Annotated in this window: 47 protein-coding genes and 1 pseudogene (2 of these 48 running past the window's edge); 24 read left to right on the forward strand and 24 right to left on the reverse strand. The window is 70.5% G+C overall.

Going from position 1 to position 56,552, the window contains the following annotated elements; genetic code table 11:
* Positions 1–1,153: the 3' portion of a hypothetical protein gene (locus VZQ01_RS09900; RefSeq protein ID WP_426747672.1), read on the forward strand. Its footprint begins 197 nt before the window's first position; only the last 1,153 of its 1,350 coding nucleotides appear in the window; its start codon lies off the left edge, out of view; it ends in the stop codon at positions 1,151–1,153.
* Here VZQ01_RS09900 and gcvA read toward each other — a convergent pair.
* A complete protein-coding gene (gene gcvA / locus VZQ01_RS09905) occupies positions 1,143–2,045 on the reverse strand; it encodes a transcriptional regulator GcvA (protein ID WP_426747673.1) in 903 nt (300 codons plus the stop codon). The genes VZQ01_RS09900 and gcvA overlap by 11 nt on opposite strands.
* A 121-nt stretch (positions 2,046–2,166) precedes the next feature.
* Between gcvA and VZQ01_RS09910 the strand changes: the two genes are divergently transcribed.
* Entirely contained in the window at positions 2,167–2,772 is a 606-nt protein-coding gene (locus tag VZQ01_RS09910) for a LysE family translocator (protein ID WP_223747990.1), read from the forward strand.
* Positions 2,773–2,828: 56 nt separating this feature from the next.
* On the opposite strand, the gene VZQ01_RS09915 is transcribed toward VZQ01_RS09910, so the two are convergent.
* Positions 2,829–4,577, reverse strand: coding sequence for an OmpA family protein (locus VZQ01_RS09915; protein ID WP_426747674.1), 1,749 nt, complete (start codon positions 4,575–4,577; stop codon positions 2,829–2,831).
* Positions 4,578–4,624: 47 nt separating this feature from the next.
* A complete protein-coding gene (locus tag VZQ01_RS09920) occupies positions 4,625–8,509 on the reverse strand; it encodes a Kelch repeat-containing protein (protein WP_426747675.1) in 3,885 nt (1,294 codons plus the stop codon).
* A gap of 193 nt (positions 8,510–8,702) precedes the next feature.
* Between VZQ01_RS09920 and VZQ01_RS09925 the strand changes: the two genes are divergently transcribed.
* A complete protein-coding gene (locus VZQ01_RS09925; protein WP_074958353.1) occupies positions 8,703–9,095 on the forward strand; it encodes a RidA family protein in 393 nt (130 codons plus the stop codon).
* Between the two features lie 172 nt (positions 9,096–9,267).
* Entirely contained in the window at positions 9,268–10,011 is a 744-nt protein-coding gene (locus VZQ01_RS09930) for an NIPSNAP family protein (protein ID WP_426747676.1), read from the forward strand.
* A 24-nt stretch (positions 10,012–10,035) separates the two neighbouring features.
* Here VZQ01_RS09930 and VZQ01_RS09935 read toward each other — a convergent pair whose 3' ends face one another.
* The 4 genes from VZQ01_RS09935 to VZQ01_RS09950 form a co-directional block, all read right to left on the reverse strand.
* Entirely contained in the window at positions 10,036–10,782 is a 747-nt protein-coding gene (locus VZQ01_RS09935; RefSeq protein WP_223747986.1) for a hypothetical protein, read from the reverse strand.
* A 663-nt stretch (positions 10,783–11,445) separates the two neighbouring features.
* On the reverse strand, positions 11,446–12,249 hold the full coding sequence (locus VZQ01_RS09940) for a DUF4347 domain-containing protein (protein ID WP_426747677.1): 804 nt from the start codon (positions 12,247–12,249) through the stop codon (positions 11,446–11,448).
* A gap of 10 nt (positions 12,250–12,259) precedes the next feature.
* Positions 12,260–12,739, reverse strand: a complete 480-nt coding sequence (locus VZQ01_RS09945) for a hypothetical protein (RefSeq protein WP_223747983.1) — start codon at positions 12,737–12,739, stop codon at positions 12,260–12,262.
* Positions 12,740–12,779: 40 nt separating this feature from the next.
* Positions 12,780–14,276 carry a sigma-54-dependent Fis family transcriptional regulator gene (locus tag VZQ01_RS09950; RefSeq protein WP_228556702.1) on the reverse strand — a complete coding sequence of 499 codons (1,497 nt, stop codon included), beginning with the start codon at positions 14,274–14,276 and terminating at the stop codon, positions 12,780–12,782.
* A 311-nt stretch (positions 14,277–14,587) separates the two neighbouring features.
* On the opposite strand from VZQ01_RS09950, the gene VZQ01_RS09955 reads away from it, so the two are divergent.
* Positions 14,588–16,042, forward strand: a complete 1,455-nt coding sequence (locus VZQ01_RS09955) for a hypothetical protein (protein ID WP_223747982.1) — start codon at positions 14,588–14,590, stop codon at positions 16,040–16,042.
* A gap of 8 nt (positions 16,043–16,050) precedes the next feature.
* Here the strand turns inward: VZQ01_RS09955 and VZQ01_RS09960 are convergent, their stop codons facing one another.
* Positions 16,051–18,543 (reverse strand): nSTAND1 domain-containing NTPase, encoded by a 2,493-nt coding sequence (locus VZQ01_RS09960; protein WP_426747678.1) that lies wholly within the window; start codon positions 18,541–18,543, stop codon positions 16,051–16,053.
* A 65-nt stretch (positions 18,544–18,608) separates the two neighbouring features.
* Positions 18,609–19,352: pseudogene (locus tag VZQ01_RS09965) on the reverse strand (serine/threonine-protein kinase); the annotation flags it as partial.
* A 402-nt stretch (positions 19,353–19,754) separates the two neighbouring features.
* Between VZQ01_RS09965 and VZQ01_RS09970 the strand changes: the two are divergent.
* The 7 genes from VZQ01_RS09970 (at position 19,755) to VZQ01_RS10000 (ending at position 29,162) form a co-directional block, all read left to right on the forward strand.
* On the forward strand, positions 19,755–21,623 hold the full coding sequence (locus tag VZQ01_RS09970) for a glycosyl hydrolase family 18 protein (protein WP_426747679.1): 1,869 nt from the start codon (positions 19,755–19,757) through the stop codon (positions 21,621–21,623).
* 300 nt (positions 21,624–21,923) lie between these two features.
* The gene (gene pru / locus VZQ01_RS09975) at positions 21,924–22,451 is read left to right on the forward strand and encodes a fruiting body development fimbrial-like coat protein PRU (protein ID WP_426747681.1); all 528 of its coding nucleotides are present in this window, start codon (positions 21,924–21,926) and stop codon (positions 22,449–22,451) included.
* Between the two features lie 15 nt (positions 22,452–22,466).
* The gene (locus VZQ01_RS09980) at positions 22,467–23,246 is read left to right on the forward strand and encodes a fimbrial biogenesis chaperone (RefSeq protein ID WP_426747682.1); all 780 of its coding nucleotides are present in this window, start codon (positions 22,467–22,469) and stop codon (positions 23,244–23,246) included.
* Complete coding sequence (locus VZQ01_RS09985) at positions 23,243–25,552, forward strand: fimbria/pilus outer membrane usher protein (RefSeq protein ID WP_426747683.1); 2,310 nt, start codon at positions 23,243–23,245, stop codon at positions 25,550–25,552. Before VZQ01_RS09980 ends, VZQ01_RS09985 begins: the two co-directional genes overlap by 4 nt.
* Positions 25,536–26,009: a Csu type fimbrial protein gene (locus VZQ01_RS09990; RefSeq protein WP_426747684.1), complete on the forward strand. Its 474-nt coding sequence runs from the start codon at positions 25,536–25,538 to the stop codon at positions 26,007–26,009. The genes VZQ01_RS09985 and VZQ01_RS09990 overlap by 17 nt, the downstream gene beginning before the upstream one ends.
* A gap of 87 nt (positions 26,010–26,096) precedes the next feature.
* Entirely contained in the window at positions 26,097–27,773 is a 1,677-nt protein-coding gene (locus tag VZQ01_RS09995) for an isovaleryl-CoA dehydrogenase (RefSeq protein ID WP_223747974.1), read from the forward strand.
* Between the two features lie 129 nt (positions 27,774–27,902).
* On the forward strand, positions 27,903–29,162 hold the full coding sequence (locus VZQ01_RS10000) for a PAS domain-containing sensor histidine kinase (protein WP_223747973.1): 1,260 nt from the start codon (positions 27,903–27,905) through the stop codon (positions 29,160–29,162).
* A gap of 7 nt (positions 29,163–29,169) precedes the next feature.
* On the opposite strand, the gene VZQ01_RS10005 is transcribed toward VZQ01_RS10000, so the two are convergent.
* From VZQ01_RS10005 to VZQ01_RS10025, 5 genes are all read right to left on the reverse strand, one after another.
* Positions 29,170–30,762 (reverse strand): M56 family metallopeptidase, encoded by a 1,593-nt coding sequence (locus VZQ01_RS10005; RefSeq protein ID WP_426747685.1) that lies wholly within the window; start codon positions 30,760–30,762, stop codon positions 29,170–29,172.
* Positions 30,759–31,148 (reverse strand): BlaI/MecI/CopY family transcriptional regulator, encoded by a 390-nt coding sequence (locus tag VZQ01_RS10010; RefSeq protein WP_223747971.1) that lies wholly within the window; start codon positions 31,146–31,148, stop codon positions 30,759–30,761. Before VZQ01_RS10010 ends, VZQ01_RS10005 begins: the two co-directional genes overlap by 4 nt.
* Positions 31,149–31,211: 63 nt before the next feature.
* Positions 31,212–32,798, reverse strand: a complete 1,587-nt coding sequence (locus VZQ01_RS10015) for a fibronectin type III domain-containing protein (RefSeq protein ID WP_426747687.1) — start codon at positions 32,796–32,798, stop codon at positions 31,212–31,214.
* Between the two features lie 117 nt (positions 32,799–32,915).
* Complete coding sequence (locus VZQ01_RS10020) at positions 32,916–34,988, reverse strand: alpha-amylase family glycosyl hydrolase (RefSeq protein WP_223784594.1); 2,073 nt, start codon at positions 34,986–34,988, stop codon at positions 32,916–32,918.
* Between the two features lie 125 nt (positions 34,989–35,113).
* The gene (locus tag VZQ01_RS10025) at positions 35,114–35,749 is read right to left on the reverse strand and encodes an SRPBCC family protein (protein WP_223747968.1); all 636 of its coding nucleotides are present in this window, start codon (positions 35,747–35,749) and stop codon (positions 35,114–35,116) included.
* 229 nt (positions 35,750–35,978) lie between these two features.
* Between VZQ01_RS10025 and VZQ01_RS10030 the strand changes: the two genes are divergently transcribed.
* The 5 genes from VZQ01_RS10030 to VZQ01_RS10050 all read left to right on the forward strand — a co-directional run bounded on the left by VZQ01_RS10030 (position 35,979) and on the right by VZQ01_RS10050 (position 40,502).
* The gene (locus VZQ01_RS10030) at positions 35,979–37,451 is read left to right on the forward strand and encodes an MDR family MFS transporter (protein ID WP_223747967.1); all 1,473 of its coding nucleotides are present in this window, start codon (positions 35,979–35,981) and stop codon (positions 37,449–37,451) included.
* A gap of 201 nt (positions 37,452–37,652) precedes the next feature.
* Positions 37,653–38,390 carry a hypothetical protein gene (locus VZQ01_RS10035; protein ID WP_426747688.1) on the forward strand — a complete coding sequence of 246 codons (738 nt, stop codon included), beginning with the start codon at positions 37,653–37,655 and terminating at the stop codon, positions 38,388–38,390.
* A 54-nt stretch (positions 38,391–38,444) separates the two neighbouring features.
* Positions 38,445–39,380 (forward strand): hypothetical protein, encoded by a 936-nt coding sequence (locus tag VZQ01_RS10040; protein WP_426747689.1) that lies wholly within the window; start codon positions 38,445–38,447, stop codon positions 39,378–39,380.
* Between the two features lie 9 nt (positions 39,381–39,389).
* Entirely contained in the window at positions 39,390–39,590 is a 201-nt protein-coding gene (locus VZQ01_RS10045) for a hypothetical protein (protein WP_426747690.1), read from the forward strand.
* Between the two features lie 72 nt (positions 39,591–39,662).
* Positions 39,663–40,502, forward strand: coding sequence for an alpha/beta fold hydrolase (locus tag VZQ01_RS10050; RefSeq protein WP_426747691.1), 840 nt, complete (start codon positions 39,663–39,665; stop codon positions 40,500–40,502).
* Positions 40,503–40,566: 64 nt separating this feature from the next.
* Here VZQ01_RS10050 and gad read toward each other — a convergent pair whose 3' ends face one another.
* On the reverse strand, positions 40,567–41,958 hold the full coding sequence (gad, locus tag VZQ01_RS10055) for a glutamate decarboxylase (RefSeq protein ID WP_426747692.1): 1,392 nt from the start codon (positions 41,956–41,958) through the stop codon (positions 40,567–40,569).
* A gap of 231 nt (positions 41,959–42,189) precedes the next feature.
* Positions 42,190–44,031 (reverse strand): M4 family metallopeptidase, encoded by a 1,842-nt coding sequence (locus VZQ01_RS10060; RefSeq protein ID WP_426747693.1) that lies wholly within the window; start codon positions 44,029–44,031, stop codon positions 42,190–42,192.
* Positions 44,032–44,230: 199 nt separating this feature from the next.
* Between VZQ01_RS10060 and VZQ01_RS10065 the strand changes: the two genes are divergently transcribed.
* A complete protein-coding gene (locus VZQ01_RS10065; RefSeq protein ID WP_223747962.1) occupies positions 44,231–44,860 on the forward strand; it encodes a TetR/AcrR family transcriptional regulator in 630 nt (209 codons plus the stop codon).
* 22 nt (positions 44,861–44,882) lie between these two features.
* On the opposite strand, the gene VZQ01_RS10070 is transcribed toward VZQ01_RS10065, so the two are convergent.
* The 3 genes from VZQ01_RS10070 to VZQ01_RS10080 all read right to left on the reverse strand — a co-directional run bounded on the left by VZQ01_RS10070 (position 44,883) and on the right by VZQ01_RS10080 (position 46,810).
* Positions 44,883–45,320, reverse strand: a complete 438-nt coding sequence (locus VZQ01_RS10070) for a GFA family protein (RefSeq protein WP_223747961.1) — start codon at positions 45,318–45,320, stop codon at positions 44,883–44,885.
* 66 nt (positions 45,321–45,386) lie between these two features.
* Complete coding sequence (locus VZQ01_RS10075; protein ID WP_426747694.1) at positions 45,387–45,956, reverse strand: hypothetical protein; 570 nt, start codon at positions 45,954–45,956, stop codon at positions 45,387–45,389.
* Positions 45,957–46,000: 44 nt separating this feature from the next.
* On the reverse strand, positions 46,001–46,810 hold the full coding sequence (locus VZQ01_RS10080) for an AraC family transcriptional regulator (RefSeq protein ID WP_223784587.1): 810 nt from the start codon (positions 46,808–46,810) through the stop codon (positions 46,001–46,003).
* A 169-nt stretch (positions 46,811–46,979) separates the two neighbouring features.
* On the opposite strand from VZQ01_RS10080, the gene VZQ01_RS10085 reads away from it, so the two are divergent.
* The 4 genes from VZQ01_RS10085 to VZQ01_RS10100 all read left to right on the forward strand — a co-directional run bounded on the left by VZQ01_RS10085 (position 46,980) and on the right by VZQ01_RS10100 (position 50,226).
* Complete coding sequence (locus VZQ01_RS10085) at positions 46,980–47,726, forward strand: SDR family oxidoreductase (RefSeq protein WP_223784586.1); 747 nt, start codon at positions 46,980–46,982, stop codon at positions 47,724–47,726.
* Positions 47,727–47,756: 30 nt separating this feature from the next.
* Positions 47,757–48,632, forward strand: coding sequence for an NAD(P)-dependent oxidoreductase (locus VZQ01_RS10090; protein WP_426747695.1), 876 nt, complete (start codon positions 47,757–47,759; stop codon positions 48,630–48,632).
* Between the two features lie 139 nt (positions 48,633–48,771).
* Positions 48,772–49,011, forward strand: coding sequence for a hypothetical protein (locus VZQ01_RS10095; RefSeq protein WP_223784584.1), 240 nt, complete (start codon positions 48,772–48,774; stop codon positions 49,009–49,011).
* A 72-nt stretch (positions 49,012–49,083) separates the two neighbouring features.
* Positions 49,084–50,226: a leucine-rich repeat domain-containing protein gene (locus VZQ01_RS10100; protein ID WP_426747696.1), complete on the forward strand. Its 1,143-nt coding sequence runs from the start codon at positions 49,084–49,086 to the stop codon at positions 50,224–50,226.
* Between the two features lie 9 nt (positions 50,227–50,235).
* Here the strand turns inward: VZQ01_RS10100 and VZQ01_RS10105 are convergent, their stop codons facing one another.
* Both VZQ01_RS10105 and VZQ01_RS10110 read right to left on the reverse strand, forming a co-directional pair.
* Positions 50,236–50,898: a hypothetical protein gene (locus VZQ01_RS10105; protein WP_223784582.1), complete on the reverse strand. Its 663-nt coding sequence runs from the start codon at positions 50,896–50,898 to the stop codon at positions 50,236–50,238.
* A 62-nt stretch (positions 50,899–50,960) separates the two neighbouring features.
* On the reverse strand, positions 50,961–51,479 hold the full coding sequence (locus tag VZQ01_RS10110) for a DUF3224 domain-containing protein (protein WP_223747954.1): 519 nt from the start codon (positions 51,477–51,479) through the stop codon (positions 50,961–50,963).
* Positions 51,480–51,569: 90 nt separating this feature from the next.
* Here VZQ01_RS10110 and VZQ01_RS10115 point away from each other — a divergent pair, with 90 nt between their 5' ends.
* Positions 51,570–52,397: a DUF6597 domain-containing transcriptional factor gene (locus tag VZQ01_RS10115; protein ID WP_426747697.1), complete on the forward strand. Its 828-nt coding sequence runs from the start codon at positions 51,570–51,572 to the stop codon at positions 52,395–52,397.
* 12 nt (positions 52,398–52,409) lie between these two features.
* Here the strand turns inward: VZQ01_RS10115 and VZQ01_RS10120 are convergent, their stop codons facing one another.
* On the reverse strand, positions 52,410–52,880 hold the full coding sequence (locus VZQ01_RS10120; protein WP_223784580.1) for an NUDIX hydrolase: 471 nt from the start codon (positions 52,878–52,880) through the stop codon (positions 52,410–52,412).
* The gene (locus VZQ01_RS10125; RefSeq protein WP_426747699.1) at positions 52,877–53,881 is read right to left on the reverse strand and encodes a DUF2380 domain-containing protein; all 1,005 of its coding nucleotides are present in this window, start codon (positions 53,879–53,881) and stop codon (positions 52,877–52,879) included. The genes VZQ01_RS10120 and VZQ01_RS10125 overlap by 4 nt, the downstream gene beginning before the upstream one ends.
* A 752-nt stretch (positions 53,882–54,633) precedes the next feature.
* On the opposite strand from VZQ01_RS10125, the gene VZQ01_RS10130 reads away from it, so the two are divergent.
* On the forward strand, positions 54,634–55,428 hold the full coding sequence (locus VZQ01_RS10130; protein WP_426747700.1) for a dioxygenase family protein: 795 nt from the start codon (positions 54,634–54,636) through the stop codon (positions 55,426–55,428).
* Between the two features lie 337 nt (positions 55,429–55,765).
* Here the strand turns inward: VZQ01_RS10130 and VZQ01_RS10135 are convergent, their stop codons facing one another.
* A protein-coding gene (locus tag VZQ01_RS10135) for a TolB family protein (RefSeq protein ID WP_426747701.1) crosses the window boundary here: on the reverse strand, positions 55,766–56,552 show its 3' portion. It continues 188 nt past the right edge of the window; 787 of the gene's 975 nt are visible here — the last part of the coding sequence; its start codon lies beyond the right edge, outside the window; its stop codon occupies positions 55,766–55,768.

Consider the following 56,552-nt stretch of genomic DNA (forward strand, 5'->3'; position numbering starts at 1 on the left):
CGCCCCTCGACTGGGGAGCCTGGTGGCCATGGGCCGCAAGGTCTTCTTCGAGGTCGACGACCCCGACACCGGCAACGAGCTGTGGGTCAGCGACGGCACCCAGGCGGGGAGCCGGCTGCTCAAGGACATGACGCCCGGCGCGGAGGGCTCGTCGTTGATGCATCACACCGCGCTCGAGGACGTGCTCGTCTTCGTCCGGGCGACGTTCGACTCCCAGCCGCCCTACGTGCATCACGAGCTGTGGCGCTCGGATGGAACGCCCGACGGCACCGTCCGCGTGGCCCTCATCCCCGACGACGTCATCGTCCAGGCCACCTCGTTGAAGGTGGGCAATTCGCTGCTCTTCTTCCTGTCCTCGGAGCGCGGCGGCACCACGCTGTGGCGCACCGACGGCACGCCCTCCGGGACGCTCGCCGTCAAGAAGGTCGACTCGCGTGACGCGTACGTCCACCACGTGGACCCGACGGGCGACGTGGGTCTGTTCGTGATGAACGACGGCTCGCACGACGAGGTGTGGAAGACCGACGGCACCGCCCAGGGCACGGTGCGCCTGGACTCCTTCGGCAGGTCCACGCGGCTGCTCGGCGTGCTGGGCGACTGGGTCTACCTGGGCACGCTGTCGTCGAACATGCGCGCGCTCCACGTGGAGCGCCTCTCGCTGGAGGGCGGCGGCAAGGCGCGCATCACCACCCTGGACAACCCCTACGCGAATCGCCCGGATGCCATGCCCTATCTGCAGCGCACGCTGCACTCCGGAGGGAAGCTCTACTTCTCCATGGCCATCGGCGGCACGGGGCCCGGCCACCAGGACGTGTCGCTGTGGGTGACGGATGGCAGCGCCGCGGGCACCCGGTTCATCCATCGTCCGTTGGACCTGAGCCTCGACTCCAGTTCCCCGCTGTTCGACACGGGCCACGGCGCGCTGCTCTTCAGCGGGTCCGAGTACGGGGCCACCGAGCCCTGGTTCACGCGGGGCACGTCGGCCACCACGGGGCAGCTCGCGGACATCACCCCGGTCCCATGGGGCTCCTCGCCCGCGGGCTTCCGCCGCCTGGGCGAGCACGTCTTCTTCTTCGCCAAGGACGACACGGGCGACCAGCAGCTGTGGAGCACGCCGGCCGACTTCTCGTGCGCGGCCAGGGCTACCCCGTAACGGCGAGCCCCACAAAACGCGCGGTGGCGCGCGCCTCGGAGCGCAACCAGGCGCGCAGCGTCGCCACGTCGGAGCGGCCCGACAGCGGCCGCGGGTGGACGAGCCAGTAGCCGTAGTCGTTGGGGAGCACCGTCTCGAAGGGCCGGACGAGCCGTCCGGTCCGCAGGTCCTCGGCGGCGAGCATCAGCCGGCCCAGCGCCACGCCCTCCCCCTGACGCGCGGCCTGGAGCACCAGCCCCGCGTCGTTGAACGCGAAGCCCTTCGTGGTGTCCACGCCCTCCACCCCGGCCGCGTCCAACCAGCGCCGCCAGCCGTCCTTCGGCGTGTCGTGGAGGAGCCGGCGCTTGCGCAGGTCCGAGGGCGAGCGCAGGCGCCTCGCGAGCGCGGGCGTACACACGGGCGTGAGCCCCTCCGGCGCCAGCAGCTCGGCCTTGAGCCCCGTCCACTTCCCCAGCCCGGAGCGCAGGCCGACATCGAAGCGGTCGTCCAGGAAGTCCCACAGCTCGCCGGCGCTCGAAATCTGGAGCTCCAGCGCCTCGTGTCGCTCACGCAGGGACGCGAGCCGGGGCACCAGCCAACACGCGGCGAGCGAGGGCAGCACGGTGAGCCGCAGCGGCCCCGGCTGGGCCTCGTACAGGCGCGTGGTCGCCTCGGCCAGCCGCTCGAAGGCGGGGGTGAGCTCGCGCAGGTAGGCCTGTCCCTTCTGCGTCAGCGTCAGCGCGTGGCCCCGGCGCTCGAACAGCGACACGCCGAGCCAGTCCTCCAGCTGACGCACCTGATGGCTGATGGCGGCCTGCGTGACGCGCAGCTCGGTGGCGGCGCGGGTGAAGCTCAGGTGCCGTGCTCCCGCCTCGAAGGCCCGCAGGGCTCCGAGCGGTGGAATGCGTCGCATGCTCGATGAGCTCCCTTTATCGAGGGCCCGAGGATAGCTCGCTGGGGAGCGGGCTCGAAATGGAGTTTGTCCCAGCGTGTGCCCGACGCGATGGACGCGCCGGGGGCTTGGGGCTTGCGCCATGATTCCCGTCGAAGTCTGGGTGATGTTCCTCGGTTACACGGTGCCGATGGTGTTCAGTCCGGGCCCCGGCAACACGGTGCTCGCCACCGCCGGAGGCCGCTTCGGCCTCCGCGGCACGCTGCCATTCTGGCTCGGCTTCGAGGTGGCCAACGTCGCCCTGTGCCTCGTCTACGGGTTGGGGCTGGGCCGTGCGCTGCAAGGCGTGCCCGCGCTGCTGCACGTCCTGCGCTGGTGCAGCGTGGCGTACCTGCTCCATCTCGCGTGGAGCTTCGTGCGCGGCACGCGCGCGCCCACCGCGGAGGACGCGGAGCCGGAGCGGCTCGGGTTCGTCGAGGGCGTGCTCGCCGTCGCGCTCAACCCGAAGATCCACTCGATGGTCCTGGTGATGTTCTCGCAGTTCCTGAGGCCGGAGCTCGGGATGCTCGCGCAGACGGCGCAGCTCACCGGGGCCTTCCTGGTCGTCTGCGTGGCGTGCCACTTCCCGTGGATCTACGGCGGGAAGCTCATCCTGGGACGCTTCCGCTCCGAGCGGGCCCTGCGCATCCAGGGCTGGACGTTCGGCGCGTGCATGGTGGCGGTGGCCGCCTACGTCGCCGTGGCGTGAACCGCCCCCGAAGGCCCGCGGAGCCTCGTGGCTCCGCGGGCCTCCAGGTCCTGCCGTTACCGCTTGATGATGAACTCCACGCGGCGGTTCTCGCCGCGGCCTTCCGGGGTGTCGTTCGTCGCGATGGGACGCGACGGGCCGTAGCCCCTGGCCTCCAGGCGCTTGCCGTCGATGCCGCGCTTGATGAGGTAGGCGCGCACCGACTCCGCGCGCTCCTGGCTCAGCGTGCGGTTGAGGTCCTCCGGACCGGTGTTGTCCGTGTGGCCCTCGATGCGGATGGCGACGTCCGGACGCGCCTTCAGCTGCGCGGCCACGTCATCCAGCACCCTGGCGCCCTCGCCCTCGATTTCGGCGCGGCCCACCGTGAAGGTGACGCGACGGTCCGCCAGCGACAGCTTCTCCTCCACCGGCGCCGGCTCCGGGCAGCCCTGACGACCCGCCACGCCCGCTTCGTTCGGGCACTGGTCCTGGTCATCCGGGATGCCGTCACCGTCCGTGTCCTTCGCCGCAGGGCAGCCCTGGTTCTCCGCCGTGCCCTTCTGGTCGGGGCACTTGTCCTGGTCATCCGGGACGCCGTCGCCGTCCGTGTCCTTCGTGGCGGGGCAGCCCTGGTTCTCGGCCGTGCCCTTCTCGTCCGGGCACTGGTCCTTCGCGTCCGGCACGCCGTCGCCGTCCTTGTCCGGGCAGCCACCCGCGTCCTTGCTGCCGGCCTCGCTCGGGCACGCGTCGTTCCGGTCCGGCACGCCGTCGCCATCCGAGTCCGGGTCCGGGCAGCCCTCGTTGTCCGCCGAGCCCGCCTCGTTCGGACAGCGGTCGGACTTGTTGAGCACACCGTCGTTGTCGTCGTCGTTGTCCGGGCACTGCTCGGGCGTGTGCTTGCGTCCGCCCTGGCAGACGTCCTCGCGGGCGGGGTTGTGCGCCCAGGCGATTCCCGCGCCCAGCCGCCACGCGGGCGTGCCGGGGATGTTCGTGAAGCCCTTCCCGGCGAGCGCGTTCACCTCGAAGCCGTGACCGATGGGAAGCCGCACGCCGCCGAGCAGCTCCACCGCCACGTCGGGCTGCACCAGCGACTCGGCCACCTGCAGCGCCAGCTCGCCGCGCAGCCCCTCGCCGCGCGTGGCCACCACCACGGACTGCTCCAGCTCCGTGCCCACGTCGCGGCCCGGGTTCACCTCCGTGGACCGGATGCGCGCGCCCACGCTGGCGCCCAGCGCGAACATGCCCACCTCGCGGCCGAGCGAGACGCGGGGCGAGAACTGCAGGCCCGCCCAGTGCTCCTGTCGACCGAAGGCGCTCGCGCGTCCGCCCGGGAGCCCCACGTCGAGCCCCACCGCGAGCGACAAGGGCGCGCCCTCGTCGCGACGCAAGAGCGAGTAGCGCGCGCCCACTTCCGGCGTGCCCAGGCCCGAGGACGACGGCGTGGAGATGCCGACGTACATGCCCTCGCCATGGCCGCCCTGGTGGATGATGACGGGCAGCCGCGCGGACAGCTCCAACCGGTCCACCGGCGACCACGCGCCCTGCACCCAGGCCGACGTGCGGTAGTGGAGGATGGAGCGCTCGCTGCCGTCGCTGCCCTCCAGCACCAGGATGCCGCGCTCGTACCCCACGAGCAGGCTGAGCCGGTAGCCGCCCTCGTTGAGCAGCCGCCCGGTGTCCACCGTCAGCGAGTCCACCGCCGACGCGTTCAGCCGCAGCCGCTCCGCGTCGAAGGGGCTCAGGGGAGTGGAGGTCGTCTGCGCCGAGGCTCCGCCCGCCGAGGCCAGCGCCGCGGCGAGCACACACATCCGTGCCGATTTACGCAAGGGAAGGTCCTTCGAGCTGAAGAGTCGGAGGAGAGGATTCGAGGCGCTCATCGACCCGCCTCCTCGCGGCCACGACGACGATTCGCCCACACGGCGAGCACCGCCAGCACCACCAACGCCAGGTTCGCTCCACCGCCCGCCGCCTGGCAGCTGCCGCCGGCGATGCGCACCACGAAGGTCTGCACGGTGACGTCGAACTCGCACCGGGAGGCGTTCCCCGAGGCGTCCGTCGCGGTGACGGTGACGCGCGTGCGGCCCGTCGGGAAGCGCGAGCCGGACGGGTGCGACGTCGTCACGGTGACGGCGCCGGCGGTGTCCGTCGGAGGCGGCACGCTGTAGGTCACCTCCGCGCCGCCCTGCGCGTCGGATTGGACCTGGATGTCGGCGGGGCACGTCAGCGTGGGCGCCGTCGTGTCGCGCACCGTCACCAGGAAGGTGCAGGTGACCTGCTGGCCGCCCGCGTCCTCCGCCGTCACCGTCACCGTCGTGTCGCCCAAAGGCAGCGTGCTGCCCGAGGGGTGCGAGTAAGTCACCGTGGGCTCGGGCCCGCCGTTGTCGGACGCCGTGGCCGGGGGATAGGTCACCACCGCGCCGGCCGCGCTCGTGGCGTCCACCACCAGGTCCGCCGGACAGGTGAGCGTCGGCGGGTCATCGGTCACGTCGACCGTCACCGTGGCCTCGTTGCTGTCGAGCCCGCAGTCGCGCGCCCGGTACGTGAAGCTGTCCGGTCCGATGTAGCCCGGGTTCGGCGTGTACGTGAGGTCGGGCGGCGTGCCCGTGAGCGTGCCGTGCGCCGGCGGCGTGACGATGATGAACGTGAGCGCGGAGCCCTCCGCGTCCGTGCCCGTCAGCGTCACCTCCGCGGGCGCCCCGTTGCTCGACAGGGCCGTCAGGCCCTGCACGGTGGGCGCCGTGTTCGTCACCGCGCGCACCACGCGTCCACCGCCCACGCCGTTGGCGAAGACGGAGAGCACATACGCGCCCGGCGTCACGCTCGCGGGGATGGTGGCCGTCACGCCCGTGGCGGACATGTCGCTGCCCGGCAGGCTCCACAGCCGCCGGCCCTCGTTGGCCTGCAGGCGCACCTGCGGGAAGGCCGCAGAGGAGTCGCGGTAGTCACCCGAGCTGGCCCCGGAGATGCCCTGGAACCCCGTGCCGGTGATGCGCACCGGACAGCCGATGGGGACCTGGTCCGGCGTGGCCACCGTCGGCCGCCAGGCGGGCTGCGCGCCCGTGTCCTCGTAGCGCGAGGCGCTCGCCAGCCAGGCACCGCCCGCGTCCTGCCCGCCGAAGGTCAGCGCTTCGCCGGTGGACAACACGATGAGCTTCGAGAGCGTCCGGCCCTCGGGCAGGTTCGCCGCGGGCTGCCAGGTGTTCGTCACCGGGTCGTACAGCTCCGCGCTGTTCAGCACGCTCCCCCCGCCCTCGCCACCCGCGACGAGCACGCGCCCGGAGGGCAGCAGCGCGGCGGAGTGATGGGCCCGCGCCGTCGTGAGCGTCCCCGCCGGAGACCAGGTGTTGGTCGTCGGGTCGTACAGCTCCGCGGTCGCCGTCTCGGCCGTGGGGGAAAGGCCGCCCGCGGCCAGCACCCGCCCGGATGGCAGCAGGGTCAGCGAGAAGTGGGCCCGGCCCTCCGCGAGCGACGCGGCGGGGGACCACGTGTCCAGGGCCGGGTCATACAGCTCCACCGAGTTGACCGACGTCGAGCTGAAGCGTCCGCCCGCCACCAGCACCCGACCGTCCGGCAGCAGCACCGCGGCGTGGTTCGTGCGAGTCTCCGGAGTCGTGGCCACCGGACGCCAGGTGTTGGCGGCCACGTCGTAGATCTCCGTCACGCCCGCGAGCCGTCCGCCCGTCACCAGCACGTCGCCCGTCGCGAGCAGCGTCGCGGTGTGGCCATCGCGCGCGCCCGCCATGTTCCCCGCGGGAACCCAGGTGTCCGTCGTCGGGTCGTACCGCTCCGCCGAGGACAGGCGCGCACCGCCGTTGTTGGCGCCACCGATGGCGAGCACCTGCCCCGAGCGCAGCAGCGTCAACGTGGCGCGCTCGCGCGTCGTGCTCATCGGGGCCGCGGCGGACCAGGAGTCACTCGCGGGGGTGTAGCGCTCCGTGTCGCCGAGCACGCCCGTGTCGGCGCGGCCTCCGGCGACCAGCACCTGCCCCGAGGGCAGCAGCACGGTCGACTGACTCTCGCGCGCCGTCGCCAGCGCGCCGGCCGGCGTCCAGCGGGAGCTGGAGGCCTCGTAGCGGTCCGTCTCCGCGGTGAAGACCGTGGGGCCACCCGACTGGTTGAAGCCGCCGGCGACCAGCACCTGCCCGGTGACGAGCAGCGTGGCGGTGGCGTTCTCGCGGCCCACGGCCACCGTGCCCGCGTCGCTCCAGGTCCCCGTCGCGGGGTCATAGATTTCCGCGACGGTCTGAGCCACCCTCGCGTCATCCGAGCCGCCCATCACCACGACCTTCCCATCCGGGAGCAGCGTGGCCGTGTGGCCGTTGCGGGGAAGCCGCAGCGCGCCCGTCGCGGTCCAGGTGTTGGCCACCGGGTCGTAGAGCTCCGCGTGCGTGACGACATTCACGCCCGAGCGGCCGCCCGCGACCAGCACGCGCCCATCGGGCAGCATCGTCCCTGTCGCGTAATGACGCGGCACCAGGGGCGGAGCCGCGAGCGTCCAGGTCCCGGAGGTGGGGTCGTAGAGCTCCGCGCTGGGGACGTTCCCACCCCCAGGGTTGAAGCCGCTGACCACCAGCACCCGACCGTCCCGCAGCCGCGCGGCGACGTGGGCGCGGCGGGCGGTGGACATGGAGGCCGTGGCCGTGAAGGTGTTCGTCGTCGGGTCGTACAGCTCCGCCGTCGCCAGGCTGGAGCCGCCCGCGACCAGCACCTGCCCCGAGGACAGCAGCGTGGCGGTCGGCAGCGAGCGGCTCGCGGCCATCGCGCCCGTGGCGGTCCAGGTGTTCGTCGTCGCGTCGAACAGGCGCCCCGTCAGGCTGCCGTCCATGAAGGCGACGGCCCTGCCCGTCGGCAGCATCACGCCGACCGACGTATTGCCGGTGATGCCCGGGGCCGCGACAGCGGACCAGGCGCCCCGCGTGGGGTCGAACCGCTCCGCGCTGGTGACGAAGCCCAGGCTGTTGACGCCGCCCACCGCCAGGACGGAGCCATCCGTCAGCGGGATGGCGGCATGCTGGGCCCGCGCGGTCGCCATCACCGCCGTCGAGGACCAGCCGGGGTCAACCACCAGCGGCGCCTGGAGCCCCGCGAGCGCGACCTCCGAGACGATTCCCACCTGAGGCGCCACGACGTCGAACACCTTCGCGACGGCGCTCGCGCGCACGCCCGACAGCCGCGCCGTCCCGCGACGGGAGGTGCCTTCCGCGTCACGGACCTCGGACGGGTGGAAGCGCAGCACCGGCGAGCCGTCCTCGTCGAGGAACTCGATGACCTCGCCCGTGTCCCGCAGCCGCGTCACCGTGGCCGGGAGCGTGACGCGGTACTCGGCGCGGTGGGTGGGCTCGGAGGCGTCCACCACCCAGGCCTCCTCGATGCGCGAGCCGCGCCAGCCCTGGCTCAGCGCCGCGAAGCCGCCCACCGGGAAGAAGAAGTGCCGCTCGCCCACGTACGACACGGCGCCCTCGTGGCGCGGCGTCCCGTGGTCGGCCTCCCTCGGTGACGACTCGACCCGGAAGGACAGCCCCCGGGTGGAAATCTCCAGCGTCCCGCTCCCGGTGAGCCGGGCCGTCAGCGCCCGCGCGTCCGTACTGGAGGCCGGTGTGTCCGACGAGGAGAAGCGCCTGGGGGCGGCCTCGTCCGTGGCCAGTTCCGGGAAGTAGCTCCGGGCCAGGGCGAGCGCCTCCTCCGCCGCGGGCAGTTCGCGCTGTTGCTCGCACGACCACACCACGGCACAGCACAGCATCAAGACCAGGCGTTGCAAGACGCATCTCGACTGCATCTGTCACCCTCCCAGGACCCGAGCGTGAATCACGGGCCTACGCGCCGGGGCGCGTGCCACGCGGAAGGACCCGCGCGTGTCGACGCACGCTGTATCACGCTTTTCCTTGAACCGGACCCACTTGACTCGCCCTGGGAGGTCATGTGGGGTCCCCGGCTCCAGGAGGCATCCACCCATGACGTCGACGAAACACGAAGTCGTGAGCGCGCCGGGGCTGCCCAAGCCCGTGGGCCCCTACTCGCCCGCGATGAAGCTGGAGTCGCTGCTCTTCGTCTCCGGACAGGCCGCCACGGACCCGGCCACCGGGAAGCAGGCGGAGGGAATCGAGGCGCAGACGGAGCAGGTGCTGCGAAACCTCGAGCGCATCCTGGTGGCGGGCGGCTCCAGCCTCCAGCACGTCCTGCGCTGCGGCGTCTTCCTGACGGACATGAAGGACTTCCGCCGGATGAACGCCGTCTACGAGCGCGTCTTCGCCGGACACCGCCCCGCGCGCACCACCGTGCAGGTGTCGGCGCTCCCCGACGAGGGGCTGATGGTGGAGATCGACTGCGTCGCCTACGTGCCCTGAGCCGCGCGGCACGGGCCGTCCGAATGAGGACCGGAACTGTCCTAGTTCGTCCGTACCGTGGGGCCTTCTTCTTCCGGAAGGCCCGATGCGACTGCCCCTCCTCGTTCTCATCTTGTCCCTGACGTGGACGGCCCACGCGCGCCCGCCGGCCTCCGGTGCTGGAGTCAGGCCCGTGAAACCGTCGTCGGATGAATGCTGCGCGGTGCTGGAGTTGAGGCAGTACACGCTGCGCGAGGGGCAGCGGGACGTGCTCGTCTCGCTGTTCGAGCAGGAGTTCATCGAGAGCCAGGAGGAGAGAGGCGCCCGGCTCGTCGGCCAGTTCCGGGACGCGGCGAGGCCCGAGCGCTTCGTGTGGCTGCGCGGCTTTTCGGACATGGTGTCCCGCGAGGCGGCGCTGAAGTCCTTCTACGGCAGCCCGGTGTGGAAGGCGCACCGGGAGGCCGCGAACGCGACGATGCTGGACTCGTCGAACGTGCTCCTGTTGAAGCCGCTCCCGGGTCGACGGGGGTTCCCCGCGCCGTCGCGGGCGCGTCCGGGAGTGGAGGCGCGCGAGGTGCCCGGCTCACTCATCGTGGCGACGATCCTCCACCGTGACGTGCCCGTGGATGGAGCGTTCGTGGAGTACGTCGAGGAGAGGCTGGTGCCGGAGCTGACGAAGGCGGGGGCTGTGCCCCTGGCGGTGTTCCAGAGCGAGCACGCGACGAACACCTTCCCGGCGCTGCCCGTGCGGGAGGGGGAGCACGTGGTCGTCTACTTCACGCGGTTCGCGAGTCGGGAGGCGTACCGCGCGCACGTGGAGCGGCTGGAGGGCTCACGCGGCTGGAAGGAGACGGTGCGCCCCGGGCTGCGCGCGAAGCTGAAGGCGGAGCCGGAGACGTTGCTGTTGGAGCCCACGGCCCGCTCACGGCTCAGGTGAGCGGACCGGAGGGCGGTGCGGCGACTACTGCGCGCAGTAGACGGCGCGCTCGAACTTGCCCGTCACGTCGACGATGGAGCCGGAGCGGACCACGTACTCGCTGGCGCCGACGTGCGTGTCGGCGTTGCACCAGTCATACGTGTAGCCCAGGCCGGTCCACGGGTACTGCGTGCGCTGCCAGAAGCCGTAGCTGGAGGCGAAGTACGCGTTCATCCAGTTCTTGTGCTCGTTGGTGGCGGACTCGGGGAACTGCAGGCCGCAGCTGCCGTCGTCGATCTCCGAGTCCGGGCAGGGGCGGAACATGTCCGAGGGCTTCACCCACAGCTCGACGATGTAGCGCCCGTTGTCGCTCTCGCCCGCGGGGGGCAGGCCCAGGTACTGGTTGACGCGCGCCACCAGCTTGTCCTGGGGCACCGTCTTGCAGAACGTCTGCAGCTGCGGCGCGGGGGTGACCCACACCTCGCGGGTCAGCGTGTTCTGGCCCACCGTGTAACCCTGGAACGTGGTCCAGATGGCCATGCGCACGGCCGTCTTGTCCTCGTTCCAGACGAGCTTCGTGTTGGACGGGCTGATGGCCCACAGGTCCGTGGAGATGTCGGCGCTCGTGGGCTCCGCCGCGTTGCGCACGGCCTCGGCGTAGGTGGAGGCGTCACACGCCAGGGGCCCGGGCGGCTCGGGGGTGTTGTCGTCGTCGTCGCCACAGGCGGTCAGGGACAGGAGGGCCGCCATGGCGGCGAGGCTTCGCAGGGTGCGCGGAAAGACACTGAACATCATTCGTCTCCAACTGGGAGTCACAGGTTTCCTGGAAGTGTAGTGGAACCTGGGATTCAGAGCACCCTGGAAGGCCGCGAAAGTACGGGGCCAGGCAGACCTCTGCTCCTCTCACGTCTTCGGTGATGCCTCGTCGGTACGACCTGTGCCAGGTGTGTCAGGCAATGTGCCCGAGGAGGAGGTGGTTTTGCCCCCCGAGCCGTTTGTGGCGCCCTCCACTTCGTTTCTGGCCCGAGCAGCTTCGTTCTTGGCGGCGGTCGCTTCAGACCTGGCGCGGGCGGCCTCGACCTTCGTATCTCCCGCCAGGCCCTTCGCGGCTATTGCCTCACTCGTCGCCCTGCGGGCCTGGGATTGAGCATCACCTTCCGCCTTCGTCGCTCGCCGGGCTTCTTCATACGCCTTGCCTGCCTCCAGTTCTCCAGCGGCGGCATGCTTGTCTCAAGTTCCGGCGCGCATCTCTGTCATACACGCCTCAGAAAAAGAGATACCCCTGGCACCGGAAGCGACACATGGAGCCGCATCGACATCACGCCGGCAGCAGTGCGCCCGACCGCACCGACGGGCGCACTGCCCCCAGGACATGGAGACACGTCCCCCATGTCCGTGGACTCAACGAACACAACACACCGCTTGCCTTGAAGTCATGTCAGCCCTGGCCCGAGCTCATCGGCTCGAATGGCTCAAGATGACCTGCCTGCTGGGTGGCGCCACCGTGGGCTCCCACCGGTACAGCGCGACTCCGCGCATCTGATTCGAGCTGATTGCAATCAATCGGCGCGCAGCAAGCATCGTGAGCTGCCGCCCGCTCTTCTGTGAGCGTTCCTCGACAATGGCTCCATGCATGTCATGGAACCCAGCCGGGACATACCCCTCGGGGAGCAACGCCAGACCCGCCTGGATTTCCTCCTGGAGGCTGTCATCCATGAGCCCAAACCGAAGGACTCCCTGTGCCGGCTCCGTCAATTGTGACGCGGAGCGCAGGTAGGCGCTCGCAACCGCTTCACGAAATCCCTGGGGGCCGAAATCAAAGCTGGAGAGCGTCGCGATGGTCCCCCAGACGGTGCGCTGCTTGCCATTCTTCGACAGGCCCGCCTGGAGCCCTTGCAGGACATGCCGGCCCTCGACTCCCACCGCCGTATCGCAACCCAACAGCCTCAGCTCGGCGGTATGGGCGAGGAATCCATCGAGCGCCAGCAAGTGTTTCCAGCTCGCTTCATCGGGCGTCACGATGTCTTCGCCCGAGTCCCCGAGCGTCAGCGTCCCTGGCTGCCCATGACCAAAGATGTCCAGCCGGCTCAGTTTCGCCCGGGCGAAGCTGACCGCCTCCTTCACGACATGCTGAAGCTTCTCCACCTTCTGACAGCGCTCGAACCTGCGCCGGGCATCCCGCACTTCATCCACGAGGAAGACGGCCCGTTCGACCTCCCAGTCGAGGGTCGAGGCATACGCAATGATGGTCAAGTGCATGGCATCTCCCTCACCCTTCGTCCTGCAGGGCCGCCAGCGACGCCAGCAGCAGGGACATGGAGCGCAGCATCTCGTCGCGGACCGCGTTCCCCCGACGCTGCAGCCTGTCGGTGCCGAAGGGCCACTTTCCCTTCCCATCCGAGTAGGCGTCCAGGTTCGTGACCTGCTGACCCCTGAGGTACGCTTCCGACAGCAGCAGGTATCCGAACTGGCCCACCTGTGCGAACACCGCCGTCGACGGCAGCCCCGGCCACACGTCCGCGGGGTTCCCGAGGTCGACCGTCAACCCCACACACGTGGGAGAGGCTCCGTCGAGCGCCATCAAGTCGAACGTGAAGGCATTCGGAATCGTGCTCTTCACCTGGACCTTGTAGGCCCGGTACCCCTTGGAGGGGAACTTCTCGACGGTGGGCATCCACCAGTTCCTCAAATCCTGCACCGAGTTCTGAGGCGTCTGGGTGGAGTCATCGTAGAACGGCGTCGGGGGCATGGGGCACTCCGGGACTGCGGGTGGGACTTCAACTGTCTGCTTATTTGGATTCCCGTGTCAGACTGAAAGCCTTCATCAGGTTGTAGACATGCTGGCGTGTCAGATCGAGCCGCCGGGCGACATCCGTGACACACCAATCCACGCACTCCAGCTCGCGGCGCAGCAGGTCTCGTTGGAAGCGGCGTGTTGCTTCATGGAATGAAATGATTCCGGCCGGTGAAACGGCTGCCGACTCGAACAAGTGGCGTGGCTCCAGGAACGTCGCGGCCTCGGCGCTGGCACGGATGAGCGCGGCCTCCAGACGGTGCCGGAGCTGACGGATGTTCCCGGGCCATTCCGCCGTCTCGCAGGCGGCGAAGCACGCGGGAGAGGGGCTCAATCTCGGCAAGCCATTCTCCTCGGCCAGCCGCGCGAGCAGTGCCTCAACCAAGGGGGCGATGTCCTCGCGCCGCTCGGCCAGTGAGGGCATCCGGACAGGCAGGACATTGAGCCGGTAGAAGAGGTCCTCGCGGAAGCGCCGCTCGCGGACGAGCTGCTCCAGGTTGGCGTTGCTCGCGGCCACCAGGCGGACATTCGCCTTGAAGGGCTTGGGACTGGCCAGCGGGAAGTACTGTCGGGACTGGAGCAACTGGAGCAGCTTGGCCTGCGCGGCCAGGGGAATCTCGGCGATTTCGTCGAGGAAGAGCGTCCCGCCCTCCGCTGCCTCCACCTTTCCGATGGTCCGGCGCGCCCCAGGGAAGGCCCCGGGAAAGGCCCCGAAGAACTCGCTCTCGAAGAGACCTTCCGGAACCGCCGCGCAGTTGAGCTCCACGAATGGCGCCAGCCTGCGCTTGCTGTTGACGTGGAGCGCCTGCGCCAGCTGGGTCTTCCCCGTCCCCGAAGGGCCGCTGATCATCACCGTCACGTCGAGCGGTGCGGCGACGGCGAGCTGCGCGAACACCTGTGCGATCCCCGGGCTCCGCCCGACGATGTCCTCCAGTTGGAAGCGTTGCCGGTAGGGGTGGGTCGGGTCATCCCCACGCCCCTTGTTCTGGAGCAGGGCCCGCTCGGCGGCCGTGCCCAGGAAGTGGGCCACGGATTCCACGAGCATCACCAACTCTTCGGAGAAGGGCCCCGCACCGCGCTTTCCCTCGAGATAGAGGACGCCCGGCAGTCGTCCCGCCAGGGGCACGCAGAGGACCGCCTCCAATCGCTGGGACTTGACGCTGGCGGAGCCGGAGAAGCGTGCGTCCAGCAGTGCGTGCGCCGTGTGCACGGACTTGCCAGCGGCGATGGCCGACGCGACGATTCCGCGAGAGGTCAGCTCGCGAATCTCCTCGCGCTCCAGCTCCGAACAACCATGGAAGAGCGACCACTCCCGGCGCTCGACCGAGCCATCTCCATACAGTTCGAGCCCCGCACGTTGCGCGTCGGCCAGCTCGACCAGAGAGGTCAGGACATCCTGAAGGGGTTGGAGGGGATTGGGTGCATCCATGACGCGAAGCACCGCGAGATACAAATCTCGCTCACGGGCAATGCGAGCCTCGGGGGTGACCATGTCAGTCACGATACCACCCGTTCGAAGCACGGCAATGCTGGCGAGCCAGAGGGAGCGCATGGGCTCGGACAGTCATTGCAGGGACCACGCCACGTCCCGCCCAGGGAGGACACTGGCGTCGCATCCGCACGGTGCGTCCACGGCGTTTGACGGGAACGAGAGGCGTTGTCCACGGAAGTTGACAGACATGTCGCCCGGCCGTTTCACATACGTCTGCATCAACCATCCGCGTGTCAAGGCATGGTGATTGCTCTCACGGTGACGTGGGCCCCGCAGGATGCCGAGCATCGGGGCCTTCCACCGAGGAACCCATGTCACGACTCAAGAAGATGCCCATCACCCCCGTGCCCTCCCTGTCCTCCTCCACCAGAGAGCAGGAGGACTCCCTCTTCTCGCCGCGTAAAACCCATCACAACCTGCGCGAGCTGACGATGGACGCTCGCGACGCGGCGCTGGATGGCGACCCGGGCCCGATGGAACCCACGAGCTATCAGACGCTGTTCAGTCGACTGTCCGCCGCGCGCGATACCCTTCCCGCCGCCTACCGGGACACCTTCTACCAGCCGCTCCTCAACAAGGTGGCGGAGCTGGGCCCTGCCCGGTTCGCGCAGTTGCTCCACCAGGACCCGAGGCGGGAGGGGAGCGCGGGACTCCTGCTGGACGCGGCACACGCGGTCCTCCAGAACGCGGAGCGCTACGAGCCTGTGGCGACGGATGCATTCCAGGAGGTCGTCAGCGACCTGGTCGATGGCTTCCTCAGCGCCGAGGACCGCAGGGGAGTCCTCCCTCCAGACCTGGGTGTGCTGCCGCCGCTGGTGAAGTGGGGCAACCCGGACTTCGGCCCCTACACCTGGCCCGTGGATGCCACCTCGAGCGTGCTCGGGATACAGGCGGGCATCGTCAGCCTTCCACCGGCCCATGCGCGGCGAGGGCTGTTGGGCTGGGCCGCGCTGCCTCACGAGGCGGCGGGACACGACATCCTCAACGCGGATTCGGGGTTAACGGCGGAGCTCTCCAACGCCGTGTATGACCAGCTCAAGAGCAGCTTCCCCTCGCTCGCGACCTACTGGGCGGACCGCATCGACGAGTCGGCCGCGGATGTGCTCGGCATCCTCAACATGGGCCCCACGGCGGGCCTGGGCCTGGTGGGCTACTTCCGAGGGCTCAACGCGGCCTGGGGAGGTGGGCCGGTCCTTCGGCGCGATGGCCCCTCCGAAGACACCCATCCCGCGGACGTCCTGCGGGGCTATCTGGCGGCGGCGACCGTCCAGAAGCTCCGTTTCGCGGCCGGGACGGCCTGGGGCGAGCTCATCGAGCGGGAGGTGGATACGGACCTGAACGGGAGGAAGCTCGACCTCGAAGGGGCTTCCGTGACGCGTGAGCTGGCCAAGAGCTCCGCGGATGCCGTCGCCCAGGTCCTCGTCACCTACCGTCCCGCCGCGCTCGAGGGGCATGCGTTGGGGCAGATCCAGAACTGGCGGGACGAGGACGAGGCGCGCGTCAATCGTCTCGCCAGGGGACTGGCACGCGGCCCGGTGGAGCTCGCCGGGGAGCTGGCAGAGGGGACGTACGCCGCGCACCTCGTCGCGGCGGCGGTGGTCGCCGGCCTGACGCCCGACGCCGACATCCCGTCGGTCCACTCGCGCATGATTCGTCAGCTCAAGCAGATGCACGACGCCAACCCGATGTGGAGCGCCCTCGCCGTCCCCTTCCGAGGCAGCATGGCGCGACACCGAATCTACCGTCCGCTCCAGAAGCACGCGTAAGCCGCGACTCATCGTCGCCGCCCTCGTTCCACACAGCGCATCCCAATGCCGAATTCAAAGCTGCGGGGTGACTTGTGATTGGCCCAGACGAGCCAGTGGTGCTGCGCCTCCGGGGGAGCGTCCCACCGCCCCCCGGCGACCATGCGGTAGCCCGGGAAGTCCCCTTCCGTCGCATCGGTCGCGGTCCACTCCGCCACGTTGCCCGCGAGATCGACCATGCCGTAGGGCCCCACGTCCTTGGGGAACGACCCCACGGGCGCCAGGGTGGGAAACGCATCCTCCCCACCCAGATTCGCCGGCGGCACACGCCTGTCATCCCCCCACACCGTCTGCCGCCGGGGCATGGGATTGGGCACACGCCCGTCCGCGTCCAGGAACTCACCGCCGCGCCCTGCCTTCGACCACTCCTCATACGTGGGCAACGCCTTGCCCAGGAAATGGCAGAACGCCTCGGCCACCTCCGCGTCGATGGCCGAGACGGGGCGGGACGCCTCCGCCGCATGGGCATACTTCGGATGCTTCGGGGGCGCCTCCCGCTTTCCACCGACAAGAGGAAGGATTCGCGCCTCGAAGAGCTGGAACTGCGCGTTCGTCACCTCCGTCCGGTCCATCGAGAACGCGTCGACGTGGACCCGGACCTCCTGCTCGGGCCTCACCTCCGGACGCCAGTACCACCCCGCCGGAACGGGCACCTGCCCGGCCCGCGACGCGGCGCACGTGGGCACCGGCAGCCTCAGCGCCTCGCGCCGAGCCCGCTGCGCATACCCCGGCAATCGCAGCAGCCGCACCCGAGAGGGCGGACATGCCCCACGCCACACCGTGAGCCACGCCGCCCTCGAGGGCGCCTGCACCCGCTCCCGCCAGGCCCCCTCCCCATCCACCTGTCCCGGATGGCGCGTCAGCCGCGTGTCGTCATACGCGGGCCCCTCGCCTCCAGCCTCCGCGGGCGCGAGGCTCCACCGGAGCGGCTCGGTGACGGGCACCCGCGTCCACGCGAGCGCGCCCGCGTCGTAGTCGAAGAGCTCCAGCACGAGGTCGAAGTCCCCCTGGTCCAGGGACATCAGCTCCATCTCCCGCTGCCGCCGCGTCGCCTCCCGCTGGCTCTGCTGGAACGCGAGCACCACCGCCGTCCCGATGCCCGTCGCGAGCACCAGCAACAACCCTCCCGCGACGAACCCCAGCCGCCGTCTGCGCAGCCGCCCCTGCTCGCGCCGCCTCCCCGCATCCAAGAACGCCCGGGAGCGGCTCACCAACGGCACCTGCCCCTCCGACAGACGGCGCAACGCCTGGTCCAGCGCGCTCCCGCCCCACGTCTCCTCGTCCCTGCGCCCCCGCCGGTCCCACAGCTCCGAGGCCTGGTCGATTTCGCTGACCAGCTGATGCTCGTCCCGCGACTCCTGCCGCCAGCGCGCCAGCTCCGGCCACGCCGTGGCCAGCGCCTCGTGCGCCAGCTCCACCAGCGCCCCGTCCGTCTTCACGTCCCGCGAGGCCACCACCAGCCGGTGTGACAGCAGCGCGTCCAACACCGGCTTCGCCCCCGCCCCCAGCGTCTCCAACAGCTCCTCGCGCAGCCGGGGCCTCCGGGTCCCCTCGGGCGTGAGCAGCTCCAGCAGCAACAGGCGCGCCGTGTGGATGTCCCGCGCCGACAGCTGCCCGAGCAGCTGCCGCCCCTGCGCCGCCAGCGCCCCCGCAACGCCGCCCAGCTCCTCGTAGACGCTCGTCCGCAGCAGCCGGGGCCCCCGCGCCCTGCGCTCCCAGAGCGCCGCGCACGTGGCCTGCAGGAGCGGCAGCCCCACCGGCTGGGCCCGGACATCCGCGACGATGCGCTCGACCAGCCCGTCCTCCAGCGCATACCCCACGCGCCGCAGCGGCCCGGTGACGGCCTCGGTCAACGCCCCGGGCGACAACGGCCCCACCACGAACGCATGGCCAAGGAATGCCCCCAGGTGCTCCACGCGCGCGAAGTGCCCCAGGTAGTCGTCGCGGAGCACCACCAGCACCCGCCAACCGATGCCCGCCGAGGCCACCGCGGCGAGACACCGCGCCAGCGCCACCGCGTCCTCCGGCGCCCCCAGCGTGAAGACCTCCTCGAACGCATCCACCGCCAGGAGCGCGGGCCCCGGGGCGCGTGCCTGCAGCAGCCCCACGAGCGCCCCCGGAGTCACGGACAACGTCTCGGCCAGCTCCCGCTCCAGCCCGAGCACCTCCACCAGCCTCGCGAGCGGACGCGCGCCCGGGCGCAGCGACACCACCTCCCAGCGCGCCATCTGCCGCAGCCGGGGCACCACGCCCGCGTGCAACAGCGAGCTCTTGCCGATGCCGGACGGCCCCACCAGCACCACGGGCGCGTCCTGACGCAGCCGCTCGACGAGCGCCCCCACCTCCATCTCCCGTCCCGAGAAGTCCTCCGCCTCGTCCTCGGCGAACGAGCGCAGCCCATGGAACGGCGCCCTCGCGCCCTCCTCCCTTCCCCCGGCGCGGCGCGCACCGGCTCCAGCCATTGCGTGAGGGCCTGCTCCAGGGCCCGCGCCGTGGGCCGCGCCTCGGGCACGAGCGCCAGGCAATCCTTGAAGAGCGAGGCCCCGTGCAGATGCGGCGCCGGCCCCGGGAGCGGACGCGGCTGGAACGCGAACGACGCCAGGTGCGCGTCCTCCACCGGCCGCTTCCCCTCCAGCAGCTCGTGCAGAATCACCCCCAGCGACCACACATCCATCGCCGGCGACGGAGGCGCGCCCCGCCAGCGCTCGGGGGACATGTACGCGGGCGTCCCCGACGCGGCCTGCGCGGTGGTACCCGCGTGCCGGGCGAGCCCGAAGTCCACCACGCGCAGGCGCCCATCCCTCGGCAGGAAGACGTTCTCCGGCTTGAGGTCCGCGTGGATGATGTCGTGGCGATGCGCCTCCGCGAGCGCGTCCGCGATGGCCCGCCCGATTCGCAGCACCTCCCCGGGCGACAGCCGCTCGCGCGACATCCGCTCCCGCAGCGTCTGCCCCTCCAGGTACTCCAGCGCGAGGTAGGGCTGCCCCTTGAACACGCCCGCGGCGTGCACCGTGACGATGTGGGGGTGGTTGAAGCGGGCCGTGGTGCGCGCCTCCTCCAACATCCGCTCCGCGCCAGGAGGACCGAGCAGCTCCGGCCGCAGGAGCTTGAGCGCGACGTGGCGCCCCAAGGACAGGTCCTGCGCCAGGTAGACACGCCCCGACGCGCCCTCGCCGAGCAGCCGCAGCACCCGGAAGCCCTCCACGAGACAACCCGTGGAGAGCAAATCATCGGTCGCCTCGGGCGACGCGCCCAAGCCCCACTTGCTCATGTCCGCCCCACCCCCAGCGATTCCTCGTGTGTCCCGGTCGCGGCTCGCCCGAGGATGCTAGGGCCAACCGGCCGACAGGCGCCATGACCACCCGGGCCCACCCACGCCGGGACGCCATGGGCAGGCCGGGTCCGAATCACCACCCCTGGAGCCGACAGAGCGCGGCTGAAATCCCAGACGAGGGGCGCCTGCTGTAAGGGATTGACGCCATTCATTGTCCCAGTCGCCGCGTGAATGTCGTCTCACGGCCGCCGTCTGGGACTGGGGGCGGGGTTTGCTGCCGGGGGCTCTTCACCCAGCTTGCCTCACGTGGCCCGTCCATCTCGGACCGCCACCGGGGCCCATGGCCCGTGCGACGCCGCTGCTGAGCGCGGTGCCCGACATGCCCCGAGAGGAGAATACATGAAACGCTGGGTGGGATGGATGGCCATGGCCGTGGTGCTGCTGTCGGCCTGGGAGACACACGCGCAGGAGCCGAGGGCGGAGGTCCCCCAGGAGCAGGGGCTGGCCATCACGAGCTGGATATACCTGGATGGCATGGTGGCGCCGTGGCAGGACTTCTCCTGGGCGCAACACTCGCTGACGAACACCTCGCCCGTCTCCGGAGGACGACACTCCATCTCCGTGACGATGCGAGCGAATGAAGGCCTGTTCTTCCAGACGGAGCCCCGGGTGGTGGCGGCCACCGACACCCTGGTCCTGCGCGTGCACGGCGGCACGGGCGGAGAGTCCGCGGCGGTGCAGGTGCGCGCCTTCCAGGAGAACGTGCTCACGCCGGGCACGCCCCTGGGCGCCCGCTGCACCGGGGGCCGCATCCGCGCCAACACCTGGGTGACGTGCCGGGTGCCGCTGTCGGCCCTGCTCTCCATCGGCTCGCGCATGAAGGGCCTGGTGCTCCAGGAGGCGCGCGGGGTGGCGCTGCCCACGCTCTACTTCGACGAGGTGCGCCTGGAGGACTCGGACGGGCCCGCGCCCGTGCAGGTCAGCGTCTCGCCGCCCGCCGTCACCCTGCCCCCAGGCGGCACCAGCACCTTCGTCGCCACGGTGACGGGCACCACCAACACCCAGGTGCTCTGGAGCGTGCGCGAGGGCAGCGCCGGCGGCGCCGTCACCCAGGCGGGCGTTTACACCGCGCCCGCCACGCCCGGGACGTACCACGTGGTGGCCCAGAGCCTCGCGGACCCCAGCCGGTCCGCCGAGGCCACCGTCACCGTCAGCGCCGCGCCCGGCGGCGGGCTGTGGGTGTCCGGCTATTACACCGGCTGGAACGCGGACCTGTACCCCCCGGAGAAGGTGGACTTCAGCGCCCTGACGCACATCCTGGTCGGCCGCGTCACGCCCAACCCCGACGGCACGGTGAACACCCAGTTCGACAACGACAACGGGCCGGCCATCGCCCGCACGCTGTCCACGCGGGCGCACGCCGCGGGCCGCAAGGCGCTCATCATGGTGGGCGGCTCCGGAGAGCACGACGGCTGGGTGGGCGCCGCCTCCAATGCCAACCGCGCCCGCTTCGTCAGCAACCTCCTCGCCGCCATGGACAGCTTCGGCTACGACGGCCTGGACATCGACTGGGAGCCCATCGAGCCGGAGGACAAGCCCAACCTGCTGGCACTGGTGCGGGAGCTGCGCGCGGCGCGGCCCAACATGCTGATGACCATCCCCATCAACTGGGTGAACGCCAACTTCCCCGAGGACGCGGACCCGTGGTTCGCCAACCTGGTGCCCTACATGGACCAGATGAACGTCATGACGTACGAGATGACCGGCCCCTGGGGCGGTTGGGATTCGTGGTACAGCTCCGCGCTCACGGGCGAGTCCGGCACGCATCCGACGTCGGTGGCCTCCAGCCTCAACGCCTGGGTGGCCGCGGGGCTGCCCAAGGCGAAGCTGGGCATGGGCATGCCCTTCTACGGCATGGCCTGGCGCAACATCACCGGCCCCTACCAGCCCTACACCGACTGGTCCGACTACGTGGGCAGCGACAACGACTTCACCTACGCGCGCATCCTCCAGCTGTCCGCCAGCGGCACCTACCGCTGGGACGCGGCGGCCCAGTCCAGCTACGTCACCTTCACCCGCCCCGTGGTGGACGGCACCGTGCGTTGGATTTCATATGACTCGCCGCAGGCCATCGCCGCCAAGGGCGCGTGGGCCCGCGCCAACGGCTTCGGCGGCACCATCATCTGGACCCTCAACCAGGGCTGCACCAACCCCTCCACCGGCGCCAATCCTCCCCTGGACGCCGTGAAGGAAGCCTTCCAGCCCTGAGTCCCCACGGGACGCTAGAGAGGGAAGGCGCGAGGCCCGAGAGGGAAACCCATCCACCCTCCGGGCCCGCACACCCCGGGCGTCACGACGCGCGCCCGGGGTGCCCGCCCGCTGGGCTGACGACACGCGGTGGAAAGTCTCCTGCCCCGCGGGGCCAGGACTGCCATGAACTCCACGCCGCGAGCGTGAAGTGCGAGGCGTCCCGCGCCTGGCCGCCTTGGCGTCACGGGCGTTGGCGCCCAGTCTGCAATGGCCAGACGCCACGGAAGGGATTCCCCCTCCGCCGCTGGAGCCACACACATGAAAGCCATTCGAAGCACCCTCGCCGCCGCCACCGCCGCCGCGGCTGTCTTCACCGCCACGAGCGCCGACGCCGCCACGGCCACCGCCAACCTCACCGTGACGGCCACCGTCGCGTCCGCGTGCACCATCAACTCCGGCACGCTCAACTTCGGCAACTACGACCCGGTGGTCATCAACTCCGCGAACGGCATCGACCTCTTGGGCACCGGCACGCTGACGGTGCAGTGCACCCTGTTGAGCACCGCCGTGGTGACGCTGGGCCAGGGCACCCACGCCGCCACGGGCTCGACGGACGCGGTGCCGCGCCGCCGCATGCGCAACACCAACTCCAATGACTACCTGGCCTATGACCTCTACCAGGACCTGGCGCGCCTGGTGGTCTGGGGGAACACCGCGGGCACGGGCCTGCCGTACATCGGCACGGGGCTGTCCACGCCTGTGATTGTCTACGGCACGGTGACGCGCGGGCAGGTCGTCCCGTCCGGCACGTACAACGACACCGTCGTCGCCACCATCACCTTCTGAGCCACCCGAGGCACCATGCATCCGCGTCTGTCTTCCTGGGCCCGCCACCTGCGCTGGTGGGCGTTGTGGCTCCTCGCGCTGCCCGTCCCGGGGCTCGCCGCCTCCGTCGAGGTCAACCCCGTGCGCCTGGAGCTGGTCGGCGGCGCCCGAGGGGTGGTGGTGACGGTGAAGAACCTGGGCGACGAGACCACGCGCTTCCAGGCGTCCATGCACACGTGGGCCCAGGACGAGACCGGCCGCATGAGCCTCGAGCCGACGCAGGAGGTGTTCTTCTTCCCGTCGATGTTGACGCTGGAGCCGGGGGAGTCCCGCCCCATCCGGGTGGGCATCTCCTCGGCTCCCCGGGACACGGAGCGCACCTTCCGGCTCATCGTGGAGGAATTGCCACCCTTCGGCCCGGTGCCACCGAGCATGGGCCTGAAGATCCTCACCCGCGTCTCGGTGCCGGTGTTCGTCGCGCCCCAGCACAAGGACCTCCAGGCCCGCGTGGAGGAGGTGGACCTGCGCCAGTCGCGGTTCCACTTCCGGGTGAAGAACCCGGGCACCGTCAGCTTCTTCATCCGCCAGGCGCGCGTGCGCGGGCTGGATGAGAAGGGCCAGCGGCTGGTGGAGAAGGAGGAGCCCGGCTGGTACGTGCTGTCGGGCGGCTCGCGCGTCTTCGCCCTGGAGACGCCGGCGGAGCAGTGCCAGCGCATCCGCTCGCTGGAAGTGGAGGTGGAGACGGACCAGGGCGTGTTCCGCCAGTCCTCGCCCGTGAAGGCCTCCGTCCCCTGCGTGGCGCCCACCGTCCCATGAGCCGTGCGACAGCGAGGTGTTCGTGGGCGGCGCTGGCGCTGATGCTGGCGCTGCACGGGGGACGTGCGCGCGCGGTGGAGCCCGCCACCGTCCAGGCGCCCATCGTCGTCGGGCTGACGCTCAACGGTGTCCCCCGGGGTGATGTCTTCCCCAGGCTGCGGGGCGAGGACGTGCTGATGCCCGTCGTGGCGCTGGAGGCCGCGGGCGTCGACGTGGGGAGGCTGGGCGCGGGCGTGGAGCGCATCGAGGGACAGGACTACGTCTCGCTCCAGTCGCTGGGCGCGCGCTTCCACCTGGACGAGCGCACCACGGAGCTGGTGTGCGAGCTGCCCGCCTGGGCCTTCGCCACCACGCGGGTGAACCTGAGCCCCGCGGCGCCGCCCGGCTACGCGCTGACGGGCAGCCCCAGCGCGTTCGTCAACTACGCGGCCCATGCCCGCAACGCGCGCGTGTCGCTGTTCGGCGAGACGGGCGCGTCGCTGGGCCGCGTGCTCCTCACCACCCAGGCGCGCTGGAACCCGGGCGCCACGCCCCTGCGGGGGCTGAGCCAGCTCACCGTGGACTTCCCCGAGCACATGCTGCGCGCCATCGCCGGCGAGGCCACGGGCTACGGGGGCGTGCTGGGAGGCGGCGCGGTGGTGGCGGGCGCGCACGTGCTGCGCGCGTTCGAGCTCAACCCCTACTTCGTGCGCAACCCGGTGCAGGACCTGGCCGGAGACGTCACCACGCCGTCGACGCTGGAGGTGTACGTCAACAACCGCCTGGTGAGCCGCAGCGAGCTGCCGCCGGGCCCCTACCGGCTGGAGAACCTGGCCGTGCCGCGCGGCGAGGGCACCGCGCGCTACGTGGTGCGCGACGCCTTCGGCCGCACGCGCGAGGTCAGCGCCGCGTACTCGCTGGGCGCGCAGCTGCTCGCGCCGGGGGTGGCCGACTACCAGCTGTCGCTCGGCGTCGAGCGCGAGTCGCTGGCCACGGAGAGCTTCGACTACGGCCGGCCGCTGATGCTGGGCCACTTCCGGATGGGCGCCACGTCGTGGCTGACGCCGGGCGTGCGGCTGGAGCTGTCACCGGACCTGGTCAGCACGGGCGCGGTGCAGTGGCTGCAGCTGCCGCTGGGGGAGCTGGAGGTGTCGCAGGCGCTGAGCGTCAGCGAGCGGCGCACGGGGCTCGCGGCCGGCCTGGGCTACTCGCTCCAGGGCCGGTGGGCGGGGGGCTCGCTCTTCACGCGGGCGCTCAGCCCCCACTACGCCAACGCGAGCCGGGCGCCGGGGGCGCACCCGAGGCTGGAGGCGGGGGGCTCGCTCTTCGTGGCGCTGGGCAGCCGCGTGAGCCTGGGGGGACAGGCCGCGGTGACGCGCTGGAAGGGCCGCGGGTGGACGACGTGGCTGGGCGCGTCCACGTCCGCCCAGGTGATGGACCGGGCCATGCTCTCCTTCTCGGCCAGCCGCAACCAGGAGTCCCGCGGCCCCTCGGCGCTGGAGGGCATGGTGCACCTGACGGCCATCCTGGATGCGAGGACCTCGGGCACGGTGGGTCACACGCAGGGACAGCGCGGCGGCGACACGGCGGTGGACCTGTCGCGGGGAATCCCGCTCGAGGGCGGCCTGGGCTTCCAGGTCCAGGCGCAGGCGGGGCGGCAGGACCGGGCGCTCGCGCGCGTCGAGTACGAGACGGACGTGGGCCGCTATGCGGGCGGCGCGGAGTGGCGCCAGGGCGTGCTGGTGGGCGCCGCCGAGGTGTCCGGGGGACTGGTGGCCCTGGGCGGGCGCATCCACGCCACGCGCGCGGTGGACCAGGGCTACGCGCTGGTGCGCGTGGAGGGGGTGGAGGGCGTGGGCGTGCGGTTGGACAACCACCTCATCGGCCACACGGACTCGCGCGGCGAGCTGATGGTGACGCGGCTGCAGGCGTACGGCGCCAACCGGCTGTCGCTCACCGACGGGGACCTGCCCCTGGAGGTGTACGTGCGCACCACGGAGAAGCTGGTGGCGCCGTGGCGACGGGGCGGCGTGGTGCTCGACTTCCAGGTGGACTCGGTGCGCGCCTTCCGGGGCACGCTGGTGCTCGCGGGTGGACAGGCCGCGCCCGCGCACGGCGAGCTGGAGCTCGTGGTGGACGGCCAGCGCTACAGCTCGCCCATCGGCTGGCATGGGGAGTTCGAGCTGGTGGGAATCCCACCCGGACGCCACGTGGCACACGTCACCCACCCCGGTGGACGATGCGCCGCGACACTGGAGGTCCCATCCCTCGCGGGCCAGGTCATCGACCTGGGAACCGTGGGGTGTGTGGATGAGGCGTCGAAGTGAAGCCCTGGGAGCGGGGGCACTCGTGCTGGCGGGCCTGGGCCTGCTGGCGCCGGGACAGGCACGGGCGGCGTGCCAGATTCGCAGCGCGGTGGGGCTGAACTTCGCCAACTACACCCCCACCTCGCCGCTCCCGCTCGACACCGCGGGGAGCATCACCTACCAATGTCTGCTGCAGCTCACGCCAATGACCATCGACCTGAGCGCGGGGGGCTCGAGCACCTACGCGAACCGGCGCATGCAGGGCCCCTCCTCCAGCACGCTCGCGTACAACCTCTACCTGGACGCGGCGCGGCTGCGCGTCTGGGGCAACGGCGTGTCGGGGACCTCGCGCTACGGGCCGGTCATCCCCCTACTCGCCATCGATGTCACCGTGCCCATCTACGGGCGCATCCCCGCGCAGCAGACCGTCCCGGCGGGCACCTACTCCGACACGCTCGTGATGACGATGACCTTCTGACGGGGACACCGCGCTCCCTCACTTCGGGTGCGAGCCGGCGCGGAGGTTGCGCTCGCCCGACCTGGGGCGCTCGCCTATCCTTCCCCCATGAGTTCTTCAGCCCCCCTCGCGCCCACCTTCGCCACCCATGAAGTCACCAATCAGGCGCCTCCCCTGGTCTACGACGCCTGGAAGACCGACCTGCCCCTGCGGGAGGCCATCCACCGCGAGGGTGGCGGCTGGGCGGAGGCGGACATCGCGAAGTACGGCCCGCTGGTGGGCGGCGAGCTGATGCAGCAGGGCTTCCTCGCCAACGAGAACAAGCCGAAGTTCAAGCCCTTCGACCGCTATGGCCACCGGCTGGACGAGGTGGAGTTCCATCCCGCCTACCACCGCATCATGGAGGCGGCCATCACCCACGGCATCCCCAACTTCGCCTGGCGTCACGAGCAGACGCCCGGGGCGCACGTGGCGCGCATGGCGCTGTCCTATCTGCACAACCAGGCGGACCAGGGCACCAGCTGTCCGCTGACGATGACGTACGCGTGTGTGCCCACCTTCCGCCACCACGCGGGCCTCTCCCAGAAGTGGCTGCCGCTCGTCACCGCGCCGTCGTACGACCCGCGCTTCATCCCGTCCGAGAAGAAGACGGGCGTCACCATCGGCATGGGCATGACGGAGAAGCAGGGCGGCTCCGACGTGCGCAGCAACACCACGCGCGCCCACCGCCTGGGCGAGAAGGGGCCCGGCAATCCGTACTCGCTGGTGGGGCACAAATTCTTCTTCTCCGCGCCCATGAGCGACGCCTTCTTCGTGCTCGCCCAGGCCGAGGGCGGCCTGTCGTGCTTCCTCCTGCCGCGCTTCACGCCGGACGGCGAGCGCAACGCCATCCGCATCCAGCGGCTCAAGGACAAGCTGGGCGACTGGAGCAACGCCAGCTCGGAGGTGGAGTTCCAGGGCGCGGTGGCGTGGATGGTGGGCGAGGAGGGCCGCGGCGTGGCGACCATCCTGGAGATGGTGGCCCTCACCCGGCAGGACTGCATGATTGGCTCCAGCAGCCTGATGCGCCAGGCGCTGGTGCAGGCCATCCACCACACGCGCCACCGCAAGGCGTTCGGCCGCAGGCTCGTCGACCAGCCGCTGATGCTCAACGTGCTGGCGGACCTGGCGCTCGAGTCGGAGGCCCACACGGTGCTGACGGCGCGCGTGGCCCGGGCCGTGGACGCAGGCCCCCGCGACGAGCGCGAGGCGGCCTTCGCCCGCATGGCCACCGCGGTGGGCAAGTACTGGGTGTGCAAGCGCGCGCCCATCTTCGTCAACGAGGCCCAGGAGTGCCTGGGCGGCGCCGGCTACGTCGAGGAGTCCAACCTGCCCCGGCTCTACCGCCAGGCGCCCCTCAACTCCATCTGGGAGGGCAGCGGCAACATCCAGTGCCTGGACGTGCTGCGCGCGGCCACCCGTGAGCCGGCCAGCCGCGAGGCCCTGTTCCAGGAGCTGATGGCGGCGCAGGGAGGCCACCCCGCGTTCGACGCGGAGCTGGCCCGCATCTCCAAGGACTTCGCCGACACGGCCACGCTGGAGGGCCGCTCGCGCTTCGTCGTGGAGCGGCTGGCCCTGGCGCTCCAGGCCTCGCTGCTCTTGCGCGCCGGCAACAGCCAGGTCGCCGACACCTTCTGCGAGACGCGGCTGGGCGGCGCCCACGGCGCCTGCTTCGGGACGCTGCCCGCCCACGCGCCGTTGAAGGCCCTGGTCGAGCGCGCCTTCGGCGAGGACGCCTCGGCCTGAGCGGGCTGCTTCGCTCGGGGTGCTCCCTCGCCTGCTCGCCCAGGGCGGGCGAGGGGGCCTCCGGTCCATCCACCGCCCTGGCAGGAGGGGAACGCCTTCGTCTATCGGACGAAAGGATGGGGTGGACGCTTGCGTGTCGACACTGACGTGTTCTCTTGGCGGCTGGAAGAGGGCACCTTGGGCGACAACGACCACCTTCTGAACTCGAACGACGGGGTCATCACCTACTCGCGGAGGGACCGCGCCGGGCGGGACACGGAGGACCAGCTCCGGCTGCTCATCGCGAGCGTGTCCGACTACGCCATCCTCACGCTGGACGTGGAGGGCCACATCGCGAGCTGGAACCTGGGCGCCGAGCGCATCAAGGGCTACCGGGCCGACGAAATCCTGGGCCAGCACTTCAGCCGCTTCTATCCCCCCGAGGACATCGCCTGGGGCAAGCCCGCCTGGGAGCTGGAGTCCGCCATCCGGCTGGGCCGCTTCGAGGACGAGGGCTGGCGCGTGCGCAAGGACGGCACCCGGTTCTGGGCCAACGTGGTCATCACCGCCCTGTTCGACGAGAGCGGGGAGCTGCGGGGCTTCGGCAAGGTGACGCGGGACTTCACCCAGCGCAAGCACGCCGAGGAGACGCGGGAGCTGGAGCGGCTGCGCGAGGCCCTGCGGGCGCGCGACGAGTTCCTCTCCGTGGCCTCGCATGAGCTGAAGACGCCGCTGACGCCGCTGCAGCTGAAGCTCACCGCCATGCGGCGCATCGCGGAGACGAATCCCCAGGCGCTCCTGGCGGAAGGCAGGCTGTCGCGCGAGCTGGCCTCGGCGAGCGGCCAGGTGCGCAAGCTGGCGGACCTCATCGATGACCTGCTGGATGTCTCGCGCATCAACGTGGGCCGGCTCACGGTGGAGCCCGAGCGCATGGACCTGTCCGCGCTCCTGCGGGACATCGCCGTCCGCTACGCGCCCCAGGCCCACGTCGCGGGCTGCCGGCTGGACGTGGACGTCGCCGGGCCCATCGAGGGCACGTGGGACCGGCGGCGGCTGGAGCAGGCCGTGACGAACCTGGTCACCAACGCCATCAAGTACGGCGCGGGCAAGCCCGTCCACGTGAGCGCGAGGGTGGCGGACACGGACGCCGTCATCACCGTGCGGGACGAGGGCATTGGCATCGCCCCCACCCATCAGCGCCGCATCTTCGAGCGCTTCGTGCGCGCGGTGTCCGAGCGCAACTACGGCGGCATGGGCCTGGGGCTCTTCATCACCCACCAGATCGTCGAGGCGCACGCGGGCACCATCGACGTGGAGAGCGAGCTGGGGCGCGGCTCCACCTTCACGCTGAGGATTCCCCGCGAGGCGCTGCTCGCCAAGGTGGGCCCCACCGCGAAGCCCGCGCCCTGAGGCGCCGCTACGGCGCTGGCTCCGCCCGGTAGTCGCTCGGGAGGGTGAAGAGCGCGGCGCCGTGCTCGACCAGCCGGATGTCCGACAGCGTCAGGGTGCCGAACAGCTCGGACTCCTCGCGGATGGGATAGCCCAGCTCCAGGTCCATCCACCGCGTCACGGTGTCATGGGCCGAGTGCACGCGATGCCAGCGCCGGGCGCGACGTCCCGCCACCGACTCCTCTGCCTGACGCTCGCAGCCCGGGCCTGGCGCCGAGCAGCCCCCGGGCAGGTGCAGCGGGAGGCCCGGCTCCTTCTCGTCCCAGTGCGTCTCATAGGTGTGCTCGCGGGCATTCAGCATCGCGCTCTCCCCGGTGCCCACGTCGAAGAGGAGCGTGTACACGGACGCGCCCGTGGCGTCCTCCAGGCGGATGCGACCGCAGCGCGAGACGAAGAGCCGGTGGCGCAACGTGCGGTCCCCATTCACGTGGGTGGCGATGGCGGTGAAGTCCTTCGGGTACACGGGGCGCGAGCACATCCCCGCCGCGAGCATGCCCTTGCCGTCACGGGGCGGGCTCGCCGGAGCCTCCCACGCCCAGGCCGCGCAGGAGACGGCCAGCACCCCCAGGGCGCTGCCCACGCGCCGGGCCCAGCCCCCGCCGCGCGACGGCTCCACGGGCGCGCGCCCCAGCAGCCGACGCACCCGCGCCGCCAGCGGATGGCTGCCCGCGCCGAGCACCAGCGCCGGCCCCGACTGCCGCAGCTCCTCCAGCCCCAGCAGCGCGCCCGAGTACAGCCGCACGTTGCCGCAGAAGCCCACCGCCACGTCGTCACAGCAGTGCTCGCGCTCCAGCCGCACCTGCGCGGACAGCCACCGCGCCGCCGGGTGGAAGAAGAACAGCGTCTCCACCAGGCACTGCAGGAGGTTGACGGCGGTGTCGTGACGACGCACGTGGGCCAGCTCATGCGCCAGCACCGACTCCAGCTGCGCGGACGACAGGCGCTCCCCCACCCCCTGCGGCAGCACCAGCACCGGACGCACCACGCCCACCACCAGCGGGGACGGCGCGAGCGGGGACTCGAGCGTGCGCACCGCGCGCCGCAGCCCCAGCCGCTCCGAGACGCGCGACACCGTCTGGCTCAGCGCCGAGGACACGGGCGTCGCCGGCCGCACCAGCCGCCGCGACGTGCGCCAGCCGCCCACCAGCAGCCGCGCCAGCCCCACGCACGCGCCCAGGAGCCAGAGCCCGCCGAGCACCAGGGGCCACGGTCCGAGGACGTCACCGGATGCCGCCGCCTGGGGAACGAACACGCGCTCACCCGCGGGCGGAGCCTCCGTCCGCGCCCCCTCGAGCCCGGACGGGGCCACCGCGACGGCGCGCGAGGCCGGCTCCCCCCGCGCGGCCTCCGGGGACGACAGCAATAGCGAGCCCACCGGCGCGAGCACCAGCGCCGCCAGCGCCAGACACCCCACCGCGTACCGGAGCCGCGCCGAGCGGCCGCGCAGGAGCCACAGCGCCGCCGCCGCGAGCAGCGCGACGAGGCTCGCCTGCCACACGCCCTGGGCCAGCCACACCGTGAGCACCCGGGCCCCCTGCTCCATCAGCCAGGTCGGGCTCATCGCTTGCCCCCCTTGCCCTCGTCCAACAGCTGGCGCAGGTCCTCGAGCTCCTCCTTCGACGCGGGCTTGAGCGACAGCGCCTGCACCGCGAGCTCACCCGACGCGCCACCGAAGACGCGCTCCAACAGGTCCTTCACCAGCTGGCGCTTGGTGCGCGCCTCACCGATGCTCGCCGCGTACACGTGGCTGCGCGAGCGCTCGTCACGGCTCACCAGCCCCTTGGCCGCCATCACCTGCAGCTGCTTGAGCGTGGTGGTGTAGCCGGCGCTCTTGCCGTCCTCGCGCCCCAGCGCCTCGTGCACGTCCCGCACGGTGCAGGGCCCGCGCTTCCAGAGCACGCCCAGGATGGCGAGCTCCACTTCCGTGGGAATGGCTTCTGTCGTCATGTCCCCAAAGTACGACTCGAATCGTATGTTGTCAACGACGCGCGTCGTACTTCGGGGAGGGGCTCACGAGGTGAGCGCGGGTGTGGCGGTCGCGCCCGGCAGGTAGGTGGCGATGCACCGTGAGAAGGACAGGCCCGTGTCCCGGGCACCCGCGCGGCCGGAGAGGCAGCCCAGGCGCAGCGTGTGGGCGAGCGCCACCAGCCTGCGCTGATGCTCCAGGGTGAAGTCGCGGCCGTTGGGGTGTCCGCCGAACAGGGGGCTGGCGCCCAGGCGTCGCCAGACCTTGTCCGTGTCCCAGCGCGGGAAGGCGGCGGACAGGTGCGCGTGCATGCCGTGGAGCGCCTGGGCACAGCACTCGAAGGTGTCCACGGGCGCCGTCGGTCCGAGCTCCAGCAGGAGGCCGTTGACGAGCGACGGCTCGATTCCCGCCAAGGACAGCCGCTGGAGCAGGCGCACTCCGGCGTCGTTGAAGCCCGCGAGCGCCCCCGGCGCGCCATCCGCCGGCAGCGAGTACGACAGCTTCAGCGACGGACACACCAGCAGGAGCTGCGACATGGCCGCGACGTGGCGCTCCAGGCCCACGTCATCGTGGAGGAACGCGCTGTCGAAGGCGAAGTCGAGGTGACGGACCTGGTAGTTGCGGAGGATGGCCGCGTAGGTGGCGACGAGGCGGGCCACATCCGTCTCCTCGACCTCCAGTGGCATCAGCCCGGCGCCGCCGCCGAAGGACAGCACCACCCTGCCCCCGCTTCGTCGGAACGCCTCCAGGTCCTCCTTGCCGTAGTCGGAGACGGAGGCCTCCGCCTCGTGGGAGCGCCCGTCCACCGCGTCCACCAGCCGCAGGTGTCCGCCCCACGTCACCTTCCGCGCGCCGCCCGCGCGCACGCCCAGCCCGCCGAGCATGACGCCATCCAGCCCGCACGCCCGCGCCAGCTCCGACACGACGGGCCGGGGCGCGGACACCAGGTCCAGGAAGGGCGCGCGGGGCACGTCCCAGTCTCCCGCGTCCGGCGACAGCGCCGCCGTGCGCACCATCACCGGAGGCGTGAGCTTCGACAGGTTGTCGGACAAGTCATACGCCGCCACCGACACCAGGTACTCGGTGCGAGGCGTCAGGCCGGTGAGGGTGATGGAAGGCCTCGTGCACGTGAGCGTCCGAGACTCCTCCCGGTCCACGCTCGAGTACGTCACCTGGTAGCCCGCGACGGCCACGTTGTCGGTGGACGCGTCCCAGCCCAGCGTGAGCAGCCGCGAGCCCACGAGCGTCGCGCGCACGCGCCGGGGAGACGAGGGCGGCTCGACATCCCGCGGCGGGTCCGCGGGCTCGCCGTCCACGGTGAAGCAGGAGGGGAGCGCGCCCCGGTGCACCCCTTCCGTCCGGATGGACAGGCGGAACTCCTGGGACGCGCGCGGAGCAATGGTCTGGCGCTCGGCCACCAGCGTGCCCGTCAGCGTGTCGCCGTGACGCCGCCACACGAGGCCGTAGTTGTTCTGCACCACCTGGTCGGGCGCCACCCGGAAGCCGATGGCGGGGTTGACCACCGCCTCGTCCGACAGGTTGAGCAGCGTCACCTTGAAGGTCGACCACCAGGGACTGCCGCCCGCAACCCACTCCGGGCGCGCCACCACCACCATCGTGTTTCTGGCCATGCCGGCCGTTGTGCCGGATGGCCGCCGCACACGACATTGTCCACGGGGGGCGAGCCCCTGTCCTTCAAGCGACAGGGGCCCGGGTCAGTCCCCACCGCGTCCGAAGCGCGGCGGGGGCTACTTGTCCTTCGACAAGATGACGACGCTGTAGGGCCCCAGGTTGTTGAGGCTGCCGCTGGCGGGCAGGCCGTCCTTGCCAGTCCAGCGGCCGCCCACGTCGAAGCTCTGCGCGTTGCCGAAGTTGTCGGAGTAGCCCTTCCAGTCGCTGTTGTAGCGCACCTTCCACGTGCCGTCGGAGGGCAGGCCCAGCTCGTAGTCGGACAGGTGCTTGCCGCCGAAGTTGACGATGACGATGGTGTCGTCGCCCGCGCCGCCCTTGTCCCAGCGGTGGAAGGCCACGACCTTGTCGTGGTTGTTCACGTGGTGGACGTTGACGTGCTCACCGCGCAGCCCCGCCGTGTTGTCGTTCCAGTTGCGGCGCAGCTTGATGAGGTCCGTGTACGCCTGGTTGATGCCGGCGTACGTCTCCTTCTTCTTCCAGTCGAGCGGATCTCCGTCCTGGAAGTGGCCGTCCTCGAGGAACTCCTGGCCCTGGAAGAGCATCGGGATGCCGGGGCTCGTCATGGTGAGCGCGGCGCCGAGGATGGAGCTCTTCTTGGCGTGGTAGCCGCCCGCGTCCCAGCCGCCCACCTCGCTGGGCAGCCGCTGCTTGCCGTTGGCCACCTCGTCGTGGCTCTCCGTGTAGATGACGCGCTGGTTGGCGCTGCCGTTGTACTTGAAGCGGATGGCGTCGGCGACGGCGTTCATGTCCCGGGCCGCATCGGACGGGGCCGTCAGCGCCGCGCGGATGGGGTGCACGAAGTTGGAATCCCACTGCGTGTCGAAGTTGGCGCCGTCCGGGTGCGTGAGGCCCGCCTCGTTGCCCAGGTCCTCCGCGATGATGATCTTCTGCGGGAACTCGCGGTTGACCGCCTCGTTGATGTCGCGCAGCAGCTGCCAGCCCTCGGGGTTGTTCGCGCCGCTGGCCTGGCGGATCTCCTTGGTGGCGTCCAGGCGCAACCCGTCCATGTGGTAGTCGCGCAGCCACATCATCGCGTTGTCGCGCAGGTAGTCGCGCACCTCGTGGCGGCCGTAGTCCGGGCGCGTGTCGCCCCAGGGCGTCTTGGCGCGCCAGTCCGTGTAGAAGTAGCTGCCGCCCTTGCCGTACGTCTCGCCGTCGAAGTCCCAGTGGGGCAAATCACTGGGCCCCAGGTGGTTGTAGACGACATCCATCACCACGCCGATGCCGCGCTTGTGCGCCTCGTCGACGAAGCGCTTCAGGTCATCCGGCGTGCCGTACGCGCTCTCCGGCGCGTTGGGGAAGGCCGGGTTGTAGCCCCAGGAGAAGTCCGCGGCGAACTCGGCCGACGGCATCAGCTCCACCACGTTGATGCCCAGCTCCTTCAGGTGGTCCAGCTTGTCGATGGCGCTCTGCCAGTTGCCGGGACCCCAGCCGGGCTCGTCGTTGAACGTGCCCACGTGCATCTCGTAGATGACCGCCTCGTTCCAGGGCGGCATCTTGAACTCCCAGTCGTGCTTCCACTCGTAGGCCTTGTGGTCCACGACGACGGAGTTGCCCGTGGAGTTCGTCACGTCGTTGGCGCGCGGGTCTCCCTTCCAGCGCCAGTCGCCGTACTTGCCCTGCACCACGTACTGGTACTGGTCGCCCGCCTTCGCGCCGGGCACGTCGAGCGAGAAGTTGCCGCTGGGCTCGCGCTGCAGCTCCACCGACTGCCAGTTGCTGAAGTCGCCGGCCACCTGCACCCGCTGCGCGTTGGGCGCCCACACGCGGAACGTCGTGCCGCCGTCGTAGGGGATGGCGCCCATGCCCGGGCGGCTGGAGGCCTGGGTGGGCACCGTCGCCGCGCTGGGCACCAGCGGCGTCGCCAGCAGGCTGCCGTCCTTGCGCGAGAAGGCCCGGGCCACCGGCCCGTGGTCCACCTGCGAGGCCTGGGTGGGCGCGCGCTTCGCCTCCGCGTTGCGCTTCTGGCGGGCGTCGTCGAAGAAGTCCTTCACCCCAGGTCCGCGCGCACCCGCGCCACCAGGGCGGGACGCGGCCTGGGGCGGCTGTGCCTCGGACTCCGAGGAGCGGGCCTGCGAGGACGTGGAGGAGGCAGCGGGACGGCTCGGTGGGGGAATCCGGGGTGACATGTCTCGGCCGTTGTCTGGAGGAATCCAGATTCAGTATCGGCCAGGAGCCCCCAAGGTTGCGTGTCCCATGTGTCACGGCGCCGCGGCCGTCCTCGGAGCCGTCTCCGCCTGATAACAAATACACGTTATTCGTGGTCCTGACGCTGCCGGGTGACGACGACGTCGAGCGCGGCGTCCCGCGAGTCGCTGTCGCCGCGGAAGCCCGCGTCGCCCACGGAGGGCCTCGCGGCGCCCCGGAGGGACTCGGCCACGAGCTTGATGTCGGCCAGGCCCCGCTCGAAGTCGCGCCCCATCACCTCGTCCATGCTGGAGAAGAGCTGGAGCGCCTTGCCCGCGAAGGTGTTCTCACCGGCCATCACCCAGGTGAGCGCCACTCCGCCCGGCGCGGGCGTCAGCGTGTACTCGGTGGTGTTGGTGGCGCGCATGGGCTCCAGGAAGTCGACCCGGATGCGGACGTATTCGTACGGGCGGCTCTCCACGATTTCCATCCGCCCGGAGCCGGTGCGCTGGCCCCGCCACTCGTAGACGGCCCCCACGCCCCAGGCAGCGCCCGTCAGGGAGACCTGCTGCGTGGGCTCCAGCTTCCACCACGGCGACCACTGCTCCCAGGAGCGGAAGTCGTTGACCAGCGTGAAGACGAGCTCGGCGGGAGCCTGGATGTGGGCCGTGCGCTCGACGCGGAAGGTGTCCGGCCTGCGACTGATGGCCACGAACAAGCCCAGGACGATGACCGCCAACAGGACTCCGGGTGTCTTCTTCATAAAGCTCCTCGAAGGAGTGGCGCGCGCTCGGTCCGACCTCTCCTGAAGGCCCCCCCGGGCCATGGACCGAGCGCGCCACTCGCCACTCTTTTTTCGCGACGAACGAGCAAGGCTCGGATCGACATGCTCTCCGGGCTTTTCCCTGGTTTTCCAAGTACCCGAAAAGATTGGCGCTGGCGTCTGTGGGAGGTGGCCATTAGAAGTGGGCGACCCCACCCCGCCCGACATCATGCGAAAGACTCACCGTCCCCTGACGACCCTGGCGCTCGCGACGAGCCTCTTCATGGCGGCGCTGGAGGTCACCGTCGTCTCCACCGCGATGCCCACGGTGGTGGGCGAGCTGGGTGGCATCCAGCGCTACGCGTGGGTCTTCACCGCGTACATGCTGGCGTCCACCATCACCGTCCCCATCTACGGGAAGCTGGCGGACCTGTACGGTCGCAAGCCGGTGCTGCTGTTCGGAATCGGCCTGTTCCTGGTGGGCTCCATCGCCAGCGGGCTGGCGACGTCGATGGGGCTGCTCATCGCCTTCCGGACGTTGCAGGGCCTGGGGGCGGGCGCCATCCAGCCGGTGGCGCTGACCATCATCGGGGATTTGTACACGATGCAGGAGCGCGCGCGGGTGCAGGGCGCGTTCAGCGCGGTGTGGGGCGTGGCGGGGCTGGTGGGGCCTGTCACGGGCGGGCTCATCGTGAAGTACCTGAGCTGGCATTGGATCTTCTTCATCAACGTGCCGGTGGGCGTGCTGACGTTCGCGCTGGTGGTGGCGTTCTTCCACGAGCAGGTGGAGCGAAAGCCGCAGCAGTTGGACTACGCGGGCGCGGCGCTCTTGTGCGCGGGCGTGGTGGCGCTGCTCGTCGGGGTGCAGGGCCTGGGGATGAACCTGTGGGCGCTGCCGGTGGCGCTGGGGCTGTTGTGGGCGTTCGTCGCGGTGGAGCGCCGTGCGCCCGCGCCGGTCATCCCGATGAGCATCTTCCAGTCGCCCGCCATCGCCATCTCCTCGGTGGCCGGGGCGCTGTTCTCCGCGGCGATGTTCGGGGCCACCACGTACGTGCCGCTGTACGTGCAGGCGGTGCTGGGCAGCTCGCCCACGGTGGCGGGCGGGATGATTACTCCGATGATTGTCGGCTGGCCGCTGGCCTCGGTGTTCGCGGGCAAGCTGCTTCTGCGCACGGGCTTCCGGCCGCTCATCGTCGGCGGGCTGGGGCTGACGATGGTGGGCACGGTGCTGATGACGCTGCTGCTCGTCCAGGGCGCGTCGCTCATCGCGCTCCAGGTGGCCATGGCGCTGTTCGGGGTGGGGCTGGGCTTCGCGTCCACCGCGCTGCTCATCGCGGTGCAGACCAGCGTGGGCTGGGAGCTGCGGGGCGTGGCCACGGCGAGCAACATGTTCTTCCGCACCATCGGCGGCGTGCTGGGCGTGGGGTTGATGGGCGGGGTGATGGTGTCGCAGTTGATGAAGGACCCGTCGGTGCCGCTGTCGGCCGCCAACGCGCTGCTGGGGCCCGAGCGGGGGCACGCGGCCATCCCGGAGGCGATGCTCAAGTCGCTGAGCGGGGCGCTCACCGCGGGGTTGAACATCAACTTCTGGCTCATCTGCGCCTTCTCGGTCGCGGCCTTCGTGTCGGGGCTGTTCTTCCCCCGCGTGAGCCGGAACACGAACGCGCCCGTCCCCAGCGACAGCGCCGCCGCGCCGCACTGAGCCGGCTCGGACCTGCGGGCCCCGCACACCTCGGAGGCCTCGCCCGTGCGGGCGGGGCCTGCGGGCCCGTGCGCGCGGGCGCCGCAAAGACAAACACTTGTCAGGTCCGGCGACGCTCCCTAGTTCTTCCATGGAAAGACATCTCCATCGCACTCCGGGCCCATGGCCTCCGGGCCCGCGCCGTCGCTCGAGGAGCTTCCCATGCACCAGGTGTTGGAAAGGATTGCCCATCAGAAGCTGGAGTTCTCGCGGCGGCCGCTGTTCGCCTTCCTGCGAGACACCTCCATTCCCCCTCGGGAGCGGCTGAGCTTCCTGCCGCTCATGTCCCACTTCATCATGAGCTTCGGGGACCTCAATCGCTACGTGCTGAGCTTCCCGGAGCCCCGGGACGCACTGGAGGAGGCGGTCAATCTCCATACGCGCGAGGACGAGAACCACTGGCCCTGGTTCCTCAACGACCTGGAGGCGCTGGAGCTCAACGGCCCGCGGACGCTGACGCACCACCTTCGACAGCTCTGGTCCGACGACACCGCGCCCGCGCGCCGGCTGACGTACACCCTGGCCGGCTGCATCCGCGGCACCAGCGCGCTCCAGCGGTGGGTGCTCATCGAGGTGATGGAGGAGACCGGCAACGTGATGTTCCGCGCGCTGACGCCCGTGGCGAAGGAGCTGGAGGAGGCCGAGGGCCTGCGCCTGGAGTTCGCAGGCAGCCTCCATCTGTCCCATGAGACGGGCCATGCGGTGGGCTTCGACGTGGACCACTCGGGCCTGCTCGAGGCCCGCCTCACACCCCGCGAGCGTGCGCCCCTGTTGTCCATGGTGGATGCCAGCCATGCGGCCTTCTCGGAGTTCGTCGACGCCCTGTACCGCGCCACGCCGCGAGGTCGACGGACCGCCGAGCTCCCGGGCCTGCGAGCCGCGAGCCCGGCGGCGACCTGAGGACGCTTCGGCGATTGCTTCGCGGCGGCCGCTGCGGGCAGTCTCTGCGCGCCCATGCCCAAGATTGCGCCCGCCGACCTCGACTCGCTCTTCGCCCGCGCCGACAAGCTCCTGGACCAGTATCCGAAGAGCTTCGCCAAGGCGAAGGCGCTGCTCCAGGAGGTCCTCACCGCGCAACCGGACCACCTGCAGGCCCTGCACGCGCTGAACCGGGCCTATGAGCACGACCGGGACCACTCCCCTGGTGAGTGGCAGAGCAGGCTCCAGGAGCCGCAGCGCGCGGTGCGTGGACGCATCCTGGAGCTGACGAAGAAGGTGAAGGCGGATGGCGGCGACACGGTGGCGCACCGGGCTCGCGCGCTCGCGCTGGCACAGCACGCGGAGAACATCCTTCGCACGGACCCCACACCCGCGCGGCTGAAGCAGGCGGAGCAGTTGCTGGCCGAGAGCCAGTCGCTGGATGCGGACCGCCCCGAGCAGCGACGGGCCGAGCGCGGTGTGATGGCCTGGAAGGCCATCCACCGCGCGCGCAAGGGCAAGCCTGACGCCTATCAGGTCCTGCTGGACTGGGTGGCCGAGCATCCCCGTCCCTCGCCCTTCCATCCGGATGACCATGCCTCCGCGTTTCGGGGACTGGAGGGCGCGTTCGCGGACGAGGGCTTCCTCGAATGGCTGCGCGCTCGCAAGCCGCGGGCGGCCAAGGGCCAGCGCGCGAAGGACCTCGCGCAGGGGATGCTCCACGTCGGGGACTGGGATGTGTCCGCCGAGCTGAAGGGCCCCGTCACCTCGCCCTGCCGCGTGGGTCGACTGCTCGCGCTGCGCGCGCTCGGCGCCAACCTGGACTTCAAGGTCGGCGGCAAGTCGCTCCTCGAGCGCGCGAAGAAGCTGGGTGACAAGCCGCTGGTGCGCGAGCTGGAAGCGCTGTCGGGCGAGAAGCCGGACGCCAAGGGCAAGGCGCCCACCACGAAGAAGTCCAAGGCCGCGAAGTAGTCCCGGGCCGTGAAGCAGGCCGCGCCGGACGTGTACGCGACGGCCCCGGTGTTCGCGGACGTGCACGTCACCTCCGACGGGAAGGTGGCGGCGCTCGCGGGCACGCCGCCCCCGGCTCGTCGTCGCCGGGGACAGGCGGTGGACGGTGGTCCCCACCACCTGACGTCCTCGCGCGACGGGAAGCAGTTCGAGCCCATCGCGTTTCGGTGAGACAGCAGTAACAGCTTCGCAAGTACGCGGTGTTTCCCGGAGACCACGGCATCTCTCCGGGAGACACACCGCATGCTCAAGTCGTACGTGGCCCTGTTGCCCCTCGCCCTCCTCGCGCTGGTGGGCTGCTCGGATGACCCCGAGCCCGCGTCGGAGCCGAAGGACCGCTGGTTCACCAACCGGGACGGGCTGAAGCTGCACTACCTGGAGGTCGAGGGGCGCGGCTCGCCCGTGGTCATGCTCCACGGGCTGCTGGGCAGCGCGCATCCGTCCTGGGTGGCCCCGGGCATCGCCGGAGCGCTGGCGAAGCAGGGCCACCGCCTCATCCTCCTGGACCAGCGAGGCCATGGGCAGAGCGACGTCCCCTACACGGCCGCCGCCTACGGCGAGCCCATGGTGCGGGATGTCCTCGAGCTGATGGACACCCTTGGAATCGAGCGGGCCCACCTCGTGGGCTACTCCATGGGCGCGGCGCTGACGCGCGTGTTGATGACCCGCGCACCCGAGCGGGTCATCAGCGCGAGCCTGGGCGGAGCGGGCGTGGAGGAGCTGGACCCGGTCATCCGCGCGGAAGCCGAGGCCCGGGATCCGAAGGGCACGGACCCCGACGAGCAGCGCATCCTCGACGCAATCGCCGGAGAGCCGCCGCCGGACCCGCGCTTCGTCGCCGCCATCACCGAGGCGTGGACCGCCTGGTGGCCGCCCTCCATCGACCTGCCCTCCCTGCGCGTGCCGGTGCAGGCGGTGAACGGCGAGTTCGACGCGCCCTACTCCAAGACGGTGCGCATGGAGCGCGAGCTCGCGGGGTTCGAGAACGTCATCATCCCCGGCCGCACGCACCTGACGACGCTCATCGACTCGCGCTACGTGGACAGCCTGGTGGACTTCCTCCAGCGCCACGACGAGCGCTGACGCGGAAGAAACGGGAGCGCGTCCGCACCCGACGCGCTCCCGCATCCTCCCCGACAGCGCCACCTCAGTGGTGGTAGCCGGAGGCCTCTTCCCGCGTCATCGGCGCGCTGACCGGATGCCGGCGGAAGTGCTCGATGCACGCGAGCAGGTCCGTCACCAGCAGCGTCGCCAGGTCCCGGCTCACGCCGTGGCGCACCAGCACGCGCTGCACCACCAGGTCCTGGATGTTCGCGGGCATGGGATAGGCGGGCACCAACCAGCCCCGCTCACGCAGGCGGTCCGCCAGGTCGTAGAGGGTGAAACCCGGGTCCGTCCCCTCCTTCAGCTTCCAGCACACGCCCGGCACACCGCCCCGGCCGTCGTAGACGATGTCGAACAGGCCGATCTGCTCGATGGCCTTCGCGATGTAGTTCGCGGTGTCCGAGCACGCCTGCTGCAACCGCCGGTAGCCCTCCCGCCCGAGCCGCAGGAAGTTGTAGTACTGGATGACAATCTGGCCGCCCGGCCGCGAGAAGTTCAGCGCGAAGGTCGGCATGTCGCCGCCCAGGTAGTCCACGCGGAAGATGAGCTCCTCGGGCAGGTCCTCCTTGTCGCGCCACACCACCCAGCCGCAGCCCAGCGGCGTGAGGCCGAACTTGTGGCCGGAGGCGTTGATGGACTTCACGCGCGGCAGCTTGAAGTCCCAGACGACGTCCGGGTGGATGAAGGGCGCCAGGAAGCCGCCGCTGGCCGCGTCCACGTGGATGGGGATGTCCAGCCCCGTGCGCACCTCCAGCGCGTCCAGCGCCGCGGCGATGTCCGCCACCGGCTCGTAGAGCAGGTTGAAGGTGATGCCCAGCGTGGGCACGACGCCGATGGTGTTCTCGTCGCAGTGCTTGAGCACCTCCTCGGGCGTCATCACCATGCGCCCGGGCGCGAGCGGCACCTGGCGCAGCTCCACGTCGAAGTAGCGCGCGAACTTGTGCCAGCAGATCTGCACCGGGCCGCAGATGAGGTTCGGCTTGTCGGTGGGCTTGCCCTCGGCCTCGCGCCGCTTGCGCCAGCGCCACTTGAGCGCCAGGCCCCCCAGCATGGCCGCCTCGCTGGAGCCCGTGGTGGAGCAGCCCATCGTGCTGGACGCGTGGGGCGCGTGCCAGAGGTCGGCGAGCATGTTCACGCAGCGCGTCTCGATTTCGGCGGTCTGCGGATACTCGTCCTTGTCGATCATGTTCTTGTCGAGGCACTCGTCCATCAGCTTGTGCACCTGGGGCTCGGACCAGGTCTGACAGAAGGTGGCCAGGTTCTGCCGCGAGTTGCCGTCCAGCAGCAGCTCGTCGTGCACCACGGCGTAGGCATGGTCCGGGCTGTGCTCGTCCTCGGGGATGCGGTACTTCGGCATCGGCACGGACAAATCCGGCGAGGCGTAGACGTCATCGTTGAGGCGGTCCCGGACTTCGTCTTTTCCATGCAGGGGCATGTGCTCTCCAGGCGGTGAAGGCGCTCTGGAAGAGGAGATGGTGTTGCCCTCAGGTGGGAGCCTCGTTCCCCGGAGAGGGACGAGCCGGCGGGCAGCCGTCCGCTCCACCCGGGAGCCCCCGGTTGTCAGGTGCACGCGGCGCCGACGACGCACGGGGAGGCCCGGCAATGCGCCCCGCCGCGCGAGCCGGGTGACTCGAGCGCGGCGGGGATGAAGCAGAAGGGACCGCGACTACTTCACGCCGACCGCGCCCCAGCTCTCCAGCACCTTCTGGGCCTCCACGGAGTCCTTGCCGTAGAGGTCCTGCGCCGCCTTGTACGTGGCCTCCTTCGCCTGGGCGAAGTTGGTGGTCGGCGTCATGTAGAAGTTCAGCGCGCGGGAGTAGATCTTCAGGCCCTTCTCGATGCCGATGCCGTCCTTCACCTCCACGCCGGAGGTGCGGTTCTTGCCACCCTCGGACAGCAGGTAGAAGGCGTTGTTCGGGATGCCCGAGTTGATGTGCACGCCGCCGTTGTCCTGCCAGCCGGTGTAGCGCTTCGAGTAGTGGTCCGGCGACATGCCGTCGCTGGAGGGGTTGCTCAAATCACGCAGGCCGTCGGTGTCGTCGCCGTTGTTGGGCGTGAACGTGTCCTCGCCCACCGTCCAGTCGAACTTCACCGCGTCGTTGCGCTGGCTGGCGTACCACTCCACGCCCACGCCCATGATGTCGCTCATCGACTCGTTGAGGGCGCCCGACTCGTTGCGGTACTGCAGGCCCGCGGTGCGCTCGGTGAGGCCGTGGGTGATTTCGTGGCCCGCGATGTCCAGCGTGGTGAGCGAGCCGAACTGGTCGCCGTCACCGTCGCCGTAGTTCATCTTCTCGCCGTCCCAGAAGGCGTTGGCGAAGTCCTTGCCCACGTGCACGTCGGAGATGAGCTTCTCGCCCTTGCCGTCGATGGAGTCGCGGCCGAGCACGTCCTTGTAGAAGTCGTACGTGGCCTGGGCGCCGTACTGCGCGTCCACCGCGTCCTTGTTGCGCGCGGAGTCGGTGCCCTCGCCCCAGATGTCGTTGTCGTCGGTGACGGCCGCGTGCGTGGTGTTGTCGGTGTTCGGGTCGCGGTTGAGCGCGTCGCGCGTCACCACGCCGCCGCCGCGCGAGGTGTCCTCGAGCGAGTACGTGCCGTCCGCGTTCTTCGTGCTGCCGATCTCCACCTTGCCGCTGTACTGGGTGGTGTCGTCCGCCTTGCTCGAGGGTGTGGGCGTGCCGGGCTCCTCGGTCGTCGGCGTCTCGGCCGTCAGCGAGGGCTTCACCCCGTGCGAGTGGCCCGCGTGGTCCGCGCCGTGCGCGTGGCTGCCCACGCCGCCCATCTGGTTGTACTGCTCCAGCACCTTGCCGGTGTTCGCGTCGACCAGGTACTGCATGCGGCGCGGGTCCTTGCCCGGGCCCACGTCCGTCGTGTTGCTCAGCTCCACGTGGTACGCGGCCTTGTACTCGCCGTTGGCGTCCTTGAAGATGACGCGCTCGGAGACGGGCTTGCGGTCCGTGGGGCCGTTGAACTCCTTCTGGGCCACGGCCAGCGCGTCCTCGGCGGACAGCTTCGTCTCCTTCTTGCCCAGGCCCGCGGGGATGGTGCCCACGTCACCCGTCAGGCTCTCCAGCTTGCCCTCGCGGTCCAGGTGACCCACCACCTGCTCGCCGAAGACGGGCACCCCCTCGTGCTTGCGGTCCATGCGCACGTGCGTGAAGCCCAGGTCGTCCTTCTCCACCGCGCGCGGCGCGAAGTCCGCGGCGTTGACGCCCTGCTTGCCGGCCAGCAGCTGCGACACCGTGGGCGCCGCCTGCTTCTGCAGGAAGTCCACCGTCGTCTGGATGGCCGCCTTGCTGGCGGTGCTGTCCAGGGCCACCGGGCCGGACTTCACCGTCGGCGCCGTCAGCGGCGTGGCCGACTTCGGCTGCGCGGGCTTCGTCGCCGCCTCGAAGGTGGAGCCCTCGGTGAAGCCCAGGGCCTTGTTCTTCACCTCGGGCGCAGTCGCGGGCCGGGTGTCCGTGGAACGCGTGACGGGAAGCTTCGGGAGGTCGGCGCGAATCTTCATGGTGGGGGGGCCCAGAGGTGACAGGTTCGTGAAGATTCTCGGACTCTGGGCACCCGAGGTTGTGTCGCGATAGGAGGAAAAAGCACACACGCCCTGTCGGAGCAGGCAACCTGCCGGAATCATGGAGGCCCCGGCCTCCGCTCGAGATGAGTCGTAACGGCCCCACCCTGGGCGTACGCTGTACGCCAGCCCCGCGCCCATGCCACGTCCCCGCTCGCTCACCCTGCCCGGCATCGCCGACGCCGCCCTCACCGTCATCGAGCGGGAGGGGCTGGCCGCGCTGTCCATGCGCTCGGTGGCGAGCGCGCTCGGCATGGGGACCATGTCCCTGTACCGCTACGTGGAGGGGCGGGAGGCGCTGGAGTCGCTGGTCGTCGACGCGGTGATGCGGGACGTGCGCCTGCCCGGCCCGGGCGGGGACACGCCCTGGACCGAGCGGGTGAAGACGCTGCTGGGACAGGTGCGAGGGGCGGTGGCGCGCCACCCTTGCGTCGCGCCGCTGGTGCTCACCCGGCGCCACTGCACCGAGGGCACGCTGGCGTGGGCCGAGGCGCTGCTCGCGCTCCTGACGGAGGGCGGCTTCGAGGGCCTGGCGCGGCTCGTCGCCCTGCGCACGCTGGTGAGCCACGTCTTCGGCTCCGTCCAGCTCATGCACCTGGGCGCCCTGTCCGGAGAGGGCACCGCCGCCCTCACACAGCTGGACGCCGGCCGCCATCCCCTATTGCGTCAGACGGCCGGGGACGCGCGGCGGCTCCCCCCTGACGAGGAGTTCCGCCGCGGCCTGGACGTCGTGCTGCTCGGCCTGGAAGCCACGCTGGCCCGCCGCTGAGGACGGGCCCGCTCGAGGCGCCTCAGGCGGCGCGCAGGGGCCACGGCTCGGAGCGCGGGCCCGCCTCCCAGTTGTCGTGACGGCCGTCCCAGTACTGGACCGTGAGCTTGGAGAGGTCCACGCCGTCCAGGCAGCCCACGTTGATGGAGCGGAAGTCCCCGCCCAGTTCCTCGACGAAGCCACCGCCGTAGGCCTGGACGCCGCAGTGCTTGCAGAAGCGCCGGTAGTTGGGGCTCTTGCCCACGCGGTACTCGCCCGTCTCGCCCTCGCCCTGGAGGACGCGGAACGAGCTGGGGGCCACCTGCGTCGTCGTGCCGCCCATCTTCGTGCAGACGGTGCAGTTGCAGCGGTTCACCGCCTCGGCGAGGTCCACCTCGGCCTCGAAGCGCACGGCGCCGCAGTGACAGCCGCCGACGTACTTCTTCAGGGTGGGGGACTTCTGGGCAGGGGTCAGGCTCATGGCGGGTTCTCCTCGGTGAGTCGCTGTGATGAGGGAGTTATGGACCCTGCCCGTGACAGGAGTATGTCAGGTTTGTTCGAGGGCCTTCGCGGCCCGGGCCTCCCGCAGCAGGTCGGTCAGCGCCTCGCGGGCCTGGACCCGGGCCTCCTTGTCCTGGTCCCCCCGCCCCTGGTTCAGCACCCAGGCCGTCACCAGGGCCTTGGAGGCCTCCTGGGAGCGCGCCCACGCGTCGGTCTCCGCGTCCTCCTCCCCTGAGGTCCTGGCCGCCCAGACCTCCGCGAGGTGGCTGGCGGCATCGGCGAAGGCGGCGGCCGCGGGCTTCCCGCCCAGCACCCACGCATTGCGCAGGTCTCCCAGCCCGCTGGCGACGAGGTGCGCCTGGCGTGGAGGCGTCTTCGCGCGAGCCTGGGCGAACAGCTCCGCCGCCGGCCGCGCGTCCTGGATGCGCTCGGCCACCCGGCTCAACCAGTCCGCGCAGACCTGGTGGGCGCGCTCCTCCGGGAAGCGGGCGACCACGGAAGGCAGCAGCGGGTACAGGTGCCGGGCGCGGGCCCAGGCCTCCTCGGCGGAGGCGAAGTGGAAGCCATTCGCCTCGAAGATGGCGAGCATGCGGACATCGGGCGTCTCCTCGGACATGAGGAAGGCTCTACGCCTGCATCGACCCCACCGGCAACGCGGAATCAGGCGCGCGAGCGGAGGATGTCACCCGGCGTCACGCCCAGCACGCGGCGCATCCAGCGGGCCATGTGGCTCTGGTGGGAGAAGCCCGCCTCCAGGGCCACCTGTCCCGTGGGCAGCTCGCCGCGCAGGAGCAGCGTGCGGGCCCGCTCCACGCGGCGCTGAATCACGTACTCGTGGACGGGCAGCCCGGTGGAGCGCTTGAAGAGCGTCTTGAGGTGCGACGCGCTGACGGCCGCCACGCGGGCCAGCGTCGCGAGCGAGAGGTCCTCGTCCAGGTGCGTCTCCACGTAGTCCGTGACGCGCTGGAGCTGGTCCGCGGACAGGCCCCCACGCACCTCGACCTCCGCGCGGTAGTGGGACAGCAGCCGGGCCGCGAGCGCGAGGCCCAGGCTCTCCCGGTACAGCAGCCCGTTGGGGAAGTCCGCGCGGGCCTCGGCCTCCAGCGCCCAGGCGATGTGCTCCAGCTGCGCGTCGCGGAAGTGGTGCCGCAGCGCCACGCCCACGCGGTCCGGGTCCAACCCCATGTCCTCGGCCGCCCGCTGGAGAAGGGAGTGCGGCAGGCGCAGGTCCAGGCCCACGCTGTCATCGTCCTCCACCCAGGTGTCGGTGTGGCCCGCGGGCAGGAGGAACAGCTCTCCTCGCGTGCGCACCGAATAGTGCTGGCTGGCGAGACAGGACACCCGCACGGGCTCACCGGCGTGGATGTTGAGGACATGGTCCGAGCTCGCCAGGTGGACCCGGTCTCCGGCGCGCGTCGTGCGCAGGTCGACCCCCAGGCCGACTCGAGGTCGTCGCGCGTGCTCGCTCATGGCCCCTGAATATAGGGGGCGGCGTCCTTTCGTGCTCCCGAAACATCCGTGCGTGCGCGACCCCCGAGGGGGCCGTCGGTATTCCTCTCCCACACGCGATGAAGCCGCCGCGCCCGACGCGCTCGGCGTGCGGCCATGCATCCAGGCAGGACCTCAGGGGAGAGACGACATGGGACGGTATTCCGGGAAGAAAGTGGTGGTGACGGGAGGAACGGCGGGCATCGGGCTCGCCGCGGTGAAGGCGCTGCTCGCCGAGGGCGCGGAGGTGCTGCTCACCGGCCGCGGCGAGCAGGGACTTGAGGCGGCGCGCAAGGAGCTGGGGCCGCGTGCCCATGTGGTGCGCTCCGACACGGCGAGCCTGCGGGACATCGACGCCCTGGCCACGCACGTGAAGCAGACGCTGGGCGCGGTGGACTTCGTCCTCGTCAACGCGGGGTTCGCGAAGCTGGTGCCCTTCGAGCAGGTGACAGAGGCGGTGTACGACGAGACCTTCGGCATCAACACGAAGGGGGCGTTCTTCACGGCGCAGCGGCTGGCACCCCTCGTGCGGGATGGCGGCGCGTTCGTCTTCACCACGTCGGTGGCGGACGAGACGGGCGCGCCGGGCATGAGCGTCTACTCGGGCTCGAAGGCGGCGGTCCGCTCGTTCGTGCGGGTGCTCGGCGCGGAGCTGGTGGCGCGGGGCATCCGGGTGAACGCGGTGAGCCCGGGCTTCACGCGCACGCCCACGCTGGGCGTCACCGGCGCCACGCCCCAGGAGGTGGAGGCCTTCGAGCAGGAGGGCCTGCACCTGACGCCCATGAAGCGCATCGCGGACGCCGAGGAGGTGGCCCGGGCGGCGCTGTTCCTCGGCCTCGAGGCCACGTTCACCACCGGCGCGGAGCTGCCCGTCGACGGCGGCCTGTCGCAGTTCTGAGTTCCACTTCCACCTCGAAGGACACACGACATGAAGCCACACATCAGCGTCATCGGCGCGGGCCGCATGGGCTCCGCCTTGGTCAAGGCCTTCCTCCAGAGCGGATACACGACGACGGTCTGGAATCGCACCCGGGCGCGGTGCGAGCCGCTGGCCACGGCGGGCGCGCGCATCGCCGACTCCGTGCTGGACGCGGTGCACGCCGCCAGCGTCGTCATCGTGAACGTGAACGACTACGACACCAGCGACGCGCTGCTGCGCCAGGACGAGGTGACGCGGGAGCTTCGCGGCAAGGTGCTGGTGCAGCTCACGTCCGGCTCGCCGAGGCTGGCGCGCGAGCAGGCGACGTGGGCACGCCAGCACGGCATCGACTACCTGGACGGCGCCATCATGGCCACGCCGGACCTCATCGGTCAGCCCCACTGCACGCTCCTGTACGCGGGCCCCAGGGCCCTGTACGACAAGCACCAGGCCGTGCTGAGGGCGCTCGGTGGAAACACGCAGCACGTGAGCGAGGACGAGGGCCACGCGTCCGCGCTCGACAGCGCGATGCTGTTCCATATGTGGGGCTCGCTGTTCAGCGGGCTGCAGGCCGCGGCCATCTGCCTGGCGGAGGGGATTGCGCTCGACGCGCTCGGCCCGCATCTGGACTCCGTCGTGCCCATGATTCAGTTCGGCGTGGCCGACCTGCTCCAGCGCATCCAGCAGGAGCGGTACAGCGCGGACACCGAGAGCCCCGCCACGCTCGACACGCACAACGTGGCGTTCCAGCACCTGCTTCACCTGTGCGAGGAGCGGAACATCCACCACGCCCTCCCCAAGGCCATGGATGCACTCATCCAGACCGCCCGGAAGGCGGGGCACGGACAGGACGACTTCTCGGTCCTCGCGCGCTTCCTGCGCTGAGTGTGACAAAGGATAGAGCGGTGCGTCAGAGAGCATGGCTGATTGTCATTTGACGCTCTCACTGCAGCGTTCGCGCTCCTGGACTGCTTGCCTTTAGACTCCGGGTGCGCACTCCCGCGCGTCCCACCAGGAAGACAGGATGAAGAGAGCAAGCATGTGGCTGGCCACGGTGACGGCCCTCGGCCTGATGTTCGGATGTGGCGCACCGCTGCCCGAGGAGACTCAAGAACCCGTGAGCGAGCAGCCGGCGGATACCGGCTCGGACGTGAGCGCGCAGGCGTGTGAAGACAACCCGACCTGCCTGTGCAACCGCATCTGTCGTCAGCGGTGCGGCACCAACACGACGTGCATGACGCAGTGTCTCGCCGAAGAGTGTTAGACGGGATTCGTCACGAGGCGCACCGCGGGCACCCCGCGCGCGGTGCGCCTCGACTCGAACCCGTGGTGTTGCATGGCGCAGAAGAAGACCTCCTCGTCCCCCCAGAGCAAGTCCACGCCCCGCGCCTCCGCCGGGAAGCCGGAGCCTGTCGCTCCCGAGGCGGCGTGGACCGGGCTGGAGCAGCAGGTGCTCGCCGTGCTGGGGGAGAAGGCCGTGGGCCAGTACCCCGCGGACCTGGAGCCCATGAGCCGGGTGTTCGAGCAGGGCCCCGACGAGACGGGACTCCTGCCCGAGTCGTACCAGCGCTTCGTCGAGGCGCTGGGGTATCGCTGGCTCAACACGGGCAAGAAGGCCCTGGCGTTCCTGCCGCCGCGCTGGCGCGCGAGCGCGTCCCAGGGCATGGGCGAGCCGAACCGTCAGTGGACCGAGGTGCGTGAGGAGCGGGAGGCGGGCCGTCACGTGTACCGCTTCGTGATGTTCGCCTCCGCGGACCTGAACGACGTCAACGGCTTCGCCTTCGGGCTCGGTGCGAAGGGCGGCGCCCCCGTCGTGTTCCAGGTGGAGGACAGCCTGCCCCTGCGCGAGCTGGGAAGCTTTGAAGCGTGGCTCGGCAAGGCCCTCGAACCCCTGCGCAAGGCCATCGCGAAGCCGGCGAAGAAGCCCGAGCTGGGGGACCCGCTCGCGCTGCTCCAGGAGTCCCTCGGCGAAGTGGCGGCGAAGGCGAGGCAGGCGGGCGCGGCGGCCCTCTTCGACACCTTCCCTCGTGACACCCGCGCCATCTCGCTGCTCCACCGCAAGCTGGGCGTGGTGCCGGACATGGTAGCCGAGTTCTCCCAGCTGGAGACCCTGACGGTGAAGGGGGCGGGGCTCAAGGAGCTGCCCTCCGTGCTGGGCCAGCTCACGAAGCTCAAGCAGCTCGACTGCTCCTGGAACGCGGAGCTGGCCACGCTGCCCGCCGAGCTGGGGCGCCTTCAGGACCTCGAGTCACTCAACCTGGACCACACCGCGGTCGCCACGCTCCCGGAGGCGCTCGGGCAGCTTCCGCGCCTGCGCTCGCTCAGCCTCAAGAACACGCGCCTCACCGCGCTGCCGGCGTGGCTGAGCCAACTGCCCGCGCTCAAGTTCCTGGACCTGTCGCGCACGGACGTCCCACCGGGGGAGCTCGAGACCTTCAGACAGGCCCGTCCCGAGTGCTCGATGTATCCGCGACCGTGACGGGGGGACTCACTCCTGGATGGAGTCGCCCACCTGCCGGAGGTCCTCGGGGTCCACGTCCTCGCGACGCAGCACCTTGCACAGCGCGCGGAACCAGTGCTCGAAGCTCTCGAAGCCGAACATCATCGGGTCGTTCTCGTCCAACCACGTGCCGTCGTCCACGTAGTGGCCAGCGAGCGCCTCGTAGTCGTTATCCTCGAAGTAGACGGGCAGCTCTCCATCCTTCGGTGTGGTGCGCGTGTAGAAGCACCACCGCGACGCCTCCACGCCCATGTACGCATCCGCGAAGGAGATGAGGTCCGTCGTCGTGATCTCCCGGCCATCCACCGTGGTGCCCGCGGGAGTCCAGGCCGCCGTGAGGGAGGCCATCGTGGGCGCCCAGACGTGGAACGGGCGATACGTCTCCCACTCCTCGGTATCCGGCTGGTACTCGAGCCGGACCTCGCGGTGCAGCATCAGGAACTCGCGATAGCTGTCCGGGATGACGAAGGCCTCCTCGCGATAGGGCGTCGGAAGCTCGTACTCGAACCCGGTCAGCATGCGGGGCAGCGCGTCCACCTCCTCGCGCGTCAGGGGTGCCTCCCGGATGAGCCGCCAGCCCCGCGCCTGGGCCCAGGCGTCCATCTCGTCCAGCAGGGCCTTCAAATCCTCTCGCCACGTCGCGCTCGCCATGCGTGGCCTCTACCCCGTACCGAGCGAGAACGGAAGTCGCTCGGGGCTTTCGGGCCGTTTGCTCAGGGCTGGCTCGCGAGGGTGTAGTCGAGCACGTACAGGTGGACGCCCTTCTCGTCGATTTGAATCTCGTACGTGCCGGAGATGCCCTGGAGTTCGTCCGTTCCGGACTCGGGCACGACGGAGCCGACGACCTTGAATGCTCCGCGCGTCATGGAGCCCGAGTGCATGAGGGTGAAGCTGCCCTTGCGTCCCTCGAGGGTGCCGGTGACGCGCTCCAGCGCGACGTAGCCACCGGACTGGCCCTCGTCGAGCGTGGCGAGCATCTGACCCACGCCCGTGCCCTCCAGTGCGCCATGGTAGCGCTTGTCGATGGACAGCCGGCCGATGGGGGACTGCGCCGCGCCCGCGTCCGGGGCCAGGGGGGTCGCCTTGACGTTGAAGATGCCCTTCACGTGCTTCGTCATGTTCGTCTCGCTTCCGGTCCGGGTGGGTGTCGCCGCCGCAGGGGTGCTCGCGCAGCCCTGGAAGAGCACGGCGCCGAGCACCCACGCCAACACATTCGTTCCCGTCTTCGTCATGGGAGCTCCTTCGTGGTTGTGGGCCGTCAGATACGTGGCGGCGCGGCGGGTGGATTGCAAAAACGCGACACGCCGACAGAATGCGCGCTGGTGAGTCGCCCTCGCATCGACGCCGTGCGTGGCGTCCTCCAACGTCCCGCTCCCGCGGACAGCATCGTGCATGAGCGCTTCGCGCCCGCCGCGGAGCTGGAGGAGTTCATCCAGCACTTCTGGACGGTGCGGTGGGACTTGCGAGGCGAGCCGCCGCTCCTGGCGGAGACGCTCCCCCATCCCTGTGTGCATGTGGTGTTCGACCGGGGACAGGGCCGCGTCACGGGGGTGCAGTCGCGCCGGTTCCGCCGGAGGATTCAGGGACAGTCGCGGGTGTTCGGCATCAAGTTCCGGCCCGCGGCGTTCCAGCCAGTGTTGGGGGCGCCCTTGTCCCAGCTCACCGACCGGACGGTGAGCGTGCGTTCGGTGTTCGGGAGGGAGGGCATCGCGCTGAAGGACGCCCTCCTGGCGGAGCCGGACGTGCGCCGGTGCGTGACGCTGGCGCAGGACTTCCTGCGGCGACGGCTGCCGCCCATGCCCGAGCCCATCGCGAGGATGCGGGACCTGGTGGAGCGACTGGCGGCGGACGCGTCGGTGACACGGATGGAGCAGGTGGCCGCGCTGGCGAAGCTGGAGCCGCGCAACCTCCAACGGAGGTTCAGCGCGGCGGTGGGAGTGAGTCCCAAGTGGGTCCTCAAGCGCTACCGGCTCCACGAAGCCGCCGAGCAGCTCGCGCGCGCCCAGGTGCCCGACATGGCGAGCCTGGCGCTCCAACTGGGCTACTTCGACCAGTCCCACTTCATCCGCGACTTCAAGGCCATGGTCGGCTGCTCTCCGGGACAGTACGCCGAGCGCGCCGCCGCGAGCCGGCGGGCCGCGGGCAAGTAGAGCCGTTCAGGGTCATGCCTCCTCGTCGGGGAGGAGTGTCCGGAGCAATTCGTCATCAGGCCCGAGCGGGCGCCAGCCCACAGGGGGAGGATTCGCCCGGAGCGCGGCAATCACCTGCCGAGTCCGCTCCGAATATGTTTCTGGAGTGGACCCAGACCACATGCCAAGTGCCTTCGCGACCTGGAAGCGAGTCACGTCATCAAGTGTCGCTGGCCACCCGTTGGGAAGCCCTGCCGCCAACTCACGCACGAGCAGGTCACGGACGAGTCGCGTGACTTGATTCCGCCGTTCCGCTTCAGCACGCAATCCGACCAACACCTGCGCCCCGGCGATGTCGTCCTTTCCAAGCTCTTCTGCCAGCGCGTACAGCGGCACAGCAGGGCGTGCCTCCGCAAAGGCCGTCAACGAGTCGAAGCCGCGCTCGCGGACCCGCTCGTAGAGCCGGACACGCCAGTTCCCCTGCCACGAGCGCCCATCGGTCATCGGCTCCGACCCTTGGTGAACTTCATTGGGATGTCGTAGAGCTTCATGTTCTCCGCGACGATGCTCAGTACCTCATTCCGCGTCAACGGCTGCCCTGCCGCCAACTCCGCATCGTTCAGGGTGCGCATGAGCCTCCTATTCCATTCGTCGGGCCACATGCGTCCCAGCTTCCAGTTGCCCCCACCATGAATCGCCTCATGGTGGGAGCGCTCCAGCCTGACGCAGAAGCTGTCGATGTCCAGGTCGCCCTTGAAGCCACGCTGTTCGAACCACTCGCGGTGCTCCTTCGGCAGGACGTGGTGCTTCGGCGCCTCGGACATGCCGGCCCCTGCACGTCCCGTCACGTGCATGCCACGCACCTCGGGGCCATCCCCCAGCGCCTCTCGCACGCCCTCGGGCAGGTCCTGGTGCGCCTGCGCCATCATCACCTGCCCGCCGTGGATGCGGACGGCCGCGCCCACCACCGGAACCGAGATGACGCCCGCCTGGACCAGCCTGCGCATCATCTCCACCCATTCGGCGGAGACCACGATTCGTGAGCCCACCATGACGCCGCCCGAGCCCATCGCGAGCCGCGCTCCAAGCGTCACGGGCACAGCCGGCGGCGGACGCGGCAGCGACATCTTCAAGGTCGAAATCAGGGTGAGCATCTCCAACACCTGCACCGCCACCATCACCTTGCCACCCAGCTCCATGGCCGAGCGCGCGTCTCGGCGAATCGCATCGAACTCTCGGGACAACGTCCCCATCAGCGCGGGCATGGCGACCGCCGCGGCGGCGACACGCTCGGGGTCTCGTGACGCGAGTTCCTTCAACGAAGGCTCCATCAAGCCCTGGACACGGTGCAGCTCCGCGAAGAGCCGCTCTCTTCCGTACATGGGGCAGTCTCGAAGGACCGCGTCAGCGAGCTGGAGGAAGTCCACCCACGTGGACGCCAGCAGGGCACCGAACATCGCGGCCTGGAGACGAGGTCCGGCCATGCCGAGGATGCCCACCTCCATCCCCGCATCCCCCACTTCTGATGCCACGCCCACGAGCGCCGTGGCGCTCCTGGACTCTCCACGCAGCCACGCCAGCTGACGGGCGCCGTGCTCACGGTATCGGGTGAACACACCCTCGAGTCCACTCACACTGGATGAGGACGTTCGCTCCTCGAGTTGGGAGAGCACGGCTGAGACACCACCGAGGGAGCCCCGCACCTCCTCGATGGCTTCGAGGACGGCCTGACGCGTGAGCGTGACACTTCGTTCCCCGGCCTCGACAGCTCCGCTCCCACCCCGGACACGGGTTGCAGCATCTCGCTGCGCCACGTTGCGCCAGAGCCGTTGCCGCCCCGTGGGTGTCTCGGACGGCGTGTAGTTCCACACCTCGCCATGACTGGACGCCTGCGGCACGGATGCACAACCCGTCGTGGTCAAGGCGACCACCAGGAGCAGGGACAGTGGACCAGACCAGCGGCATCGCCTCCTGGACATGCAGGACTCCTGGGCACGCCTCGGTATGGGCGTGGGACGAGTCCCGAGTCTCGCGGAGTCACTCGAGCCGTAGAACCACCTCCAGCATCCTTCCCGTATCCGGCCTGAACCCAGCAACGGGGGTCCTCCCACCCACGAGTACGCAGGAAGCCCGCGCTCCGGCGCGACACGAACCTCCAGTCGCCAACACCTGTCGGGACAGGCGTTGAGTGGACCACGCCCGCGCGGACTTTCTTCAGACCGGGTTCCTACCTTGGCCCGACCCAAGGGGAGGACACATGAGCGACGAGGATCCGCGTCACCATCAAGGGCTCCAGCAGGACCTGCGCGTCCTGATGGCACGCGCGGGACGCAGACAGGTGCTGCGCTGGATGGCCGGCGCCAGCCTCATTCCATGGCTCGGCTGCGGCGACGATGACGACCCGACACCGGACCCGTCCGGCTGCTCGCGCATCCCCGAGGAGACCGCCGGCCCCTACCCCGCCGACGGCTCGAACGGCCCCAATGTCCTCCAGCAGTCGGGCATCGTCCGCTCGGACATCCGCGCGAGCTTCGGCAACACCCGCACCGTCGCCGAGGGAGTCCTCACGACGGTGACGCTCACCCTCGTCGACGTCAACGACGCCTGCGCCCCGCTCGCCGGCCGCGCCGTCTATCTGTGGCACTGCGACAACTCGGGGGAGTACTCCCTCTATGGCGCGGGCATCACGAACGAGAACTACCTGCGCGGCGTGCAGGAGACCAACAGCCAGGGCCAGGTCACCTTCACCAGCATCTTCCCCGCCTGCTACAGCGGCCGCTGGCCCCACATCCACTTCGAGGTGTACCCGGACCTGGCCTCGGCCACCTCGTCCGCGAACAAGCAGGTCACCTCCCAGCTCGCCCTGCCCGAGGCCGCCTGCGACGAGGTCTACGCCACGTCCGGCTACTCGCAGAGCGTCGCCAACTTCCAGCGCGTCAGCCTCGCGACGGACAACGTCTTCAGCGATGGCTCCTCCACCCAGGTCGCCACCGTGACGGGCAGCGTCGCGGACGGCTACGTCGTCACGCTCGTCGTGGGCATCCCGGGCTGAAGCCGAGGCGCCCCAGGGGCACCACTCCCCGCCCCGTCTCGCCGCCCGACGACGAAGCCACACCCCGGCCAGCATGCGCGTCGCAGGCACGCTGGCGCGGCGTGCGCCGAGGCCACACAGCGAAGGCGGACGAGGAGTGGCCCTGCTCCACTCCCCGCCCGCCCCGCCTTGCGACCCGACGAGAACGCCGCCCCCGGGCGGAGGGCGTCCCCATCGTCAAACCCACCTCACGGCCACGGCGAGGACGGACGAGACGTGGCGCGGCTCCACCACGCCTCGCCCGCCGCGCCTTGCTGCGTGGCGAGGGCGCCGCCCCCGGGCGGAGGGCGCCTCGCCGTCACTGGAACAGCAGGCAGAGGGTGTCGAGCGTGTAGAAGTCCGACGGCACGAACGGGGCCCACGTCTGGCGCACGAAGTAGAGGTGACGGCCGTCCACGCTCAGCGACGGGTGGAACTCGTCCTTCTCCGTGTTCACCGCCGGCCCCAGGTTGATGGCCTTCGTCCACTTCCCGCCGATGTTGACGCTCGCGTACAGGTCACCGAGCCCGTAACCCTCCGGCCGGTTGAGCGACGCGAAGATGAGCACCCGCCCATCCGCGGAGATGTGCGAGTTGTACTCCCAATAATCCGGACTGTTGATGGCCACGCTCAGCTTCTCCGCCGGCGCGTACCCCGGCCCCCGCCGCTCCGCGCGATACACGTTGAAGTCCGAGTCGAACGTCCCGCTCGCGAAGTACAACGTCCCGTCCCGCGTGGCGCTCACGTACAGCTCCTGCCGGTCCGAGTTCACGTTCGGCCCCAGGTGCAGCGGCTCACCCCAGCTCCCATCCGCCTGCTTGTGCACCACCCACAGGTCCGAGTCCGCGCGCTCCTCGGTCCCCGTCACCGGCCGCGTGGACGAGAAGAAGAGCGACTGGCCGTCGACCGACAGGAACGGGTCCGTGTCCAGCCACGTCCCCGAGAAGGACACCAACTGGCCCGGCGTGAAGTGGCCGTTCACCTTGCGCGTCTCGTGGATGGCCTGGAACGGCGCCTCCGCCGAGTCCACGTGGTAGTAGGCCGTGTTGCCGTCCGCGGAGAAGGTGAGCCGGTACTCGGAGCGGTCCGGCAGCGAGACCTCTCCA

The sequence above is a fragment of the Myxococcus faecalis genome, from assembly GCF_050039385.1.
Taxonomy (GTDB): Bacteria; Myxococcota; Myxococcia; order Myxococcales; family Myxococcaceae; genus Myxococcus; species Myxococcus fulvus.

Bases quoted from the DNA above. Each gene is read 5' to 3' on its own strand.
- gcvA (WP_426747673.1), bottom strand. From the start codon at position 2,045: ATGCGACGCATTCCACCGCTCGGAGCCCTGCGGGCCTTCGAGGCGGGA.
- VZQ01_RS09910 (WP_223747990.1), top strand. From the start codon at position 2,167: ATGATTCCCGTCGAAGTCTGGGTGATGTTCCTCGGTTACACGGTGCCG.
- VZQ01_RS09925 (WP_074958353.1), top strand. From the start codon at position 8,703: ATGACGTCGACGAAACACGAAGTCGTGAGCGCGCCGGGGCTGCCCAAG.
- VZQ01_RS09935 (WP_223747986.1), bottom strand. From the start codon at position 10,782: ATGTTCAGTGTCTTTCCGCGCACCCTGCGAAGCCTCGCCGCCATGGCG.
- VZQ01_RS09940 (WP_426747677.1), bottom strand. From the start codon at position 12,249: ATGCACTTGACCATCATTGCGTATGCCTCGACCCTCGACTGGGAGGTC.
- VZQ01_RS09945 (WP_223747983.1), bottom strand. From the start codon at position 12,739: ATGCCCCCGACGCCGTTCTACGATGACTCCACCCAGACGCCTCAGAAC.
- VZQ01_RS09950 (WP_228556702.1), bottom strand. From the start codon at position 14,276: ATGGTCACCCCCGAGGCTCGCATTGCCCGTGAGCGAGATTTGTATCTC.
- VZQ01_RS09955 (WP_223747982.1), top strand. From the start codon at position 14,588: ATGTCACGACTCAAGAAGATGCCCATCACCCCCGTGCCCTCCCTGTCC.
- VZQ01_RS09960 (WP_426747678.1), bottom strand. From the start codon at position 18,543: ATGGCTGGAGCCGGTGCGCGCCGCGCCGGGGGAAGGGAGGAGGGCGCG.
- VZQ01_RS09970 (WP_426747679.1), top strand. From the start codon at position 19,755: ATGAAACGCTGGGTGGGATGGATGGCCATGGCCGTGGTGCTGCTGTCG.
- pru (WP_426747681.1), top strand. From the start codon at position 21,924: ATGAAAGCCATTCGAAGCACCCTCGCCGCCGCCACCGCCGCCGCGGCT.
- VZQ01_RS09980 (WP_426747682.1), top strand. From the start codon at position 22,467: ATGCATCCGCGTCTGTCTTCCTGGGCCCGCCACCTGCGCTGGTGGGCG.
- VZQ01_RS09985 (WP_426747683.1), top strand. From the start codon at position 23,243: ATGAGCCGTGCGACAGCGAGGTGTTCGTGGGCGGCGCTGGCGCTGATG.
- VZQ01_RS09990 (WP_426747684.1), top strand. From the start codon at position 25,536: ATGAGGCGTCGAAGTGAAGCCCTGGGAGCGGGGGCACTCGTGCTGGCG.
- VZQ01_RS09995 (WP_223747974.1), top strand. From the start codon at position 26,097: ATGAGTTCTTCAGCCCCCCTCGCGCCCACCTTCGCCACCCATGAAGTC.
- VZQ01_RS10005 (WP_426747685.1), bottom strand. From the start codon at position 30,762: ATGAGCCCGACCTGGCTGATGGAGCAGGGGGCCCGGGTGCTCACGGTG.
- VZQ01_RS10010 (WP_223747971.1), bottom strand. From the start codon at position 31,148: ATGACGACAGAAGCCATTCCCACGGAAGTGGAGCTCGCCATCCTGGGC.
- VZQ01_RS10015 (WP_426747687.1), bottom strand. From the start codon at position 32,798: ATGGCCAGAAACACGATGGTGGTGGTGGCGCGCCCGGAGTGGGTTGCG.
- VZQ01_RS10020 (WP_223784594.1), bottom strand. From the start codon at position 34,988: ATGTCACCCCGGATTCCCCCACCGAGCCGTCCCGCTGCCTCCTCCACG.
- VZQ01_RS10025 (WP_223747968.1), bottom strand. From the start codon at position 35,749: ATGAAGAAGACACCCGGAGTCCTGTTGGCGGTCATCGTCCTGGGCTTG.
- VZQ01_RS10030 (WP_223747967.1), top strand. From the start codon at position 35,979: ATGCGAAAGACTCACCGTCCCCTGACGACCCTGGCGCTCGCGACGAGC.
- VZQ01_RS10035 (WP_426747688.1), top strand. From the start codon at position 37,653: ATGCACCAGGTGTTGGAAAGGATTGCCCATCAGAAGCTGGAGTTCTCG.
- VZQ01_RS10040 (WP_426747689.1), top strand. From the start codon at position 38,445: ATGCCCAAGATTGCGCCCGCCGACCTCGACTCGCTCTTCGCCCGCGCC.
- VZQ01_RS10050 (WP_426747691.1), top strand. From the start codon at position 39,663: ATGCTCAAGTCGTACGTGGCCCTGTTGCCCCTCGCCCTCCTCGCGCTG.
- gad (WP_426747692.1), bottom strand. From the start codon at position 41,958: ATGCCCCTGCATGGAAAAGACGAAGTCCGGGACCGCCTCAACGATGAC.
- VZQ01_RS10060 (WP_426747693.1), bottom strand. From the start codon at position 44,031: ATGAAGATTCGCGCCGACCTCCCGAAGCTTCCCGTCACGCGTTCCACG.
- VZQ01_RS10065 (WP_223747962.1), top strand. From the start codon at position 44,231: ATGCCACGTCCCCGCTCGCTCACCCTGCCCGGCATCGCCGACGCCGCC.
- VZQ01_RS10070 (WP_223747961.1), bottom strand. From the start codon at position 45,320: ATGAGCCTGACCCCTGCCCAGAAGTCCCCCACCCTGAAGAAGTACGTC.
- VZQ01_RS10075 (WP_426747694.1), bottom strand. From the start codon at position 45,956: ATGTCCGAGGAGACGCCCGATGTCCGCATGCTCGCCATCTTCGAGGCG.
- VZQ01_RS10080 (WP_223784587.1), bottom strand. From the start codon at position 46,810: ATGAGCGAGCACGCGCGACGACCTCGAGTCGGCCTGGGGGTCGACCTG.
- VZQ01_RS10085 (WP_223784586.1), top strand. From the start codon at position 46,980: ATGGGACGGTATTCCGGGAAGAAAGTGGTGGTGACGGGAGGAACGGCG.
- VZQ01_RS10090 (WP_426747695.1), top strand. From the start codon at position 47,757: ATGAAGCCACACATCAGCGTCATCGGCGCGGGCCGCATGGGCTCCGCC.
- VZQ01_RS10095 (WP_223784584.1), top strand. From the start codon at position 48,772: ATGAAGAGAGCAAGCATGTGGCTGGCCACGGTGACGGCCCTCGGCCTG.
- VZQ01_RS10100 (WP_426747696.1), top strand. From the start codon at position 49,084: ATGGCGCAGAAGAAGACCTCCTCGTCCCCCCAGAGCAAGTCCACGCCC.
- VZQ01_RS10105 (WP_223784582.1), bottom strand. From the start codon at position 50,898: ATGGCGAGCGCGACGTGGCGAGAGGATTTGAAGGCCCTGCTGGACGAG.
- VZQ01_RS10110 (WP_223747954.1), bottom strand. From the start codon at position 51,479: ATGACGAAGACGGGAACGAATGTGTTGGCGTGGGTGCTCGGCGCCGTG.
- VZQ01_RS10120 (WP_223784580.1), bottom strand. From the start codon at position 52,880: ATGACCGATGGGCGCTCGTGGCAGGGGAACTGGCGTGTCCGGCTCTAC.
- VZQ01_RS10125 (WP_426747699.1), bottom strand. From the start codon at position 53,881: ATGGAGGTGGGCATCCTCGGCATGGCCGGACCTCGTCTCCAGGCCGCG.
- VZQ01_RS10130 (WP_426747700.1), top strand. From the start codon at position 54,634: ATGAGCGACGAGGATCCGCGTCACCATCAAGGGCTCCAGCAGGACCTG.